Source organism: Enterobacter sp. ku-bf2 (genome assembly GCF_001742765.1).
GTDB classification, from domain to species: domain Bacteria; phylum Pseudomonadota; class Gammaproteobacteria; order Enterobacterales; family Enterobacteriaceae; genus Enterobacter; species Enterobacter quasiroggenkampii.
In genome coordinates, this window is the sequence record NZ_MDVW01000012.1 from 455,944 (window position 1) to 513,614 (window position 57,671).

46 protein-coding genes and 3 tRNA genes (2 of these 49 only partly in view) are annotated in these 57,671 nt (G+C 56.6%); 34 read left to right on the top strand and 15 right to left on the bottom strand.

The genetic code is table 11. The annotated features are described in order from the left end of the window. From lgt to recD, 10 genes are all read left to right on the top strand, one after another. Nucleotides 1–234: the final stretch of a prolipoprotein diacylglyceryl transferase gene (lgt, locus tag BFG58_RS14520; RefSeq protein WP_048224706.1), read on the top strand. The gene continues 642 nt to the left of window position 1, outside the view; only the last 234 of its 876 coding nucleotides appear in the window; its start codon lies off the left edge, out of view; its stop codon occupies nt 232–234. 6 nt (nt 235–240) lie between these two features. Next, nucleotides 241–1,035, top strand: a complete 795-nt coding sequence (thyA, locus tag BFG58_RS14525) for a thymidylate synthase (RefSeq protein WP_014885081.1) — start codon at nt 241–243, stop codon at nt 1,033–1,035. Nucleotides 1,036–1,219: 184 nt separating this feature from the next. Next, the gene (locus BFG58_RS14530; RefSeq protein ID WP_069720044.1) at nt 1,220–1,681 is read left to right on the top strand and encodes a prepilin peptidase-dependent protein; all 462 of its coding nucleotides are present in this window, start codon (nt 1,220–1,222) and stop codon (nt 1,679–1,681) included. Beyond that, on the top strand, nt 1,675–2,235 hold the full coding sequence (locus tag BFG58_RS14535; RefSeq protein WP_069720005.1) for a prepilin peptidase-dependent protein: 561 nt from the start codon (nt 1,675–1,677) through the stop codon (nt 2,233–2,235). The genes BFG58_RS14530 and BFG58_RS14535 overlap by 7 nt, the downstream gene beginning before the upstream one ends. After that, nucleotides 2,232–2,633, top strand: coding sequence for a DUF2509 family protein (locus tag BFG58_RS14540; RefSeq protein ID WP_069720006.1), 402 nt, complete (start codon nt 2,232–2,234; stop codon nt 2,631–2,633). The genes BFG58_RS14535 and BFG58_RS14540 overlap by 4 nt, the downstream gene beginning before the upstream one ends. Next, entirely contained in the window at nt 2,618–2,941 is a 324-nt protein-coding gene (locus BFG58_RS14545; RefSeq protein ID WP_045909886.1) for a prepilin-type N-terminal cleavage/methylation domain-containing protein, read from the top strand. Before BFG58_RS14540 ends, BFG58_RS14545 begins: the two co-directional genes overlap by 16 nt. A gap of 12 nt (nt 2,942–2,953) precedes the next feature. After that, the gene (recC, locus tag BFG58_RS14550) at nt 2,954–6,328 is read left to right on the top strand and encodes an exodeoxyribonuclease V subunit gamma (RefSeq protein ID WP_069720007.1); all 3,375 of its coding nucleotides are present in this window, start codon (nt 2,954–2,956) and stop codon (nt 6,326–6,328) included. A 139-nt stretch (nt 6,329–6,467) separates the two neighbouring features. Continuing rightward, nucleotides 6,468–9,350, top strand: a complete 2,883-nt coding sequence (gene ptrA / locus BFG58_RS14555; protein ID WP_069720008.1) for a pitrilysin — start codon at nt 6,468–6,470, stop codon at nt 9,348–9,350. After that, entirely contained in the window at nt 9,347–12,889 is a 3,543-nt protein-coding gene (gene recB, locus BFG58_RS14560) for an exodeoxyribonuclease V subunit beta (protein WP_069720009.1), read from the top strand. The genes ptrA and recB overlap by 4 nt, the downstream gene beginning before the upstream one ends. Continuing rightward, nucleotides 12,886–14,706, top strand: a complete 1,821-nt coding sequence (recD, locus tag BFG58_RS14565; RefSeq protein ID WP_069720010.1) for an exodeoxyribonuclease V subunit alpha — start codon at nt 12,886–12,888, stop codon at nt 14,704–14,706. Before recB ends, recD begins: the two co-directional genes overlap by 4 nt. A gap of 34 nt (nt 14,707–14,740) precedes the next feature. On the opposite strand, the gene argA is transcribed toward recD, so the two are convergent. Further along, a complete protein-coding gene (gene argA, locus BFG58_RS14570) occupies nt 14,741–16,072 on the bottom strand; it encodes an amino-acid N-acetyltransferase (RefSeq protein ID WP_069720011.1) in 1,332 nt (443 codons plus the stop codon). A gap of 227 nt (nt 16,073–16,299) precedes the next feature. On the opposite strand from argA, the gene amiC reads away from it, so the two are divergent. Next, entirely contained in the window at nt 16,300–17,553 is a 1,254-nt protein-coding gene (gene amiC, locus BFG58_RS14575; protein WP_021242006.1) for an N-acetylmuramoyl-L-alanine amidase AmiC, read from the top strand. Between the two features lie 87 nt (nt 17,554–17,640). On the opposite strand, the gene BFG58_RS14580 is transcribed toward amiC, so the two are convergent. The 3 genes from BFG58_RS14580 to BFG58_RS14590 all read right to left on the bottom strand — a co-directional run bounded on the left by BFG58_RS14580 (nt 17,641) and on the right by BFG58_RS14590 (nt 17,959). Next, nucleotides 17,641–17,717, bottom strand: a tRNA-Met gene (locus BFG58_RS14580). Between the two features lie 44 nt (nt 17,718–17,761). Next, nucleotides 17,762–17,838 (bottom strand) — tRNA-Met (locus BFG58_RS14585). Between the two features lie 44 nt (nt 17,839–17,882). After that, nucleotides 17,883–17,959, bottom strand: a tRNA-Met gene (locus BFG58_RS14590). Nucleotides 17,960–18,167: 208 nt separating this feature from the next. Between BFG58_RS14590 and mltA the strand changes: the two genes are divergently transcribed. Next, nucleotides 18,168–19,265 (top strand): murein transglycosylase A, encoded by a 1,098-nt coding sequence (gene mltA / locus BFG58_RS14595; protein ID WP_021241890.1) that lies wholly within the window; start codon nt 18,168–18,170, stop codon nt 19,263–19,265. A 75-nt stretch (nt 19,266–19,340) separates the two neighbouring features. Continuing rightward, nucleotides 19,341–20,147, top strand: a complete 807-nt coding sequence (gene tcdA, locus BFG58_RS14600; RefSeq protein WP_006811804.1) for a tRNA cyclic N6-threonylcarbamoyladenosine(37) synthase TcdA — start codon at nt 19,341–19,343, stop codon at nt 20,145–20,147. On the opposite strand, the gene csdE is transcribed toward tcdA, so the two are convergent. Together csdE and csdA are read right to left on the bottom strand one after the other, a co-directional pair. Beyond that, a complete protein-coding gene (csdE, locus tag BFG58_RS14605) occupies nt 20,138–20,584 on the bottom strand; it encodes a cysteine desulfurase sulfur acceptor subunit CsdE (RefSeq protein WP_069720012.1) in 447 nt (148 codons plus the stop codon). The two genes, tcdA and csdE, sit on opposite strands and share 10 nt — an antisense overlap. Further along, on the bottom strand, nt 20,584–21,789 hold the full coding sequence (csdA, locus tag BFG58_RS14610) for a cysteine desulfurase CsdA (protein WP_069720013.1): 1,206 nt from the start codon (nt 21,787–21,789) through the stop codon (nt 20,584–20,586). The genes csdE and csdA overlap by 1 nt, the downstream gene beginning before the upstream one ends. Before the next feature lie 192 nt (nt 21,790–21,981). Between csdA and BFG58_RS14615 the strand changes: the two genes are divergently transcribed. The 4 genes from BFG58_RS14615 (at nt 21,982) to rlmM (ending at nt 25,004) form a co-directional block, all read left to right on the top strand. Then, nucleotides 21,982–22,209 carry a YgdI/YgdR family lipoprotein gene (locus BFG58_RS14615; protein ID WP_008499648.1) on the top strand — a complete coding sequence of 76 codons (228 nt, stop codon included), beginning with the start codon at nt 21,982–21,984 and terminating at the stop codon, nt 22,207–22,209. 349 nt (nt 22,210–22,558) lie between these two features. Beyond that, entirely contained in the window at nt 22,559–23,476 is a 918-nt protein-coding gene (gene gcvA, locus BFG58_RS14620) for a glycine cleavage system transcriptional regulator GcvA (protein WP_008499647.1), read from the top strand. Between the two features lie 39 nt (nt 23,477–23,515). Then, a complete protein-coding gene (locus BFG58_RS14625) occupies nt 23,516–23,911 on the top strand; it encodes a DUF423 domain-containing protein (protein WP_008499646.1) in 396 nt (131 codons plus the stop codon). Next, a complete protein-coding gene (gene rlmM, locus BFG58_RS14630) occupies nt 23,904–25,004 on the top strand; it encodes a 23S rRNA (cytidine(2498)-2'-O)-methyltransferase RlmM (protein WP_048029185.1) in 1,101 nt (366 codons plus the stop codon). Before BFG58_RS14625 ends, rlmM begins: the two co-directional genes overlap by 8 nt. Before the next feature lie 62 nt (nt 25,005–25,066). On the opposite strand, the gene xni is transcribed toward rlmM, so the two are convergent. The 5 genes from xni to queF form a co-directional block, all read right to left on the bottom strand. Then, a complete protein-coding gene (xni, locus tag BFG58_RS14635) occupies nt 25,067–25,822 on the bottom strand; it encodes a flap endonuclease Xni (protein WP_069720014.1) in 756 nt (251 codons plus the stop codon). Nucleotides 25,823–25,934: 112 nt separating this feature from the next. Then, nucleotides 25,935–27,302, bottom strand: a complete 1,368-nt coding sequence (gene sdaB, locus BFG58_RS14640) for an L-serine ammonia-lyase II (RefSeq protein WP_008499643.1) — start codon at nt 27,300–27,302, stop codon at nt 25,935–25,937. Between the two features lie 65 nt (nt 27,303–27,367). Next, nucleotides 27,368–28,663 carry an HAAAP family serine/threonine permease gene (locus BFG58_RS14645; protein WP_008499642.1) on the bottom strand — a complete coding sequence of 432 codons (1,296 nt, stop codon included), beginning with the start codon at nt 28,661–28,663 and terminating at the stop codon, nt 27,368–27,370. A gap of 515 nt (nt 28,664–29,178) precedes the next feature. After that, entirely contained in the window at nt 29,179–30,543 is a 1,365-nt protein-coding gene (gene ppnN / locus BFG58_RS14650) for a nucleotide 5'-monophosphate nucleosidase PpnN (protein ID WP_008499641.1), read from the bottom strand. 116 nt (nt 30,544–30,659) lie between these two features. Continuing rightward, complete coding sequence (gene queF / locus BFG58_RS14655) at nt 30,660–31,502, bottom strand: NADPH-dependent 7-cyano-7-deazaguanine reductase QueF (protein WP_069720015.1); 843 nt, start codon at nt 31,500–31,502, stop codon at nt 30,660–30,662. Between the two features lie 69 nt (nt 31,503–31,571). On the opposite strand from queF, the gene syd reads away from it, so the two are divergent. The 8 genes from syd (at nt 31,572) to BFG58_RS14695 (ending at nt 39,924) form a co-directional block, all read left to right on the top strand. Further along, a complete protein-coding gene (gene syd, locus BFG58_RS14660; RefSeq protein WP_069720016.1) occupies nt 31,572–32,117 on the top strand; it encodes a SecY-interacting protein in 546 nt (181 codons plus the stop codon). 632 nt (nt 32,118–32,749) lie between these two features. Then, nucleotides 32,750–33,079, top strand: a complete 330-nt coding sequence (locus tag BFG58_RS14665) for a YqcC family protein (RefSeq protein ID WP_023309024.1) — start codon at nt 32,750–32,752, stop codon at nt 33,077–33,079. Then, the gene (gene truC, locus BFG58_RS14670) at nt 33,076–33,852 is read left to right on the top strand and encodes a tRNA pseudouridine(65) synthase TruC (RefSeq protein WP_069720017.1); all 777 of its coding nucleotides are present in this window, start codon (nt 33,076–33,078) and stop codon (nt 33,850–33,852) included. The genes BFG58_RS14665 and truC overlap by 4 nt, the downstream gene beginning before the upstream one ends. A 24-nt stretch (nt 33,853–33,876) precedes the next feature. After that, on the top strand, nt 33,877–34,326 hold the full coding sequence (locus BFG58_RS14675; protein WP_023294459.1) for a flavodoxin: 450 nt from the start codon (nt 33,877–33,879) through the stop codon (nt 34,324–34,326). A gap of 332 nt (nt 34,327–34,658) precedes the next feature. Next, nucleotides 34,659–36,014: a galactarate/glucarate/glycerate transporter GudP gene (gene gudP, locus BFG58_RS14680; RefSeq protein WP_032675441.1), complete on the top strand. Its 1,356-nt coding sequence runs from the start codon at nt 34,659–34,661 to the stop codon at nt 36,012–36,014. Continuing rightward, complete coding sequence (locus tag BFG58_RS14685; RefSeq protein WP_069720018.1) at nt 36,014–37,354, top strand: enolase C-terminal domain-like protein; 1,341 nt, start codon at nt 36,014–36,016, stop codon at nt 37,352–37,354. Before gudP ends, BFG58_RS14685 begins: the two co-directional genes overlap by 1 nt. A gap of 12 nt (nt 37,355–37,366) precedes the next feature. After that, the gene (gene gudD, locus BFG58_RS14690; RefSeq protein ID WP_069720019.1) at nt 37,367–38,707 is read left to right on the top strand and encodes a glucarate dehydratase; all 1,341 of its coding nucleotides are present in this window, start codon (nt 37,367–37,369) and stop codon (nt 38,705–38,707) included. A 77-nt stretch (nt 38,708–38,784) separates the two neighbouring features. Continuing rightward, complete coding sequence (locus BFG58_RS14695) at nt 38,785–39,924, top strand: glycerate kinase (protein WP_069720020.1); 1,140 nt, start codon at nt 38,785–38,787, stop codon at nt 39,922–39,924. A gap of 89 nt (nt 39,925–40,013) precedes the next feature. Here the strand turns inward: BFG58_RS14695 and barA are convergent, their stop codons facing one another. Beyond that, nucleotides 40,014–42,773 carry a two-component sensor histidine kinase BarA gene (gene barA, locus BFG58_RS14700; RefSeq protein WP_048029196.1) on the bottom strand — a complete coding sequence of 920 codons (2,760 nt, stop codon included), beginning with the start codon at nt 42,771–42,773 and terminating at the stop codon, nt 40,014–40,016. 57 nt (nt 42,774–42,830) lie between these two features. Between barA and rlmD the strand changes: the two genes are divergently transcribed. The 5 genes from rlmD to eno all read left to right on the top strand — a co-directional run bounded on the left by rlmD (nt 42,831) and on the right by eno (nt 50,512). Continuing rightward, nucleotides 42,831–44,129: a 23S rRNA (uracil(1939)-C(5))-methyltransferase RlmD gene (gene rlmD, locus BFG58_RS14705; protein ID WP_069720021.1), complete on the top strand. Its 1,299-nt coding sequence runs from the start codon at nt 42,831–42,833 to the stop codon at nt 44,127–44,129. 51 nt (nt 44,130–44,180) lie between these two features. Further along, nucleotides 44,181–46,412 (top strand): GTP diphosphokinase, encoded by a 2,232-nt coding sequence (relA, locus tag BFG58_RS14710; RefSeq protein WP_008499628.1) that lies wholly within the window; start codon nt 44,181–44,183, stop codon nt 46,410–46,412. A 66-nt stretch (nt 46,413–46,478) separates the two neighbouring features. Then, complete coding sequence (gene mazG, locus BFG58_RS14715; RefSeq protein ID WP_069720022.1) at nt 46,479–47,270, top strand: nucleoside triphosphate pyrophosphohydrolase; 792 nt, start codon at nt 46,479–46,481, stop codon at nt 47,268–47,270. A 223-nt stretch (nt 47,271–47,493) separates the two neighbouring features. After that, nucleotides 47,494–49,131: a glutamine hydrolyzing CTP synthase gene (pyrG, locus tag BFG58_RS14720; RefSeq protein ID WP_032648095.1), complete on the top strand. Its 1,638-nt coding sequence runs from the start codon at nt 47,494–47,496 to the stop codon at nt 49,129–49,131. An 82-nt stretch (nt 49,132–49,213) separates the two neighbouring features. Further along, nucleotides 49,214–50,512, top strand: coding sequence for a phosphopyruvate hydratase (eno, locus tag BFG58_RS14725; RefSeq protein WP_024909267.1), 1,299 nt, complete (start codon nt 49,214–49,216; stop codon nt 50,510–50,512). Nucleotides 50,513–50,566: 54 nt separating this feature from the next. Here eno and BFG58_RS14730 read toward each other — a convergent pair whose 3' ends face one another. Beyond that, nucleotides 50,567–51,676, bottom strand: a complete 1,110-nt coding sequence (locus BFG58_RS14730; RefSeq protein ID WP_069720023.1) for an SDR family oxidoreductase — start codon at nt 51,674–51,676, stop codon at nt 50,567–50,569. A 358-nt stretch (nt 51,677–52,034) separates the two neighbouring features. After that, entirely contained in the window at nt 52,035–52,859 is an 825-nt protein-coding gene (locus BFG58_RS14735; RefSeq protein ID WP_048224648.1) for a MurR/RpiR family transcriptional regulator, read from the bottom strand. A gap of 165 nt (nt 52,860–53,024) precedes the next feature. Here BFG58_RS14735 and BFG58_RS14740 point away from each other — a divergent pair, with 165 nt between their 5' ends. The 3 genes from BFG58_RS14740 (at nt 53,025) to queE (ending at nt 56,017) form a co-directional block, all read left to right on the top strand. After that, nucleotides 53,025–54,584, top strand: a complete 1,560-nt coding sequence (locus BFG58_RS14740) for a PTS transporter subunit EIIC (protein WP_069720024.1) — start codon at nt 53,025–53,027, stop codon at nt 54,582–54,584. Then, nucleotides 54,584–55,273 (top strand): N-acetylmannosamine-6-phosphate 2-epimerase, encoded by a 690-nt coding sequence (locus BFG58_RS14745; protein ID WP_069720025.1) that lies wholly within the window; start codon nt 54,584–54,586, stop codon nt 55,271–55,273. The genes BFG58_RS14740 and BFG58_RS14745 overlap by 1 nt, the downstream gene beginning before the upstream one ends. A 72-nt stretch (nt 55,274–55,345) precedes the next feature. Continuing rightward, the gene (gene queE / locus BFG58_RS14750; RefSeq protein WP_021241905.1) at nt 55,346–56,017 is read left to right on the top strand and encodes a 7-carboxy-7-deazaguanine synthase QueE; all 672 of its coding nucleotides are present in this window, start codon (nt 55,346–55,348) and stop codon (nt 56,015–56,017) included. An 87-nt stretch (nt 56,018–56,104) separates the two neighbouring features. Here the strand turns inward: queE and queD are convergent, their stop codons facing one another. Then, a complete protein-coding gene (gene queD, locus BFG58_RS14755) occupies nt 56,105–56,467 on the bottom strand; it encodes a 6-carboxytetrahydropterin synthase QueD (protein ID WP_023294450.1) in 363 nt (120 codons plus the stop codon). A 306-nt stretch (nt 56,468–56,773) separates the two neighbouring features. On the opposite strand from queD, the gene cysJ reads away from it, so the two are divergent. Next, on the top strand, nt 56,774–57,671 hold the start of the coding sequence (gene cysJ, locus BFG58_RS14760; RefSeq protein WP_069720026.1) for an NADPH-dependent assimilatory sulfite reductase flavoprotein subunit. 908 nt of this gene lie beyond the right edge of the window; only the first 898 of its 1,806 coding nucleotides appear in the window; it begins with the start codon at nt 56,774–56,776; the stop codon falls past the right edge of the window.

The window sequence follows — 57,671 nt, forward strand, 5'->3', positions numbered from 1 at the left end:
AACCTGTTTATCCGCAAACCGCGCCCGATGGGGGCTGTCTCCGGCCTGTTCCTGATCGGCTACGGTGCATTCCGTATTATCGTCGAGTTCTTCCGCCAGCCGGACGCACAGTTTACCGGCGAGTGGGTACAGTACATCAGCATGGGGCAGATCCTCTCCATTCCGATGATTGTCGCGGGTGCCATTATGATGATTTGGGCGTATCGTCGTCGTCCACAGCAACAGATTTCCTGAGGAACCATGAAACAGTATCTTGAACTGATGAAAAAAGTGCTCGATGAGGGCACGCCGAAAAACGACCGCACCGGCACCGGTACGCTTTCCATTTTTGGCCACCAGATGCGCTTCAACCTGCAAGAAGGTTTCCCGCTGGTGACGACAAAGCGCTGCCATCTGCGCTCGATCATTCATGAACTGCTCTGGTTCCTGCAAGGCGATACCAACGTTGCGTATCTGCACGAAAATAACGTCTCAATCTGGGACGAATGGGCAGATGAAAACGGCAATCTGGGCCCGGTTTACGGCAAGCAGTGGCGCGCATGGCCCACGCCTGATGGCCGCCATATTGACCAGATCACCACCGTGATGAACCAGCTGAAAAACGATCCGGACTCGCGCCGCATCATCGTTTCCGCCTGGAACGTCGGCGAGCTGGATAAAATGGCGCTGGCACCGTGCCACGCGTTCTTCCAGTTCTATGTGGCGGATGGAAAACTCTCCTGCCAGCTCTATCAGCGCTCCTGTGACGTGTTCCTCGGCCTGCCGTTTAACATTGCCAGCTATGCGCTGTTGGTTCACATGATGGCGCAGCAGTGCGACCTGGAAGTGGGCGATTTCGTCTGGACCGGTGGGGATACCCATCTCTACAGCAACCATATGGAACAGACGCATCTCCAGCTGACCCGCGAACCGCGTGCGCTGCCGAAGCTGATTATCAAACGCAAACCGGCATCAATCTTCGACTATCGCTTTGATGATTTCGAGATTGAGGGCTACGACCCGCACCCTGGAATCAAAGCGCCCGTCGCGATCTGATGCGGTAAAGCCTGACACAACCGGTGCTGTTTAGCGCCGGTTTTTTTTCGCCTTTCTCCCGTTTCCCTAAGCGCTATCCAGAAAGCCTGCAACGCGCTGCAACTCTCCCACTTCTCCGGATGACGTCTCGTAAAACGAGGATCCGATGCTCGTCATGTCCACGGCGCTTCGCCACACTCCCGGTATGAAAAAAGAGAACGGTTTTACGCTTATCGAAACGCTGGTCGCCGTTTCGCTTGTCGTCATCCTTAGCGCCTCCGGTCTGTACGGCTGGGACAGCTGGCAACGACAGCAGCGGCTGTGGCAAACCGCCAGCCAGGTGCGAGATTACCTGCTGTTTCTGCGCAACCATGCCAACCGCCACAACCGCGACCATCAAATTACCCGTCAGCGGACGGGGGACCGGGACTGTCTGGCGAGCTCTGCCGTGCAAGGCTGTGAGAAGGGCAGTCCCTTTGTGCTGATACCCCTCTGGCCTGAGGTCACGATCGGCGAGGTCACGCCGTCCCTCGGGTTTTATGGACTACGGGATACGGCATGGGCGGGGCGGATACGTATTCAAAGCCGTGCTGGAGAATGGCTGATTATGGTCTCAAATGGAGGACGCATCAGGATGTGTCAGGTCTCTGAGGGAGGTTCATGTTGATGAGGCAGCGCGGTTTCTCACTGACAGAAGTGCTGATTGCCACGGCGATAAGCAGCCTTTTGCTGATAAGCGCATCGCGTTTTTTACCCGGGCTACAGCGGGCCGTATTACTGCAATCCGGCCAGCGAGAGCTGGAAGAAGAGGTCTGGCAACACCTGTTCGCCCTCGGCAAACAGCTTCAGCGTGCGGGGTACTGCGCGGGAAATTGCCAGGGCCAGGCGCTGGCGATCGGCAGGCAGGGGAGCTGCATCATTGTGCGGTGGGATGCCAACAGTAACGGTCGCTGGGATAGCAGCACATCAGAAAATGATAGCACTGGTTTTCGTCTGGAATCGGGGGCGCTGGAAACCCTGCGTGGCGCGACGTCGTGTGAAGGAAAAGGGTGGGAAAAGCTCACGGACCCGGACAGGCTTGCGATCGCACATTTTGTCGTGAGGAAAGTGGAACATGCCGGTTTTGCGCCAGAGGTAAATATCGAACTGGCCGCGAGACGTAAAGGCGATAAAGGAGAACCCTGGCAGGCGTTGTATACGGTCACGGGGTACAACCTGTGAGCCGTCAACGCGGGATGTCTTCGCTGGCGCTGGTTCTGCTTTTACTGGTGCTCGGTACCCTGATCCTGACGGGGCTCAATCAGCAGGTCACAACGTTCAGTGCGCTCGTTGGCGGGGAGAGCCGCTCGCTTCAGCAGCAGGCGACGGCGCAGTCCGCGCTTGAGTGGGGACGTGTTCAGCGCTGGGCGCCAGAGCTACAAATCCAGTGCAAAAAGGCATCGACATGGCGAGTGTGTTTGCGTCAACTGAGTGAGGCGCGTGTACTACTGATAGCCAGCGGCAACGACCTGCTGCTCTGGCGTGCAGGAGAGATCGTCGACGGGAACGTTCGCTTTTCGCCTCACGGCTGGAGCGATTTTTGTCCCCTTAAGGAGAGCGCGTTATGTCAGCTGCCGTGAGCAGAGAAAAAGGGTTTAGCATGGTTGAGGTCCTGCTGGCGATGATGCTGCTGGTGGTGGTCGTGACCGCACTGTCGGGGTATCACCGGGCGCTGGCGGCGCGGTTCACCGCATTTAATCAGTATCGTCAGCTCTGGCACCATGCCTGGAACCAGTCTCAGCTCTCAACAAATGTTCTTCCTGCAGGCTGGCAGGCCCGTCGGGGGCAGACAACGCTCGCAGGATGTGTCAGCATCACGGTTACACTTATTTCTCCTCTGGGGCGGCGCGGTGAGTTAACACGTCTGCATTGCCCGGTTAGCCAGTAGTCGGGAGCGTCTATGTTAAGGGTCTACCACTCAAATCGTCTGGATGTGCTGGAAGCACTGATGGAGTTTATCGTTGAGCGCGAGCGGCTTGACGATCCTTTTGAGCCTGAAATGGTGCTGGTGCAGAGCACCGGTATGGCACAGTGGCTGCAAATGTCGCTTTCCCGCAAGTTTGGCATTGCCGCGAATATTGATTTTCCGCTGCCGGCGAGCTTTATCTGGGAGATGTTTGTCCGCGTGTTGCCGGATATCCCGGAGCAGAGCGCGTTCAACAAGCAGGCCATGAGCTGGAAGCTGATGGCGCTGCTACCGGAAATGCTGCAGCACGATGAATTTGCCATGCTGCGTCACTACCTCAATGACGATACCGACAAGCGTAAGCTGTTCCAGTTGGCGTCGCGCACCGCCGATCTCTACGACCAATACCTTGTTTATCGCGCTGACTGGTTAATTCGTTGGGAAGCGGGCGAGTTGGTTGAAGGCCTGCCGGAGGCGCAAATATGGCAGGCCCCGCTGTGGAAAGCGCTGGTAGAGCATACGGAGAAACTGGGCCAGCCTAAGTGGCACCGTGCCAATCTCTACGATCGGTTTATCTCGATACTTGAAAATGCGTCGGAGCGCCCGGCCCGACTGCCGTCACGCGTATTTATCTGCGGAATATCCGCATTACCCCCTGTCTATCTGAAAGCGTTGAATGCGCTGGGTAAACATATTGATATCCATATTTTGTTTACCAACCCTTGCCGACAGTACTGGGGGGATATCCTCGACGAACGCTGGCTTGCGCGGCTGGTGACCCGCCAACGAAAACGCCTTTTTGAAGAACGATCCATCCCGCTGTTTAAAGACGGCTCGACGGCCGGGCAGCTTTTCGATGAAGAGGGTATTCAGAACCTGCCCAATCCGCTGCTTGCCTCATGGGGGAAGCTGGGACGTGACTACATTCACATGCTTTCAGACATCACTTCCTCAGGGGAAGGTGACGTAGATGCCTTTGTTGAGATCGCCCCGGACAGCCTGCTGCATAATATCCAGTTAGATATTCTGGATCTGGAAAACCGTGCCGTCATGGGCGTGACGGCGAACGAGTTCGAACGCAGCGACAATAAGCGAAAACTGGATCCTGACGATCGCAGCATCACGATCCACGTTTGTCACAGCCCGCAGCGTGAGGTCGAAGTGCTTCACGACCAGCTGCTGGCGATGCTGCAGGAAGATCCCGACCTGACGCCACGCGATATCGTGGTGATGGTGGCGGATATCGACAGCTACAGTCCCTTTATTCAGGCCGTTTTTGGCAGCGCAACGGGCGAGCGATACCTGCCTTACGCGATATCTGACCGTCGTGCCCGTCAGTCGCATCCGGTATTGCAGGCGTTTATCACTCTCCTGTCACTGCCGGATAGCCGGTTTATCTCCGAAGACGTCCTGGCGTTGCTGGATGTTCCCGTGCTGGCCGCACGCTTCAACATCAATGAAGAGGGCCTGCGCTACCTTCGTCAGTGGGTTAACGAGTCTGGCGTACGCTGGGGGATCGATGACGATAACGTTCAGGAATTCGAGCTTCCCCCTACCGGGCAGCACACCTGGCGATTTGGCCTGACGCGTATGCTGTTGGGCTATGCTATGGAAAGCAGCCAGGGCGAGTGGAATGAGGTGCTGCCTTACGATGAGTCCAGCGGGTTAATTGCTGAACTGGTGGGGCATTTAGCATCGCTATTAATGCAGCTTAACCGCTGGCGATATGCGCTGTTGCAGCCGCGTCCACTTGAAGAATGGCTCCCTGTCTGCAGGGCGTTACTCAATGATTTCTTCCTGCCGGACAATGACACCGAAGCGGCCATGGCGCTCATTGAAACCCAGTGGCAGGCTATCATCGACGAAGGCGTGAATTCTCACTACCACGAGGCCATCCCGCTCTCGCTGTTGCGGGATGAGCTGACGCAGCGGCTTGACCAGGAGCGAATCAGCCAGCGTTTCCTGGCGGGTCCTGTCAATATCTGCACCCTGATGCCCATGCGCTCTATCCCGTTCAGGGTAGTCTGCCTGCTTGGCATGAACGACGGTGTGTATCCGCGCGCGCTGCCGCCGCTGGGGTTCGATTTGATGAGCGCAAACCCTAAACGGGGCGATCGTAGCCGCCGTGATGATGACCGCTACCTCTTCCTGGAAGCGCTCATTTCCGCGCAGAGTAAGCTCTATATCAGCTATATCGGTCGTTCCATTCAGGACAACAGCGAGCGTTTCCCCTCCGTACTGGTGCAGGAGCTGGTGGACTATATCGGCCAGAGCCACTACCTGCCGGGAGATGAGGAGCGCAACTGTGATGAGAGCGAGCAGAGGGTGAAAGCCCATATCACCTGTTTCCACAGCCGCATGCCGTTTGACCCGGTGAACTATATTGCCAGTGAGCGCCAGAGCTACGCCCTTGAGTGGTTGCCGGCGGCGAAAAAGGAGGGGAATGCGCATACCGATTTCATTCAGGAACTTGCCCCGCGCCCTATCGACACTCTGACCTTCGAGCAGCTTCAGCGGTTTTGGGCGCATCCGGTGCGCGCCTTTTTCCAGCAACGACTGCAGGTCAACTTCCGCTCTGAAGAGAGCGAAATTCCTGAGGCAGAGCCGTTTACGCTGGAAGGTCTGGAGCGCTATCAGTTAAATCTGCAGCTGCTGAACGCGCTGGTTGAAGAGGAAGATGCCGACAAACTTTACCGCCGCTACCGTGCTGCAGGTCAGCTGCCCTACGGAGCGTTTGGGGAGATCGTCTGGGAGGCGCAGTGTCAGGAGATGACCGCCCTGGCAGAGCGCGTACGAGCGTGCCGACAGCCAGGCAAAAGCATTGAAATCGATCTCGACTGCAACGGGGTACAGCTCACGGGCTGGTTAACCCAGGTTCAGCCGGATGGGCTGCTGCGCTGGAGGCCCTCTATGCTCAGCGTTTCCCAGGGTTTGCAACTCTGGCTCGAACATCTTGTCTACAGTGCGGGTGGGCATAAAGGCGAAAGCCGGATTTTCGTGCGCAAAGAGGGCGAGTGGCGCTTCCCGCCGATGGAAGCCGAGCAGGCGTTAGGGTATCTCTCTTTGTACATTGAGGGCTACCGCCAGGGAATGAACAAACCGCTCCTGTTACTGCCGGAAAGTGGCGGCGCCTGGATAAAAGCCTGTTATGACGCGCAGAATGATGCGATGTTAACGGATGAGGCTTCGCTGCAGAAAGCACGCAGCAAATTTATGCAGGCCTACGAAGGAAACATGATGGTGCGGGGCGAAGGGGATGATGTCTGGTATCAGCGTTTGTGGCGAACGCTCGAGCCAGAATACCTGGAGGCTATCACGGAAGAGGCGCAGCGCTACCTGCTGCCGTTGTTTAAATTTAATCAGTCCTGAGTGTTGTATAAAAATTGCGCAGATAAGGGTGTTCATTTATGATGCATTTCTTATCACGGACTGATGTACCCAAAGAAAGAGATGTTGGCGTGTCCAGCACGCAGTTTGTTAATGATGTAGCCGTGATAAAGAGGTCGTAATGCCAGGCAGCACCTTGTTTAAAGCGTTTGTTTTGTTTATTGCCCTTTGGGCGCCCGTCACTCACGCAGACTCCGGTTGGCAACCCGTTCAGGAAACTATCCGTAAGAGCGAAAAGGATACCCGTCAATATCAGGCTATTCGCCTTGATAACGGGATGACCGTGCTGCTGGTTTCCGACCCGCAGGCGGTGAAATCCCTGTCTGCATTAGTGGTGCCGGTTGGGTCGCTGGAAGATCCTGACGCTCATCCTGGGCTTGCACACTATCTGGAACATATGACGCTGATGGGGTCAAAAAAATACCCGCAGCCAGATAGCCTGTCCGAATTTCTGAAGATGCATGGCGGCAGCCACAATGCCAGTACGGCGCCGTACCGCACCGCCTTTTATCTCGAAGTCGAAAATGATGCGCTGGAAGGGGCGGTCGATCGCCTCGCTGATTCCATCGCCGCGCCGTTGCTGGATAAAAAATACGCCGAGCGTGAACGCAATGCGGTGAATGCCGAGCTGACCATGGCCCGCACCCGAGACGGTATGCGCATGGCGCAGGTCAGCGCCGAAACCATCAACCCTGCGCACCCGGGCTCGCGCTTCTCCGGGGGTAACCTGGAAACCTTGAGCGACAAACCGAACAGCCCGGTGCTGGATGCCCTGCACGCGTTTCGCGATAAATACTACTCCGCCAACCTGATGAAGGCGGTCATCTACAGCAATAAACCGTTGCCAGAGCTGGCAGCCATGGCGGCCAAAACCTTTGGCCGGGTGCCGAATAAAAATATCGACCTGCCGCAAATCACCGTTCCGGTGGTCACGGATGCGCAAAAAGGCATCGTGATCCACTACGTTCCTGCCATGCCGCGTAAAGTGCTGCGCGTGGAATTCCGCATTGATAACAATACGGCGCAGTTTCGCAGTAAAACCGATGAGCTGGTCACCTACCTGATTGGTAACCGTAGCCCGGGTACGCTGTCTGACTGGCTGCAAAAGCAGGGGCTGGCGGAAGGCATTCGCGCCGACTCCGATCCGGTTGTGAACGGCAATAGCGGCGTGCTGGCGATCTCCGCGACGCTGACCGACAAAGGACAGGCCAACCGCGATGAAGTTGTGGCGGCTATCTTTAGCTACCTCGCTTTGCTGCGCGAGAAAGGCGTCGATAAGCGCTATTTTGATGAACTCGCGCACGTGCTGGATCTCGATTTCCGTTACCCGTCCATCACCCGCGACATGGACTATGTGGAGTGGCTGGCGGATACCATGATCCGTGTGCCGGTGGAACATACTCTCGACGCGGTGAATATTGCCGACCGGTACGATGCCGGGGCGGTAAAAGCCCGCCTGGCGATGATGACGCCGGAGAATGCCCGCATCTGGTACATCAGTCCGAACGAACCGCATAACAAGACGGCGTATTTTGTCGATGCCCCTTATCAGGTGGATAAAATCAGCGCTCAGACCTTCGCCGACTGGCAGAAAAAGGCCGGGGAGATTGCGTTGAAGCTGCCGGAGCTGAACCCCTATATACCGGATGACTTCTCGCTGATCAAAACGACGAAAGATTACCCGCACCCGGAACTCATCATTGATGAGCCCACGCTGCGCGTCGTGTATACCCCAAGCCGCTATTTCGCCAGTGAGCCTAAAGCCGATGTCAGCGTGGTGCTGCGTAACCCGAAAGCCATGAACAGCGCCAAAAATCAGGTGATGTTCGCGCTCAATGACTATCTCGCCGGTATCGCGCTCGATCAGCTCAGCAACCAGGCCGCCGTGGGCGGGATCAGCTTCTCCACCAATGCCAATAACGGTTTGATGCTTAATGCAAACGGCTATACCCAGCGCTTGCCTCAGCTTTTCCAGGCCCTGCTGGAGGGCTACTTCAGCTACACGCCGACGGAAGAGCAGCTTGAGCAGGCTAAATCCTGGTATGCCCAGATGATGGATTCTGCCGAGAAGGGCAAGGCTTACGATCTGGCCCTTATGCCAGCGCAAATGCTGTCGCAGGTTCCTTATTTCCAGCGTGAGGATCGCCGCGCGCTGCTGCCTTCCATCTCCTTAAAAGACGTGCTCGCGTACCGCGATGCGCTGAAAACCAACACGCGTCCGGAGTTCCTGATCGTCGGCAACATGAGTGAGGAGCAGGCCAAAACCCTGGCGGAGAATGTTCGCACTCAGCTCGGCTCTAAAGGCGACGAGTGGTGCCGCAACCAGGACGTGCTGGTTGAGAAAAAACAGAATGTGATTTTTGAAAAGGCGGGCAACAGCACGGATTCCGCGCTGGCCGCGGTCTTTGTGCCAACGGGCTATGATGAATTCGCCAGTTCAGCGCAGAGCGCCGTGCTGGGACAGATTATTCAGCCGTGGTTCTATAACCAGTTACGCACAGAGGAGCAGCTTGGCTACGCGGTGTTTGCCTTCTCCATGAACGTCGGTCGTCAGTGGGGGCTTGGTTTCCTGCTGCAAAGCAGCGATAAACAACCGGCGTATCTCTGGCAGCGTTACCAGGCTTTCTTCCCGCAGGTGGAAGCAAAACTGCGCGCCATGAAGCCGGAAGAGTTTGCCCAGATCCAGCAGGCCGTCATCGCGCAGGTGATGCAGCCGCCGCAGACGCTGGGTGAAGAAGCCTCGCAACTGAGCAAAGATTTCGATCGCGGTAATCTGAAATTTGATTCGCGTGATAAAGTAGTGGCCGAGATAAAACAGCTGACGCCGCAGAAGGTTGCCGACTTCTTCCATCAGGCGGTCATTAAGCCGCAGGGAATAACCATCCTGTCTCAGGTTTCCGGTAGCCAGAACGGGAAAACGGAGTACGTAAACCCGAAAGGCTGGAAAGTCTGGAAGAGCGTCAGCGCGCTGCAGCAATCTATGCCCTGGAGTAAGAAAGAATGACCGATACCGCTGAGTCCCTTGATCCCTTACGTTTACCTCTGCAGGGTGAACGATTGATTGAAGCCTCAGCGGGAACCGGAAAAACCTTCACCATCGCCGCCCTCTATCTGCGCCTGCTGTTAGGGCTTGGCGGCAACGCTGCTTTTCCACGTCCTTTGAGCGTGGAGGAGCTGCTGGTGGTGACCTTCACCGAGGCCGCTACCGCGGAGCTGCGGGGCCGTATTCGTACCAATATCCACGAGCTGCGCATTGCCTGTCTGCGTCAGAGCACGGATAACCCCCTCTACGCCAGCCTTCTGGAAGAGATTGCCGATAAGCAGCAGGCCGCCCAGTGGCTGCTGCTCGCTGAACGGCAGATGGATGAAGCGTCCGTCTTTACCATTCACGGTTTTTGCCAGCGCATGCTGAGCCTGAATGCGTTCGAGTCCGGTATGCTGTTCGAACAGCAGCTCATTGAAGATGAGTCCGTGCTTCGCTATCAGGCCTGCGCGGATTTCTGGCGTCGCCACTGCTACCCCTTACAGCGTGATATCGCCGAAGCGGTACATGCGTTATGGAAAGGCCCGGAAGCGCTGCTGCGCGCGATCGATCGTTATCTGCAGGGGGAAGCGCCGGTCATTAAATCCCCACCGCCGGCAGATGAAACCCTGGCCTCACGGCATGAAAAAATCATCGCGAAAATTGCGGATATCAAGCAAAAATGGATGGAGTCAGTCGGCGAGATTGACGCCATTATCGAAAATTCCGGGATTGACCGTCGCAAGTTCAACCGCGGCAATCAGGCAAAATGGATCGACAAGGTCAGCGCCTGGGCGCAGGAAGAGACGCGGGGCTATCAGCTCCCGGATGCGCTGGAGAAATTCTCCCAACGTTTCCTGGCTGAGCGGACCAAAGCCGATGGCATTGTGCCTGAGCATCCGCTGTTTGTGGCGATTGAAACCCTGCTGGCGGAGCCCCTTACGCTCAACGATCTGATGATCACCCGCGCCATGACCGAAATTCGTGAAGCCGTGGCGCGCGAGAAACGCCGCCGGGGTGAACTGGGTTTCGACGATATGCTGAGCCGCCTGGATGCGGCGCTGTGCAGTGAGAATGGCGAAGCGCTTGCCGCCGCGATTCGCACCCGCTTCCCGGTCGCGATGATTGATGAATTTCAGGACACCGACCCTCAGCAGTACCGCATTTTCCGCCGTATCTGGCGCCAGCAGCCCGACACCGCGCTGCTGTTAATCGGCGATCCCAAACAGGCCATCTACGCCTTCCGCGGCGCGGATATTTTCACCTATATGAAAGCCCGCAGCGAGGTTGACGCGCATTACACGCTCGATACTAACTGGCGCTCCTCTCCCGGCATGGTGGAAAGCGTCAACGCGCTGTTTAGCCGTATGGATACGGCGTTTATGTTCCGGGAGATCCCGTTTCAGCCGGTAAAATTTGCCCCGAAAAATGCCTCGCTGCGCTTCGAGTTTAACGGCGTGACGCAGCCTGCCATGAACTTCTGGCTGCTGGATGGGGAAGGCTGTGGCGTTGCCGACTATCAAAATGCCATGGCCCAGCACTGTGCCGCGCAAATCCGTGACTGGCTCAGTGCCGGGGCGCGGGGCGCGGCGCTGCTGTGGAAGGGGGATAACCCCACCCCGGTAAAGGCATCGGATATTACGGTGCTGGTTCGCAGCCGTCAGGAGGCCGCATTCATCCGCGACGCCCTGACGTTACTGAATATCCCCTCCGTCTACCTCTCGAACCGTGACAGCGTCTTTGAAACGCTTGAGGCGCAGGAGATGTTATGGCTGCTGCAGGCCGTGCTGGCCCCGGAGCGGGAAAGCACGCTGCGCAGCGCATTAGCCAGCGCGATGCTCGGACTGAACGCGCGCGATATTGATACCCTCAACAATGACGAAGCCGCGTGGGATGCCGTGGTAGAGGAGTTTGTGCGGTATCGCGAAAAATGGCAGAAGCGCGGCGTGATGGCGATGGTGCGCGAGCTCATGGCTCAGCGCCACATTGCGGAGAATATGCTGGCTACCGCAGGCGGGGAGCGGCGTTTGACCGATATTTTACACATCAGCGAACTCTTGCAGGAAGCGGGTACGCAGCTGGAGAGCGAGCACGCCCTGGTGCGCTGGCTGGCGCAGCAGATTGCCGATCCGAACAGCAATTCGTCCAGCCAGCAGATGCGCCTCGAGAGTGATAAACATCTGGTGCAGATCGTCACCATTCACAAGTCGAAAGGTCTGGAATATCCGCTGGTCTGGCTGCCGTTTATCGCCAATTATCGCGTGCAGGATCAGGCTTTTTACCACGATCGCGAGTCTTTTGAGGCGGTGCTCGATCTCAGCAACGCGGAGTCCAGCGTTGAGCTGGCAGAGGCCGAACGTCTGGCGGAAGATTTACGCCTGCTCTACGTGGCGCTAACCCGCTCGGTCTGGCACTGCAGCCTGGGTGTTGCGCCGCTGTTCAGGCGTCGGGGCGAAAAGAGCGGGGAGAGCGATTTTCATCTGAGCGCGCTGGGGCGGCTTATTCAGCAGGGTGAACCCAAAGACGCGACGGGCCTGCGCCAGTGCATCGAATCCCTTTGCTCTGAGCATGTTGCCCTGCATATTCCTTCGCTGCCCGACAACAGCCGCTGGCACATGCCAGAGCCGCAAGAGTCAGATCTCCATGCCCGTCGGGTGGTACGCACGATTGCCGACGACTGGCGCGTGACCAGCTACTCCGGCTTACAGCAGCACGGGCAGAGTATTGCGCAGGATCTGATGCCAAAACTGGACGTGGATGCCGCAGGCGCCGGTAGCGTACCCATTGAGCCGGTGCTGACGCCGCACCAGTTCCCGCGCGGCGCCTCGCCGGGCACGTTTTTGCACAGCCTGTTTGAAGAACTGGATTTTACCCAGCCGGTTTCCGAAGAGTGGGTGCTAAAGATGTTACAGAGCGGTGGTTACGACGCGCAATGGCAGCCGGTTCTCACCGACTGGATCCGCGCGGTTCTGCATGCTCCGCTCACCGCGCAGGGGATCTCGCTTAGCCAGTTGACCGCCAAAGATAAGCAGGTGGAGATGGAGTTTTACCTCCCCATCGCCGGCCCGCTCAGGGCCGAGGCGCTTGATGCGCTGATCCGCGAGTACGATCCGTTATCCGCCGGATGCCCGCCGCTGAACTTCCGCCAGGTGCAGGGGATGCTAAAAGGCTTTATCGACCTCGTTTTCCGCCACGACGGGCGCTACTACCTGCTGGATTACAAATCGAACTGGCTGGGCGAAAACAGCGAAGCCTATACCCAACAGGCGATGGCGTCGGCTATGCAAATGCATCGCTACGATCTGCAGTACCAGCTTTATACCCTGGCGCTGCACCGTTACCTGCGCCATCGTATTGCCGATTACCGTTACGACGCGCATTTTGGCGGCGTGATTTACCTGTTCTTGCGCGGCGTGGATGCCAACGACCCGCGTTCCGGCGTCTTTAGCACGCGTCCGGCTGTGGAACTGATTGAAAAAATGGATAACCTGTTTGCTGCAGGCACGGAGGAGGTGGCATGACGATGCAGGCGCTACTGCTGGACGCGGTTGAACAACGATTACTGCGCCACCTGGACGTGCAGTTTGCCATGATGGTGGCAGGCGAGGAGCCTGCCGTCATGCTTGCCGCCGCCATTCTGAGCAAAGACGCGGGGGAGGGGCACGTATGTCTGCCGCTGTCGCGTCTGGCGGTGGATGAGAAAATGCCTCCGGCTTTACAGGCGTGTTTCGCGCTGCTGGGTGACGCCGTGGACTGGCAGGCGATATTACGCCGTTCGCCTGCCGTGAGCGGAGCCGATACCGGGACGCCAATGATTCTGGTCGGCGAGCGTTTGTATCTTAACCGGCTGTGGCGTAACGAACTGACGGTGGCGCGCTTCTTCAGCGAGACCAACGCCCCGCTTCCCTGTGATGAAACGCGGCTCCGGCAAACGCTGGATGCGCTGTTTACCTCTGACGACGCGACAGACTGGCAAAAAGTGGCGGCTGCAGTGGCCTTAACGCGTCGGATCTCGGTGATTTCTGGCGGTCCGGGCACCGGGAAAACGACCACCGTGGCAAAACTGCTTGCCGCGCTGATTCAGTTATCGGGCGAGCAAAAGTGCCGTATTCGCCTGGCGGCCCCCACCGGTAAAGCGGCGGCGCGTCTGACGGAGTCGTTAGGCGGCGCGCTGCAAAAGCTGCCGTTAACCGGGGATCAGCTTGCGCTTTTCCCCAATGAAGCCAGCACGCTGCACCGTTTGCTTGGCGCACAGCCAGGCAGCCAGCGTCTGCGCTATCATGCCGGTAATCCCCTGCACCTGGATGTGCTGGTGGTGGATGAGGCGTCGATGATTGACCTGACGATGATGTCGCGTTTGATTGATGCGCTACCGCCGCACGCGCGCGTCATTTTTCTCGGCGATCGTGACCAGCTTGCCTCCGTGGAGGCGGGGGCCGTACTGGGCGATATCTGCACCTATGCCAGCCTGGGGTATACCGCTGAACGCGCCCAGGAGCTCGCCCGTCTCACCGGATGTACGCTCACCTCTGAAAGCCACTCGCTTGCAGGCGCGCTGCGCGACAGCCTGTGTCTGCTGCAGAAAAGCTACCGTTTCGGCAGCGATTCCGGCATCGGCCAGCTTGCGGCGGCCGTAAACCGGGGAGACAGGCACGCCACCTCCGCGGTGTTTGCCGGAACCTTTACGGATATTGAGAAAAAATCGCTGGAAAGCGGGGAGGCGTATCAGGCGATGCTGGATGACGCCCTGCAGGGTTACCAGCACTTTCTGACGGGCGTACAACAGCAGCGTCCGCCGGAGCAGGTCATTGCCGCGTTTGGTGAATATCAGCTGCTCTGTGCGCTGAGGGAAGGTCCCTTTGGCGTCCGGGGCCTGAACGACAGGCTGGAACAGCTGCTGGCGCAAAAACGCAAAATTAACCGTACCCCGCACTCGCGCTGGTATGAAGGGCGGCCGGTGATGATTTCCCGCAACGACAGCGCGCTGGGGCTCTTTAACGGGGACATCGGGATTGCGCTCGACTGCGGCCAGGGCCTGCGCGTCTGGTTCCAGATGCCGGACGGGAGCGTGAAGTCTTTCCAGCCCAGCCGCTTGCCCGAGCATGAAACCGCCTGGGCGATGACGGTGCATAAATCCCAGGGCTCCGAGTTTAACCACGCGGCGCTGGTCCTGCCCACGCAGCTTTCCCCCGTCATCACCCGCGAGCTGATCTATACCGCCATTACGCGCGCGCGTCAGCGCCTGTCGCTGTATACGGATGAACGCGTGCTGGTGCAGGCGATAGCCACCCGCACGGAACGCCGAAGTGGGCTGGGCGCGATATTTGAGTCCCTCTGAACGAACGCCCTCGCCGGACGGTGAGGGCGTCGTATCATCCCAGATCTGCCATCAGCACTTTTGAACGGCGCTGATAGTTGTACATCTCTTTCTTCGTTTCCGGCAGGGAGTCGATATCCACCGGCGTGAACCCGCGCTCCTGGAACCAGTGAATGCTGCGCGTCGTCAGGACGAACAGCTTGCTCAGCCCCATCTGGCGCGCCTGTGCCGCCACGCGCTCAAGCAGCATTTCACCGCGTGAAGAGCTGCGGTAATCAGGATGCACCGCCACGCAGGCCATTTCACCGATCTTCTCTTCCGGGAACGGATAGAGCGCGGCGCAGGCGATGGTCAGGTTATCGCGCTGAATAATGGTGAATTTGTCGATCTCCATCTCCAGTTGCTCGCGTGAACGACGCACCAGAATACCCTGCTGTTCCAGCGGGCGGATCAGTTCCAGAATACCGCCGATATCGTTGATGGTGGCGCGGCGTATCTGCTCCGCGCTCTCCATGACAATCTGCGTACCAATACCGTCGCGGGAGAACAACTCCTGCAGCAGGGCGCCATCTTCCTGATAGCTGATCAGGTGGCTACGGCGCACGCCGCTGCGGCAGGCCTTCACGGCGCCACGCAGGAAGCGGACGGTGCCGGAGTAGTAATCGCCTTCAGCTTCCAGCGCCTCCACGCGGGCCTGGGCTTCATTCGGGAAGAGTTCCGGCACGATCGTTCCTTCATCGTTCACGACGCCCTGGGAGGAGCAGAACCCAATCATTTTTTCCGCCTTCAGCTTGATCGCCAGCTGCGTGGCGATCTCTTCTGAGGTGAGGTTAAAGCTTTCGCCGGTCACTGAAACGGCGACCGGGCCCATCAGGACGATGGCTCCGCTGTCCAGCTGGCGGTGTATGGCTTCTTCATCAATACGACGAATGCGGCCGCTGTGGCAGTAATCTACGCCATCGTCCACGCCGAGCGGCTGGGCAATGATGAAGTTGCCGCTCACGACGTTGATATGCGCGCCCTGCAGCGGCGTGTTGTTCAGGCTCATGGACAGGCGAGCGGTAATATCCAGCTGCAGCAGACCTGCCGCCTGCTTCACCAGCTCAAGGGTTTTGGCATCGGTGACGCGGGTATGTTTGTGGTAAATCGGCTCGTGCTGGTGAGCGGCCAGGTTGGCGTCGATCTGCGGGCGCGCGCCATAGACCACCACCAGGCGGATCCCCAGGCTGTGCAGCAGGCCAATGTCATTGACGATGCTGGAAAAATTTTCATGCTCAATGGCTTCGCCGCCAAGCATGATGACAAACGTTTTTCCCCGATGGGCGTTGATATAGGGAACAGAATGGCGGAATCCCTGGACCAGTTCGGTTCTACGTTCCTTCACCATGGCACAACCCTTAATGAATGTTTATTCGTAATTTCTGTATTTTTATTCGATTGTGGCCGCGTGTGCAAGCGCAAATTTTCCGCGACCCACAGAAAATGATAAGTAATCCGTGCGTTAGCGTATGATTGTTTACCCTTTTATAGATGACAGTTTATGAGTCATTCGTTAAAGTTTTCGGTCAATCTGGAGATTTTGTATATCAGTCAGTGTTCTTGCTCGGGAGAAGCATGTCGGGATCCAATTCAGCAATAAGCCGCCGCCGTTTGTTAAAAGGGGCCGGGGCAATGTGGTTGCTTAGCGTCAGTCAGGTCGGTCTTGCCGCCACCAGTCAGGTCGTGGCGGTGCGCGTCTGGCCATCGTCGACCTATACGCGCGTGACGGTCGAATCCAATCGCGTGCTGAAATATAAGCAATTTGCTCTCAGCAACCCGGAACGTGTGGTGGTGGATCTCGAAGGCGTTAACCTTAACTCCGTGCTGAAAGGGATGGCGGCGCAGATCCGCGGTGACGATCCGTTTATTAAATCGGCGCGCGTCGGGCAGTTCGATCCGCAAACCGTGCGCATGGTGTTTGAACTGAAGCAGAACGTGAAGCCGCAGCTGTTTGCCCTGGCGCCTGTCGCGACGTTCAAAGAGCGCCTGGTCATGGATCTCTACCCGGCCAATGCGACGGATATTCAGGATCCGCTTCTCGCTCTGCTGGAGGACTACAACAAGGGCGATCTGCAGCGTCAGGTTCCGCCGGCGCAAAGCGGTCCGCAGCCGGGGAAAGCAGGGCGCGATCGTCCGATTGTGATCATGCTCGATCCAGGCCATGGCGGCGAAGACTCCGGCGCGGTGGGGAAATACCGCACGCGCGAAAAAGACGTGGTCCTGCAAATTGCCCGTCGTCTGAAGGCGTTGATTGATAAAGAAGGCAATATGCGCGCCTATATGACGCGCAATGAAGACGTCTTTATTCCGCTGAAGGTCCGGGTGGCGAAAGCGCAGAAGCAGCGCGCAGATTTGTTCGTCTCGATCCATGCGGATGCGTTTACCAGCCGTCAGCCAAGCGGCTCGTCGGTGTTTGCGCTCTCAACCAAAGGCGCAACCAGTACCGCCGCGAGATACCTGGCGGACACCCAGAACGCCTCGGATCTGATCGGTGGCGTGAGCAAAAGCGGCGATCGCTACGTCGACCACACCATGTTCGATATGGTGCAGTCGCTGACCATTAACGACAGCCTGAAGTTTGGTAAAGCGGTGCTGGGCAAGCTGGGCAACATCAATAAGCTGCATAAGAACAGCGTTGAACAGGCCGGATTTGCGGTACTTAAGGCACCGGACATCCCGTCCATCCTGGTTGAAACCGCGTTTATCAGTAACGTGGAAGAGGAGCGTAAGCTCAAGACGGCAAAATTCCAGCAGGAGGTGGCGGAGTCGATTCTGGCAGGGATTCGTGCGTATTTCTCTGACGGGGCGACGCTGGCGCGGCGCGGGTAGATCTTTTGGCCGGGTTTACGCCCGGCAAATTCACAAACGACAGATACAAAAAAACACCCTTAAGGGTGTTTATTGTTTTAGAAGTGTTGGTTGCGGGGGCCGGATTTGAACCGACGACCTTCGGGTTATGAGCCCGACGAGCTACCAGGCTGCTCCACCCCGCGTCCGTCTTTCTACTCTTGTAGAAGCTTACTTCTTCAAATTTGATTGGTTGCGGGGGCCGGATTTGAACCGACGACCTTCGGGTTATGAGCCCGACGAGCTACCAGGCTGCTCCACCCCGCGTCCGTCTTTCTACTGTCGTAGAAGATACTTCATCAAATTTTAATTGGTTGCGGGGGCCGGATTTGAACCGACGACCTTCGGGTTATGAGCCCGACGAGCTACCAGGCTGCTCCACCCCGCGTCCGTGGATGCGCACTATACTCGGATAGGTTTGTGATGCAACCCCTTTTTCACATTTATCATGATTTTGTATGCAAATTGAACGACATGGCGCTATTTGGACTATTTTTTGCGCAAAATTTGCCAAAGGGCATGCGATCGCATTTCATTAGCCCTGGCGGTTTGTTATCTTCATCACGCGGAAATGGGCAACTTAAAGACGAGACAGAATGAAAGGACGTTGGGCGAAGTATCTGATGGCGGGCGCAATGGTAGCGATTCTTGCGGCCTGTTCTTCCAAACCGACCGATCGCGGTCAACAGTATAAAGACGGGAAGTTATCCCAGCCTTTCTCTTTAGTTAATCAGCCTGATGCTGTCGGCGCACCGATTAATGCCGGTGATTTCTCCGAGCAGGTCTACCAGATCCGCAACGCGTCACCGCGTTTATATAGCGCACAGAATAACGTTTATAGCGCGGTACAGGACTGGCTGCGGGCGGGCGGCGATACGCGCAACATGCGCCAGTTTGGTATCGACGCCTGGCAGATGGAAGGGGCCGATAACTACGGCAACGTTCAGTTTACCGGCTACTACACCCCGGTTATCCAGGCGCGACACACGCGTCAGGGCGAATTCCAGTACCCTATCTACCGTATGCCGCCAAAACGCGGTCGTCTGCCGTCGCGCGCCGAAATCTACGCCGGTGCGCTGAGTGAAAATTACGTTCTGGCCTACAGCAACTCCCTGATGGATAACTTCATCATGGACGTTCAGGGCAGCGGCTACATTGATTTTGGCGACGGTTCACCGCTTAACTTCTTCAGCTATTCCGGTAAAAACGGCCACGCCTATCGCAGTATTGGCAAGGTGCTGATCGACCGCGGCGAAGTGAAGAAAGAAGACATGTCGATGCAGGCGATCCGCGAGTGGGGCGAAAAGCACAGCGAGGCCGAGGTGCGTGAGCTGCTGGAGCAGAACCCGTCGTTCGTCTTCTTTAAACCGCAAAACTTCGCGCCGGTGAAAGGGGCGAGTGCGGTACCGCTGATTGGCCGTGCGTCGGTGGCATCGGATCGTTCGATTATTCCTGCGGGCACCACGCTGCTGGCAGAGGTCCCGCTGCTGGACAACAACGGCAAGTTCAACGGCCAGTATGAGCTGCGTCTGATGGTGGCGCTGGACGTCGGCGGCGCGATCAAAGGTCAGCACTTCGATATCTATCAGGGCATTGGCCCGGATGCAGGCCACCGTGCAGGCTGGTATAACCACTACGGACGCGTGTGGGTACTGAAGGCCGCACCGGGTGCCGGGAACGTATTCAGCGGCTGATTGTGGTATTCTGAGCGCAATACGGATTACTGTTCAGGGTGAGGAGAACCTCACCCTTTTTACATCTGAGGTGTTATGTCTGTGGTAATCAGCGATGCCTGGCGCCAGCGTTTTGGCGGCACGGCACGTCTCTATGGTGAAAAAGCCCTGCAGCTGTTTGCGGATGCGCATGTCTGCGTCGTGGGCATTGGTGGTGTGGGGTCGTGGGCCGCAGAAGCGCTGGCGAGAACCGGTATTGGCGCAATCACGCTGATTGATATGGATGACGTGTGCGTCACCAACACCAACCGTCAAATCCACGCCCTGCGTGATAATGTCGGCCTGGCAAAATCTGAGGTCATGGCGGAGCGCATCCGTTTGATCAACCCGGAGTGCCGCGTGACGGTGATCGACGACTTTGTGACGGCAGATAACGTCGCGGAGTACATGAGCAAAGGCTACAGCTATGTGATTGACGCCATCGACAGCGTGCGTCCAAAAGCCGCGCTGATCGCCTACTGTCGTCGTTACAAGGTCCCACTGGTGACGACCGGCGGCGCGGGCGGGCAAATCGATCCGACGCAGATCCAGGTGGCCGATCTGGCGAAAACCATTCAGGATCCTCTTGCCGCCAAGTTGCGTGAACGCCTGAAAAGCGACTTTAATGTTGTGAAAAACAGCAAAGGCAAGCTGGGCGTTGACTGCGTGTTCTCGACCGAAGCGCTGGTCTACCCGCAGGCGGATGGCTCCGTGTGTGCGATGAAAAGCACGGCGGAAGGGCCAAAAAGAATGGATTGTGCCTCAGGCTTTGGCGCGGCCACCATGGTGACCGCTTCCTTCGGCTTTGTGGCGGTGTCTCACGCCCTGAAGAAGATGATGGCGAAGGCGGAACGTCAGGCCTGAGCCTGACGGGCGGCGTCCAGTACCGCGTCGCTGAGCGCGATCAACCCCTGACCGCGCGAGGCGCTGAGCTGCGCGCGCAGCCCCAGCTCATCAAATAGCGCCAGCGGCGAATGCGCCAGCAGTTCCGCCGCGCTTTTCCCTTCCACTGCCGTCAACAATACGGCCAGCAGGCCCCGGACGATGCGGCCTTCACTGTCGCCGAAGAAGTGCAGTTTCTCGCCGGAAACGCTTACGCCCAGCCAGACGCGGTTTTCACAGCCAGCGATCTCTTTCGCCTGCGCCTTGAGATCGTCAGAGAGGGGCGGTAATTGCTTACCAAGAAGAATCAGCTGGCGATATTTATCTTCCCATTGTGAAAGCGGGGCAAAGATCTGTTTTAACGTCTCTTCAGTGATGACGGTGCCAAACGGATGTCCGGCTAAAGCAGCGTGAGTCATTAATCCACCAGTATTTCAAGCGCGCGGTCAACGGCAGCGACCAGCGCGTCAACATCGCTTTGTGTGTTATAGGGCGCGAACGAGGCACGCAGCGTACCGCTCACGCCGAGCGCCGCCAGCAGCGGCTGCGCGCAGTGCTGCCCGGCGCGCAGGGCGATGCCATACCCGGCCAGCAGCGTCACCATGTCGCTGTGATGCACACCCGTAAAATCAAAGGCGAGCAGGCTTGAGTCCTGAACGCGGAACGAGCGGAAACCCGTGCGCTTCTTCAGTTCTTCCTCTGCCAGCGTCGCCAGTCCCCGGCTCCAGCTTTCAGCCTGAACAACGTCTGTTTCTGCCAGCCACTCCAGCGCCGCGCTTAGGCCAATGACACCCGCCACGTTCGGCGTACCGGCTTCCAGGCGGTAAGGCACATCCTGCGTTTTGAAACCGTCAAAAGTCACTTCGGTGATCATCTTGCCGCCCCCGAGCCACGGCGTCATTTTTGCCAGCAGTTCCGGCTTGCCGTACAACGCCCCTATACCGGTTGGTCCGTAGAGCTTGTGCCCTGAGAAGGCATAGAAGTCGATATCCAGCGCCTGCACGTCGGCCGGGAAGTGCACCACGCCCTGCGCGCCGTCGACCATCACCACCATCCCGCTGGCATGGGCTATCCGAATAGCCTGAGCCAGGTCCGGGCAACCACCGGTAACGTTGGACATCTGTCCGAGCGCCAGAATGCGGCTGCGGGGGGTAATCAACTCGGGGAGACGGGCCACATCGGGCAGAAGGTCTGCGCCAAGCGGAAGCTTCACCACGCGTGCACCCGTTTGTTCGGCCACCATCAGCCACGGCACCAGGTTGGCGTGATGTTCCGCCTCGCTGACGACGATCTCATCGCCCGGTTGAAGTAGCGGGCGCGCGTAGCACTGGGCCACCATATTGATGGCCTCGGTGGTGCCGCGCGTCCAGACGATGCTCTTCCCGCTTTCGGCATTGATCAGGTGCGCAACCCGATCGCGCGCCGCTTCATAGCGCGCGGTTAATCGCTGCGCTTCGGCAAACTGGCTGCGATGCACGTTCCCGGCGCTCAGGCTGTAGAACTGCTGCGTGGCGTCAATGACCGCCTGTGGCTTGAGGGCGGTGGCGGCACTGTCCAGATAAATACCGGCATCGGCCAGCGCCGGAAACTGTGCGCGGAACTGCGCAGGACTGAAAGCGTTCATGGGATTCCTCATTTCAATATCACGATCGTCGCGCAATTTCAGCGGCAGGGCAAGGAGGTTGATATCTATCGGAATTGTCTGCTTATCCTGATGACCCCAAAAAAGCAGGTTATGCTAAATAGTGTTAGGCGGATGTTTTAGCCTGTTATAAATCGAGGTTTGAATAGCATTAATTGCTAAAGGAGAATAATCATGAATAAGACAGCTGCAATCATCTCTGCCTGTGCGTTTACTTTTGCCCTGAGCGCCTGTTCCGGTAACAACTACGTGATGCACACCAACGATGGTCGTTCCATCGTTTCGGAAGGGAAACCGACAACCGATAACGATACCGGGATGATTTCGTACAAAGATGCTAACGGGAACAAGCAGCAAATCAACCGCACGGACGTGAAAGAGATGAAAGAGATCGAGCATTAACAGATCGCAGGCGAAAAAAAAGCACCGCAAATTGGCGGTGCTACATTAATCACTATGGACAGACAGGGTAAATGTACAGGAAGTGAAAAATTGGTAGCGTTGCTACCGTGGTCTGAATCGCAGACCAATTGCAAACACAACAACACAACATCACAACCGTAAGCCAAAAGCCCTTCAGAACACGCATTCCGAAAAAAGCTCTTCGTTCCGGCTCAGGAAGTGCCGCCACTATAGGTATTTGCTGGTAGTTCCTCAACGGACAAATTATAATGGCTCAGATAAAAAAAACTAATAGGTTAAACGTTGTTTCCTATTTGTTAAATTCCGTTAACATCTAAGCCAGATAACCATGTCAAAGCGATTGCCCCCCCTCAACGCATTACGTGTTTTTGATGCAGCAGCACGTCACCTGAGCTTCACCCGTGCAGCCGATGAGCTTTTTGTGACACAGGCCGCAGTAAGTCACCAAATCAAGTCTCTGGAGGATTTTCTGGGCCTTAAGCTGTTTCGTCGACGCAACCGCTCGTTGCTGTTGACCGAAGAGGGGCAGAGCTATTTTCAGGATATTAAAGAGATTTTTTCGCAGCTCACTGAAGCCACGCGTAAGCTACAGGCCCGCAGTGCAAAAGGTGCCCTGACCGTCAGTTTATTGCCCAGTTTTGCCATTCAGTGGCTGGTGCCAAGACTCTCAAGCTTTAACTCAGCTTATCCGGGGATAGACGTTCGAATCCAGGCCGTGGATCGTCAGGAAGACAAGCTGGCCGATGACGTGGACGTCGCGATTTTTTATGGTCGCGGTAACTGGCCGGGCTTGCGTGTTGAGAAATTATACGCAGAATATCTCCTGCCGGTCTGTTCTCCCCTGCTGTTAACGGGTGACAAGGCGCTGAAGTCCCCCGCTGACCTGGCGCAGCATACGCTTTTACATGATGCCTCTCGACGCGACTGGCAAACTTATACCCGTCAATTAGGTCTTACTCATATAAACGTGCAGCAGGGACCCATCTTTAGCCACAGTGCGATGGTGTTACAGGCTGCCATTCACGGGCAGGGCGTGGCGTTGGCGAATAACGTCATGGCGCAGTCCGAAATTGAGGCAGGTCGCCTGGTCTGCCCTTTTAATGATGTACTGGTCAGCAAGAATGCGTTTTATCTGGTTTGTCATGACAGTCAGGCAGAACTGGGTAAAATAGCCGCCTTCCGGCAGTGGATACTGGCGAAAGCGGCAAGCGAGCAAGAAAAATTCCGCTTCAGGTATGAACAATAACGTTTGTGTGCCGGGCACGCATTAATTCAGGACTTAAACATGACCAGCCGATTCATGCTGATTTTTGCCGCGGTGAGTGGCTTTATTTTTGTTGCACTGGGCGCCTTCGGCGCACATGTCTTAAGCAAGTCGTTGGGCGCTGTAGAGATGGGCTGGATCCAGACCGGCCTTGAATATCAGGCGTTCCATACGCTGGCGATCTTTGGGCTGGCGGTGGCGATGCAGCGCCGTATCAGCATCTGGTTTTACTGGAGCAGCGTCTTCCTGGCGCTGGGCACGGTGCTTTTTAGCGGCAGCCTCTACTGTCTGGCACTTTCGCATTTACGCCTGTGGGCGTTTGTTACACCTGTCGGCGGCGTCAGCTTCCTGGCGGGTTGGGTATTAATGTTTATCGGAGCTATCCGTCTGAAACGCAAGGGCGTTGTTCATGAATAAGGTTGTTTTATATTGTCGCCCGGGGTTTGAGAAAGAGTGCGCCGCGGAAATTACCGATAAAGCGGCGAAGCGCGAAATCTTCGGCTTTGCTCGCGTAAAAGAAAACGCGGGTTACGTGGTTTTTGAATGCTATCAGCCTGAAGATGCGGATAAGCTGGCACGCGAGCTGCCGTTCAGCTCGCTGATCTTTGCGCGCCAGATGTTTGTCGCGGGTGAGTTGCTGAAGGATCTTCCCCCGGAAGACCGCATCACCCCCATTGTCGGCATGCTGCAGGGCGTGGTGGAGAAGGGCGGCGATCTGCGCGTTGAAGTGGCGGATACCAACGAAAGTAAAGAGTTGATGAAATTCTGCCGTAAGTTCACCGTTCCGCTGCGTGCGGCGCTGCGTGATGCGGGCGTGCTGACGAACTACGAAACGCCGAAGCGTCCGGTGGTGCATATCTTCTTTATCGCACCGGGCTGCTGCTATACGGGCTATTCGTACACCACCAACAACTCTCCTTTCTTTATGGGCATCCCGCGTCTGCGCTTCCCGGCCGATGCGCCAAGCCGTTCCACGCTCAAGCTGGAAGAGGCGTTCCACGTCTTTATCCCGGCGGATGAGTGGGATGAGCGTCTGGCAAACGGCATGTACGCCGTCGATCTCGGCGCGTGCCCGGGCGGCTGGACCTATCAGCTGGTGAAACGCAACATGTGGGTATCGTCCGTCGATAACGGCCCAATGGCGCAAAGCCTGATGGACACCGGGCAGGTCACCTGGTTGCGTGAAGACGGCTTCCGCTATCGCCCGAACCGTAACAACATCTCATGGATGGTGTGCGACATGGTTGAGAAACCGGCGAAAGTGGCTGCGCTGATGGCCTCCTGGCTGGTAAACGGCTGGTGTCGCGAGACCATTTTCAACCTCAAGCTGCCGATGAAAAAGCGCTATGAGGAAGTGTCGCAGAACCTGGCCTACATTCAGGAGCAGATGGACGAACACGGGATTAACGTGGAGATCCAGGCACGTCAGCTGTATCACGACCGCGAAGAGGTGACGGTGCATATTCGTCGCTGGTGGGCGGCCGTAGGCGGGCGTCGCGACGAGCGATAGTACGTGCTTTGTTTTGCCCGGTGGCGCTGCGCTTACCGGGCCTACAAAACCGTGTCGTCGCTTTAACGTTCTAACCTTAACTGCTGTAAATTCCCGTCCAGCTGTAAATCCGTCTGTAGCGTTGCGATTTCCCGGCAGATAAACGCCATCTCTTTATGCGCCTCCAGCTTCTTGCGCCATTTTTCTGGCACCTCGTCCAGACGGGCGTAAATGCCTTCCAGACTCTGAAAATCGGTCAGCAACTGCGCGGCGCTCTTCGGCCCAATCCCGGCCACTCCCGGTACTTTAGAACTGCTGATGCCAGCCAGGCCCCAGTAATCCGGCAGTTGCTCTGGCGATACGCCAAACTCGCTGGCGATGAACGGCGCGTCCAGCCAGCGTTTTTGAAAATAGTCGCGAATACGGATAGTGGGGGAGAGCAGCTGGCAGTAGCCTTTGTCTGTAGAAACGATAGTGGCCTGATGCCCGGCACTCGCCACCTTTACGGCCAGGGTGGCTGCGAGATCGTCGGCTTCATTTCCCTGGGCGCCCCAGCAGGGGACGCCCCGCAGTTCAAATGCGGCGCGCAGCATGGGCAATTCGGCGTGAAGATCGTCCGGCATCGGTGCGCGTCCTGCTTTGTAGTCGGGCAGACGCTGGTGCCGCCAGCCCGTATTGCGGGCTTCGTCATCAAATACCGCGACCGCATGGGTGGGTTCACTGTGGCGGATAAGCTGTTCCAGCGCGTGCAGGCAGGTGTCTTTACAAGGCGTCCCCTGTACCGCATGGATACGGCGAATCAGGTTAAGTGCATCGACGATAAGTAAATGAACGGCCACAGATAATCTCCCTTCTATCTAATGCATGAAGGGTAACACTGTCAGCAGCATGAAACTATGAATGGTGGGGAAAACAGGAAGAAGCCTCGCAAAACGAGGCTTCCTGAGAGGCTTAATCGCAGGTTACGATCTTCATCGCCAGGCCGCCGCGAGAGGTTTCGCGGTATTTGGCGTTCATATCTTTACCGGTTTCGTACATGGTCTCGATAACCTTATCGAGACAGACGCGCGGTTCGCTGGTGCGGCGCAGCGCCATACGCGCCGCGTTCACCGCCTTCACGGAGGCAATCGCGTTACGCTCGATACACGGAACCTGTACCTGGCCGGCAACCGGGTCACAGGTCAGCCCCAGGTTGTGTTCCATGCCGATTTCCGCAGCAATGCACACCTGCGCCGGGCTTGCGCCCAAGAGCTCCGCCAGACCGGCTGCCGCCATGGAGCACGCCACGCCGACTTCACCCTGACAGCCTACTTCCGCACCGGAAATGGAGGCGTTCATCTTATACAGAGAACCAATCGCACTGGCCACCAGCAGGTAGCGCGCCAGCGAGTTCGCATTCACTTCACGGATAAACTTGTCGTAGTACGCCAGTACCGCCGGAACGATGCCGCAGGCACCGTTGGTCGGCGCGGTGACCACACGGCCCCCTGCGGCGTTTTCTTCGTTTACCGCCAGGGCGAACATGTTGATCCAGTCCACCACGGCCATCGGGTCCGTTGTCGTTTTGTCGGTGCTCACCAGCATACGGCGCAGCGCTGCCGCACGACGCGGTACGCGAAGCTTGCCCGGCAGAACGCCTTCGGTGGTGATCCCGCGCTCAATACCGCCGCGCATCACGTCCCAGACGTTAGCGAAGTGCTGTTCCAGCTCCTCTTTGCTGTGCAGCGCCAGCTCGTTTTTCATCATCAGACCGGAGAGGGAAAGGCCCGTCTCCTGGCAGTGGCGCTGGAGGTCTGCCGCCGTTTTGTACGGATACGGCACCTCGACAGAGGAAGTACTGGTTTGACCAAAGTGGTCTTCGTCGACGATAAAACCGCCGCCGATAGAGTAATAAGTCTGGCTGTATACCGCTTTGTCGCCGGCCAGCGCGGTGATGCGCATACCGTTTTCGTGCAGCGACAGGTTGTCCGCATGGAAATTCATGCAATGGTCAACCGGGAATTCAACCTCATGCTCGCCGTTCGCCAGCAGCAGGCGCCCGTGGGTGTTCACGTCCTGGATAAAGCCAGGGATCGCATCAATATCAACGGTGTCCGGCAGGTTTCCCGCCAGGCCCATGATAATGGCGATATCGGTGTGGTGGCCTTTCCCGGTCAGGGAAAGCGAGCCGTATACATCGACAACCACGCGGGTGATGTCGTGCAAGATGCCGCGTGCAATCAAGTCATCCGTGAACTGCTTACCGGCTTTCATCGGTCCGACGGTGTGAGAGCTGGAAGGACCAATACCGATTTTGAAAATATCGAATACGCTAATCATGATGCGTCCATTGCTTTCAGTCAGAGAGGAGGGAGTGCGCCGTCCGGGGACGGCGCGGGTGAGAATCAGAACATGGTGTACAGGGAGTAGAAGATCGCAGAGATAGCGATAAGCCCCATGATAACCACAAAGACGTTGCTGACATGACCGCTGTACTTACGCATAGCCGGGACTTTCTGAATCGCGTACATCGGCATCAGGAACAGAATCATCGCGATGACCGGGCCGCCCAGGGTTTCAATCATGCCCAGGATGCTTGGGTTCAGCGTCGCTACCGCCCAGGTGGTGAGCAGCATGAACAGTGCAGTGATTTTGTTCAGCTTGTTGATTTCAATGCTCTTGCCTTTACCGCGCAGAGATTTAATCACCATACCGTTGAAGCCTTCACGTGCGCCCAGGTAGTGGCCCAGGAAGGATTTGGTGATGGCGATCATCGCGATGATCGGTGCCATCCACGCAATCAGCGGTGCGTTAAAGTGGTTCGCCAGGTAAGACAGAATAGAGATGTTCTGCTCTTTCGCTGCCGCCAGGTCCGCCGGGGAGAGGCTCAGTACGCAGCTGAAGACGAAGAACATAACGGTCAGCACCATCATGATGTGAGCGCGTGCCAGAATGCTGGAGCACTTCTTCTCTGCACCATTGCCGTACTCTTCACGTTTCGCCACGGCGAAAGAGGAGATGATAGGAGAGTGGTTGAAGGAGAAGACCATTACCGGGATCGCCAGCCACAGGGTCATCAGCAGGCCGTTACCGGTCGCAGACGCGCTGCTCAGGGACAGGGTTTCCAGCGCTGCACCGTTCCACTGTGGGATCAGGTAGCAGGCCAGCAGCATCAGTGCGGCCACAAACGGGAACACCAGTACGCTCATCGCTTTCACAATCATCTGCTCGCCGAAGCGCACGATGGTCATCATGCCGACAATCAGGATCAGAGACAGGATGGCACGCGGTGGTGGCGTCATGTGCAGCTGGTGCAGCATGAAGCTTTCAACGGTGTTGGTGATCGCCACGCTGTAAACCAGCAGGATAGGGTAAATCGCGAAGAAGTAGAGCAGGGTAATCAGTTTACCTGCGCCCACGCCGAAATGCTCTTCAACCACTTCAGTGATGTCTTCACCCGGGTTTTTACCGGACAGCACGAAGCGGGTCAGACCGCGGTGTGCAAAGAAGGTCATCGGGAAAGCAATGATAGCCATAATGATCAGCGGGATCAGACCGCCGACGCCTGCGTTGATAGGAAGGAACAGTACACCAGCGCCGATTGCCGTGCCGTAAAGGCCAAGCATCCACATGGTATCCGTTTTGCGCCAACCACTTCGGGATTCAATCGAAGCAACGGTGCTGGTTTGAGTGGTTTCCATCTGTATCTCCTGGAGGAAGCGAATTGTCAGGTTTTTAGTCAAATCCGATGAAAAAGTGCCTGACGGTAATATGAAATTCGTTCAGTGACGGTTTTTTAATAATTTTTGCCCGTAACTATTGGCGGGCGGAAAGATACATTCTAGTTATGAATCTATCAGTGATCGTGATCCCAAATGCAATAATCCACTTATGATGTGGGCATCTTTAGACCATTAATCTGTTAAAAAAACATCAAAGAGAATTTACGGGCGCGAAGGCTACCACCAACGACATGTGCGCTGAAAGACCGTCCCGTGATATAGGTGTCTTTCGCTGTAAAGAAATGGGTTTTTAGTATTTTCTGGCAGGTAATTTGGATTAAGGCTGATAATTTACGGTTGCAAATTGCAGGTAATCGTTTGCGTATGTGGCAACTTTGTAAAAGATATAAGTGATGCCTATGAATTACATCAGGAATAAAAAAAGCCGGGACGCGCAACAGGGCGCCCCGGCTTTGATGAGATATCGCTAAGCGTCAGGTGCAGATTTCGTAGCAAGGAATATAGGCAGAGCCCGGCAGCTTCATGCGGTGCTGGGCGACAAAGCCCTGAAGCATGTCATCCATACGGCGCATCATCTCCGGATCGCCGTGGATCTTGTACGGACCGTACTGCTCAATGGCGCGGATACCGACCTCTTTGACGTTGCCCGCCACAATCCCGGAGAAGGCGCGACGCAGATCGGCGGCCAGGACTTCCACCGGCTGATCCGGGTAAAGTTTCAGGTTCGCCATATTCTCGTGTGAAGGCTCGAACGGGATCTGCAGATCCGGTGCAATGCGGATTGACCAGTTAAAGCTGTAGGCATCCCCGGTATCGCGACGGTTCTCTTTCACCAGCGGCATCGCTTTTTTCATCTGACGCGCCACTTCCGCAGCATCGTCGATGATGATGCGATAGTGACGACGCGCGGCTTCACCCAGCGTGTGCACGATAAACTCGTCCAGCACGCGGAAGTAGTCGGCGCTCTCTTTTGGCCCGGTCAGGATCAGCGGCAGAACCTGATCTTTGTTGGCCGGGTTCATCAGAATACCCAGCAGATAGAGCAGCTCTTCCGCTGTCCCCACGCCGCCCGGGAAGATGATGATGCCGTGGGCGATACGGACAAACGCTTCAAGACGTTTCTCGATATCCGGCATGATAATCAGTTCGTTAACCAGCGGGTTAGGTGGCTCTGCGGCGATGATGGACGGCTCGGTCATGCCGATAAACCGTCCCTCTTTGTAGCGCTGCTGCGCGTGACCCACTGCGGCACCTTTCATTGGCGCTTCCATCGCACCCGGACCACAGCCGGTACAGATATTCAGCTCGCGCAGGCCAAGCTGGGTGCCCACCCGACGCGCATAAAGGTATTCGGTTTCGTTAATGGAGTGACCGCCCCAGCAGACGACCATGTTCGGCGCTTCACCCACGTGCAGGGCACGGGCGTTGCGCAAAATGGAGAACACCAGGTTGGTGATATGGACCGAGCTTTCCAGATCGAGATGCTGGAAACGGCCTGCGTTGTGGATCTGCCCGTTAACAAACAGGATGTCACGCAGCACGGCAAACAGGTTAGCCTGAAGTGAACGGATGATGCGTCCGTCGACAAACGCCTCTTCCGGCGGGTTGATGACTTCAAGCTTCACGCCGCGCTCGCGGCGCAGCACGTTGATATCAAAGCTTTCGAAGCGGGACAGCAGTTCTTTACTGTTATCTGTCAGGCTTCCGGAGTTCAGAACGGCAAGTGAACAGTTACGAAACAGTTGATAAAGATCGCTGCTGGCCGTGCGTTTAAGCATGTCCACTTCCAGCTGCGACAACATATCCATTGAGCCAAGCGGGCTAATATGTGTAATCAAGTGAGCTCCTTACGGGACGATTATCGTCTTTCCCTGTTGATTACAATAGCCCTGGCGCGTGACGTTTCACAACCCAAAGCGCGGAAGATACCGCGCATATTGTGAAAATATTTATATTACTGACGCACCAGCCGGCCCGTCGCCGGCACAAAATCGGTATTGGTGCGCCACGGGTTAATGTCCAGACCGCCGCGGCGGGTGTAGCGCGCGTAAACGCTCAATTTTTCTGGCTGGCAGAAGCGCTGAATATCGCTAAAGATGCGCTCCACGCACTGCTCGTGGAATTCATTGTGATGGCGGAACGACACCAGGTAGCGCAGCAGCTTCTCCCGGTCAATTTTCGGGCCGCGGTACTGGATCTGCACCGAGCCCCAGTCCGGCTGATGCGTGATCAGACAGTTGGATTTCAGCAGATGGCTGACCAGCGTCTCTTCGACCACCTTGCCGCTCGCCGCGTTTTCGAGGTAGTCCGCGCTGAATTCATAATTCTCCACCTCGATATCCTGATCGTCGATGCAGGTTCCGTTGAGGTGGGCGACCGGCTGGCCTTCCAGCTCGTGCAGGCGATACAGTGAGACGCTCACCTTTCCCTGCGCGCAGGCGCTTAAATCACGTTCCAGGGTGTGCTGAACATCATCCCAGGAGCTGAATTTTGTCTGGTTAAAACTGTTGAGATAGAGCTTAAAGCTTTTCGACTCGACGAGATTCACGCTGGCGTAGTCCAGCTCAACGTGGCCCACCGCCACCTGCGGCAGGCCGCGCGCGTTGAGCCACGAGAGTTCGTACAGCGTCCAGATATCGCCCCCCACGAACGGCAGGGCGTCCGCGTGCAGTCCCAGAGGATCGCGGTTCAGGCTACGCGGCACGCCCTGCAGCAGGCTTGCATCGTAGGTATCGCGGTAATCGGTCGATTTACCCAGCGTTAAGCCGGTTAACGCCTGATGATTTTCGTAAGACATGTTTCATAGCCACTTTACAGGTACACTTATGGCCTGAGTTTATCCTGTCTGACAAGAAGAGAGAAATCGGTGGACATCGAAACTGCAAATGCCCTCACTACCTTTACGACCCGCTACTGCGATGCATGGCATGAAAAGCAGGGCACGTGGCCGCAAAGTGCTGATTTATATGGCGTCCCTTCGCCGTGCATTATCTCTTCGCTTGATGATTACGTGATCTGGCAGCCGAAGCCGAATACCGGCGAGCAGAATGTAAATGCGGTTGAACGGGCAATGGACATTGTGGTACAACCGGCGGTTCATGCGTTTTATGCCACGCAGTTTGCAGGGGATATGCCCGCGCGCTTTGCGGACATGACGCTGACGCTGTTGCAGACCTGGAGCGAAGACGATCTGCAGCGTGTTCAGGAAAACCTGATCGGTCATCTGGTCACGCAAAAACGCCTTAGGCTTTCTCCGACGCTCTTTATCGCCACGCTGGACAGCGAGCTGGACGTTATCTCCGTCTGTAACCTGTCAGGTGAAGTGATCAAAGAGACTATCGGTACCCGCAATCGCGAGACTCTCGCCCCCTCTCTTGCGGATTTCCTCACCCGACTTGAGCCCCTTCTGTAATCCATGCTGCTACAGCGCGTGTGAGAGATCTCTTACAAGGTTTGTGAGAGATCGCTGGAACATTCAGTATTACCTCATTAAATTCAGATTAATATCACTCTATTTTTCAATGGATTAGTTGTTCATCCTATTATTTTTAGGGAGTCCCGGCGTCTTACAACGCTGGCTGAGTGGGTTGTAAGACGAAGCGGAATAGCGGATTCTATCTCCGTCGACAGGAAGCCGACACGAGAAACGAACATCAGGATGATGGCGTTTCTCACACAGGACTCGTCAGGATGGCGCTGCAGGAAGGCTTCAGGATGAAGCAAAGTGGATAACGCAGGATGCGTAAGGGACACCTCCAGGAAGGAGAACGAGAGCCGGTCAGGATGGTCGGTGGGTCAGGAAGGCCAGGACGTTTCAGGATGAAACAAACACGTCAGGAAGATGTGTGCAGGATGCGAAAGGTAGACGGATGACCAGGCCTTCGGGCTTCAGGAAAAGTTGTCACGGATGAGCAGGGAGCACGAATTGTAGCTGGAATGCTGCGGAACGAACCGGGAGCACTGTTTTTACAGTGCTCCCTTTTTTTATTTCTGCCTTTCGCAATGCTATGCTGCGCGCCGTTCACTTTTTCAGTTGAGGTTACTATGACGCAACACGATAGCGTTCGTGCTCAGTTGCACGCCATCGAAGCCCTTTTGCGCCAACATCAGCTGTGGCAGGAGACCGCGCCGCAGCCAGAAGCGTTCGCCAGCACCCAGCCCTTCTGCCTGGATACGCTGGCGCCTTTCGAGTGGCTGCAGTGGGTGTTAATTCCGCGCATGCACGCCCTGCTTGAGGGGGGGCACCCCTTGCCGCAGGCGTTTGCTGTCTCTCCCTATTATGAAATGGCGCTCGAAGCGACGCACCCTGCGCGCGACGTCATGCTGGTCGAACTGGAAAAACTGGATGCCCTGTTTGCCGGTGAAGATGCATGACGCTTGAGATCCTCTATCAGGACGAGTGGCTGGTGGCGGTGAATAAACCGTCAGGCTGGCTGGTGCACCGCAGCTGGCTGGATCGCGACGAGAAAGTGGTGGTGATGCAGACCGTTCGCGACCAGATTGGTCAGCATGTGTTTACCGCCCATCGCCTCGACAGGCCGACCTCCGGCGTGCTGCTGATGGGGCTTTCCAGCGAAGCTGGCCGTCTGCTGGCGCAGCAGTTCGAACAGCACCAGATCCAGAAGCGCTATCACGCGGTCGTGCGTGGCTGGCTGACCGAGTCCGCCACCCTGGACTACCCGCTGGTGGAGGAACTGGACAAAATCGCCGATAAATTTGCCCGGGATGACAAAGACCCGCAGCCGGCCGTGACGGATTATCGCGGCATGGCGACGACGGAAATGCCGGTGGCCACCAGCAAATTTCCGACCACACGCTACAGCCTGGTTGAGCTTCTGCCCAAAACCGGGCGTAAGCACCAGCTGCGACGCCATCTTGCGCATCTGCGCCACCCGATTATTGGCGACAGCAAACACGGTGATTTGCGCCAGAACCGCAGCGCGGCCGAGCATTTTGGCTGCCATCGTCTGATGTTACACGCAAGCGAGCTCAGCCTGACGCACCCGTTTACCGGCGAGCCGCTGACTATCCGCGCGGGGCTGGACGACGTCTGGATGCAGGCGCTGTCACAGTTTGGCTGGCTCGGACAACTCCCCGAAAATGAAAGGGTTGAGTTTGTATCGGGCAACGTTCAGGATGAAGAGTAAGCGCATTCAATATGGGAAAATAGCATGGCTGAAGTAGGCATTTTTGTCGGCACAATGTACGGCAACTCGCTGCTGGTCGCGGAAGAGGCGGAGGCGATTCTGGCAAGCCAGGGTCATAAAGCCACGGTCTATGAAGATCCGGAGCTGGCGGACTGGGAAAAGTATAAAGATAAATACATTCTGGTGGTGACCTCCACCACCGGGCAGGGCGATCTGCCGGACAGCATCGTGCCGCTGTTCCAGGGCATTAAAGACCAGCTTGGCTATCAGCCAGATGTTCACTACGGCATCATCGCCCTCGGCGATAGCTCTTACGCTAACTTCTGCGGCGGCGGCAAGCAGTTCGATGCGCTCCTGCAGGAGCAGAGCGCCCAGCGCGTGGGCGAGATGCTGCTGATTGATGCGGGTGAGCACCCGGAGCCAGAAAGCGAATCAAACCCGTGGGTGGAGAACTGGGCCTCACTTCTCAAATAACACGCTGCCCGGCGGCGCTTCGCTTGCGCGGGCCTACGGGTTTTCCAGGCCGGGTCAGGCGTAGCCGCCACCCGGCATTACCCCCGCCCCAAACGCCATTTCCGTGAACCACCTTCCACTCCTCTGGGCTTATGCCCTAAACAACCTCCCTCACACCCTTTAATACTGTGTTTTTGCACGGTGAGGTGAAGAGGCACTCCTTCATATACTTTCCCGGTCACGATAAAACGGCTTCAGGCCGTACCAAAACGACAAAATCTATCTCATTCTGCTTACCCTACCGGTGCTGTACAGAATGAATCAGGCGAAAGCTATGTTTCAGGAGTGCAACAATGAGTTCATTAAGCCACGCAGCGAGCAGCGCTGAAAAGCGCACTAATGCCCGCTACTGGATAGTGGTGATGCTGTTTATCGTCACGTCCTTTAACTATGGTGACCGCGCCACGCTGTCGATTGCCGGCTCGGAAATGGCAAAAGATATCGGCCTCGATCCCGTGGGCATGGGTTACGTTTTCTCCGCCTTCTCGTGGGCCTACGTCATCGGGCAAATTCCTGGCGGCTGGCTGCTGGACCGCTTTGGCTCTAAACGGGTCTATTTCTGGTCCATCTTCATCTGGTCTGCCTTTACCCTGCTGCAGGGCTTCGTCGATATCTTCAGCGGCTTCGGCATTATCGTGGCGCTCTTCACGCTGCGCTTCCTGGTGGGGTTAGCGGAAGCGCCTTCTTTCCCGGGCAACAGCCGCATTGTGGCGGCCTGGTTCCCGGCGCAGGAGAGGGGAACGGCGGTGGCGATTTTTAACTCCGCACAGTACTTCGCGACGGTGATCTTTGCGCCCATTATGGGCTGGCTGACCCATGAGGTGGGCTGGTCGCACGTGTTCTTCTTTATGGGCGGACTCGGGATCGTCATCAGCTTTATCTGGCTGAAAGTGATCCACGAACCCAACCAGCATCCTGGCGTAAACAAAAAAGAGCTGGAGTACATCGCAGAAGGCGGCGCGCTGATCAACATGGATCAGAAATCCTCGACGGCGAAAGTCCCGTTCAGCCAGAAATGGGCGCAGATCAGGCAGCTCGTCGGTTCGCGCATGATGATCGGGATCTATCTGGGCCAGTACTGTATCAACGCCTTGACCTACTTTTTCATCACCTGGTTCCCGGTTTACCTGGTGCAGGCACGCGGCATGTCGATTCTTAAAGCGGGGTTTGTCGCCTCGGTTCCGGCCATCTGCGGCTTCGTGGGAGGCGTGCTCGGCGGGGTCATTTCCGACTGGCTGATGCGCCGCACCGGTTCCCTGAACATCGCGCGTAAAACGCCTATCGTGCTCGGTATGCTGCTCTCCATGACCATGGTGTTCTGTAACTACGTCAATGCCGAGTGGATGATTATCGGCTTTATGGCGATGGCCTTCTTCGGCAAAGGTATTGGCGCGCTGGGCTGGGCGGTGATGGCGGATACGGCCCCGAAAGAGATCAGCGGTCTGAGCGGCGGTCTGTTCAACATGTTCGGCAATATCTCCGGGATTGTTACACCCATCGCTATCGGCTACATCGTCGGCACCACCGGATCGTTCAACGGTGCGCTAATCTACGTGGGTGTGCATGCGCTGGTGGCGGTGCTGAGTTACCTGGTGCTGGTGGGGGATATCAAACGCGTCGAACTTAAACCTGTTGCGGAGCGTGGCTGATGACAACGCAATCGAGCCCAACCATCACTGAGATGAAGGTCATCCCGGTGGCCGGGCAGGACAGCATGCTGCTCAATATTGGCGGTGCGCATAACGCCTGGTTTACCCGTAATATCGTCGTGCTGAAAGACAGCGCAGGAAATACCGGCGTGGGCGAGGCGCCAGGCGGAGAGGTGATTTACCAGACGCTGGTCGATGCCATTCCGCAGGTCGTGGGGCAGGAGATTGCCCGCCTGAACAAGGTGGTTCAGCGGGTGCATAAGGGCAATCAGTCGGCTGACTTTGAGACGTTCGGTAAAGGTGCCTGGACGTTTGAACTGCGCGTCAACGCGGTCGCTGCCCTGGAAGCGGCTCTGCTTGATTTACTGGGGAAGGCGCTCAATGTCCCGGTCTGCGAACTGCTGGGGCCCGGCAAACAGCGCGATGCAGTCACCGTGCTGGGCTATCTGTTCTACGTTGGCGATCGCAATAAAACCGACCTCCCCTATCTGGCCCGAACCGCGGGCGACCACGACTGGTATCAGTTGCGCCACCAGGAAGCGCTCTCCAGCGACGCGGTGGTGCGGCTGGCCGAGGCGGCGCAGGATCGCTACGGCTTTAAGGATTTCAAGCTGAAGGGCGGCGTGCTGCCCGGCGAGCAGGAGATTGAAACGGCCCGGGCGCTGAAACGGCGCTTCCCGGATGCACGGATCACCGTCGATCCCAACGGCGCATGGCTGCTGGATGAAGCCATTAGCCTGTGCAAAGGGCTGGGGGATGTTCTGACCTATGCGGAAGACCCCTGCGGCGCGGAGCAGGGCTTCTCGGGCCGCGAAGTGATGGCCGAGTTCCGTCGTGCCACCGGGCTGCCGGTGGCGACCAATATGGTCGCCACGAACTGGCGCGAAATGGGGCACGCGGTGATGCTGAACGCCGTCGACATACCGCTGGCGGACCCGCACTTCTGGACGCTCTCCGGCGCAGTGCGCGTGGCCCAGCTGTGCGATGACTGGGGGCTCACCTGGGGCTGTCACTCGAACAATCACTTTGATATTTCGCTGGCGATGTTTACCCACGTTGGCGCCGCAGCGCCGGGTAACCCGACCGCCATCGACACCCACTGGATTTGGCAGGAAGGGGAAGCCCGCCTGACGAAAAATCCGCTGGAAATCACAGAGGGCAAAATTGCCGTACCGGATGCGCCGGGCCTGGGCGTGGAGCTGGACTGGGATCGGATCCAGAAAGCCCATGAGGCGTATAAAAAATTGCCGGGCGGCGCGCGTAACGACGCGGGCCCGATGCAGTACCTTATTTCCGGCTGGACATTTGACCGTAAGCGCCCTGTTTTCGGACGTCACTGATAAAAGGATTGAATGATGAGTACTTTTTCTACCCCTGTCGTCACCGCCATGCAGATCGTTCCGGTTGCGGGCCATGACAGCATGTTGATGAACCTGAGCGGCGCGCACGCGCCGTTCTTTACCCGCAACATTGTCATTATCAAAGACAATGCTGGCCATACCGGCGTGGGCGAAATTCCGGGCGGGGAGAAGATCCGCAAAACCCTGGAAGAGGCCATTCCGCTGGTAGTGGGCAAAACGCTGGGGACGTATAAAAATGTCCTCAACACCGTGCGCAATACCTTTGCCGATCGCGATGCCGGGGGCCGGGGCCTGCAGACCTTCGATCTGCGCACCACTATCCACGTGGTGACCGGAATTGAAGCCGCGATGCTGGATCTGCTGGGCCAGCATCTGGGCGTTAACGTTGCGTCGCTGCTGGGCGAGGGGCAGCAGCGCAGCGAAGTGGAAATGCTGGGCTATCTGTTCTTTGTCGGCGACCGCAAGCTGACGCCACTGCCGTACCAGAGCCAGCCCGAAGAACAATGCGACTGGTACCGGCTTCGCCACGACGAGGCAATGACCCCGGATGCTGTGGTGCGCCTGGCGGAAGCCGCTTACGAGAAATATGGCTTCAACGATTTTAAACTGAAGGGCGGCGTGCTGGCCGGGGAAGAAGAGGCGGAAGCCATCACCGCGCTGGCAAAACGCTTCCCGCAGGCGCGCGTGACGCTGGATCCGAACGGTGCCTGGTCGCTTGATGAAGCGATCGCGATCGGCAAGCAGCTGAAAGGCGTGCTGGCGTATGCGGAAGATCCATGCGGTGCTGAACAAGGCTTCTCTGGCCGTGAAGTGATGGCGGAATTCCGTCGCGCTACAGGGCTGCCAACCGCGACCAATATGATTGCTACCGACTGGCGTCAGATGGGGCATACCTTATCCCTCCAGTCAGTCGACATTCCGCTGGCTGACCCGCACTTCTGGACGATGCAGGGCTCGGTGCGCGTGGCGCAGATGTGCCATGAGTTTGGCCTGACCTGGGGTTCGCACTCCAACAACCACTTCGATATCTCTCTGGCGATGTTCACGCACGTCGCCGCCGCCGCGCCGGGCACCATCACCGCTATCGACACCCACTGGATCTGGCAGGAAGGTAATCAGCGTCTGACTAAGCAGCCGTTTGAGATCAAAGGCGGCATGGTGCAGGTGCCTTCCACGCCGGGGTTGGGGGTTGAGCTGGATATGGATCAGGTCATGAAGGCCCATGAGTTGTATCAGAAACGCGGTCTGGGCGCGCGCGACGATGCGATGGCGATGCAGTATTTGATCCCCGACTGGACATTCGACAATAAACGTCCGTGCATGGTACGATAAACGCATTGGGACCGCTCCCACGAGCGGTCTTTTACGTGGTGTATGCTTAACGTAACGACTATGCGTAAGGATGGCTTATGAAAATTGTTATCGCACCGGACTCGTATAAGGAAAGTTTGAGTGCGCTTGAGGTTGCGACAGCGATAGAACGTGGTTTTCGCGAGATCTTTCCCGAGGCGGTTTATGTGAAACTGCCGGTCGCGGACGGTGGCGAAGGGACGGTTGAGGCGATGATCGCAGCAACGCAGGGAAGCATTGTGCATGTTCCGGTGACCGGCCCGCTGGGCGAGCGCGTGGAGGGGTTCTATGGCTTGTCCGGAGATAAGCAGAGCGCCTTTATTGAAATGGCGGCGGCAAGCGGCCTGGAGTTGGTTGCGCCTTCGCAGCGTAATCCGCTAAAAACCACCTCCTGGGGCACGGGCGAACTGATTCGTCACGCGCTGGATGCGGGCGTTAAGCATATCATTATTGGCATTGGCGGCAGCGCCACCAATGACGGCGGCGCAGGCATGGTGCAGGCGCTGGGGGCGAAGCTGCTGGACGACAATGAACAGCCCCTTGGGCTGGGCGGGGGCGAGCTGGGAAAACTCGCGCGTATCGACCTGAGCGGGCTGGACAGACGTCTGGCGGAGTGCCGGATTGAGGTGGCCTGCGATGTCACCAATCCGCTTACCGGGAAGGACGGCGCGTCAGCGGTATTCGGCCCGCAGAAGGGGGCCACACCCGAGATGATCGTCACCCTGGACAACGCGCTTGCGCACTATGCGAGCGTGATTGCCCGGGACCTGGATATTGATGTGCTAAACCTTGCTGGCGGCGGCGCAGCGGGGGGCATGGGCGCGGCGCTCTACGCCTTTTGCGGCGCGCAGCTGCGCCAGGGCATTGAGATCGTGACCGATGCGCTACACCTGGCCGACCAGGTGGCCGATGCGGATTTGGTGATCACCGGTGAAGGCCGCATTGACAGCCAGACGATCCACGGCAAAGTCCCGGTGGGGGTGGCGAAGGTGGCGAAACGCTTTAACAAACCCGTTATCGGCATTGCAGGAAGCCTGACGGCGGACGTTGGCGTGGTACACGATCACGGGATTGATGCGGTGTTTAGCGTGATCTACACCATCTGCTCGCTGGAAGACGCGCTGGAAAATGCCGGCGAGAACGTCAGGATGGCCGCAAGAAATATCGCGGCGGTGCTGAAAGTGGGGCAGGCATTTTAGCTGTGATTGCCGGGTGGCGGCTTCGCCTTACCCGGCCTACGTTAGTGCACCTGTAGGCCCGGTAAGCGTAGCGCCACCGGGCTTTTACCTCAGCTCCCCAACACCTTCATTGCTTCCCGCGTCACGTTATCCATTTCATCCAGCAGCTCCAGGAACTCCGGTTCAAGCTCCGATTCCGGCGTGCCCGCACGCAGCTGCTGCTCCAGCAACTGACAGAGGTTTTTCAGCCGCGGTACGCCGCTGTACCCGCAGCTACCGTGCAGCTTGTGGATTGCGTCCAGCAGATCTTCCGGGTTTTCACCCACCAGCTGCTCTTCCACCTTATTGCGAATTTCCGGCAGAAACGCGACCAGCATTTGCAGCATGTCGCGGGCGAGATCGGGTTTACCTGCCGCCTGGCGCAGCGCAAGCTGCCAGTCAAAGGTGGCGTTCTGATTAACGCTTATCTCAGCCTGCTCGCTGGAAACCGTGTACGTTCCGCCAATATGACCCGGCTTGTAGCGCAACAGCAGGCTATGAAGTTTCTCTTCATCGATGGGCTTTGCCAGGTAATCGTTCATCCCGGCGCTCAGCAGTTTCTCCTTCTGGCCCGCCATCGCGTGCGCGGTGACAGCAATAACCGGCGTTTGCTGCTGATGCGGCAGCTGGTGGATCAGCTCGCAGGCCCGAATGCCGTCCATGCCCGGCATCTGAATATCCATCAGGATTAAATCGAACTGCATCTGCTTAGCCTGTTCAACCGCCTGCGCGCCGCTGGTGCACAGCTCAACATGCTGAACCTGGTCTTCAAGCAATGCGCCAATGAGCTTCAGGTTGGCCGGATTGTCATCCACCGCCATCACGCTCATCGGCAATTTTTGCTCATCGTTAATCAGCGGAAGGGCATGCTGGCTAAGACGGCAATATTCCGTGAGCGCGGGCAGCAGGCGGGTCGCAGTGAGCGGTTTAAGCAAGCAGGCGGCGGCCCCGTCATTTTTCAACTCTTCTGCATTCAGTTGCGCGTGGCAAGGCAGCGCCAGCAGCAGGTAGTCGGTCATCGACGCGGCTTTCGCCAGCCGCTCCTGCTGCATGGTCAGCTCGCCGGTGAAGGTGACCGGGATCCCCATCAGCAGGATGTCATAATGCTCAACGGCCAGAGCGGAGAAGGTTGGGCTGTAGACCACCTCCAGCGGCGTGGTGCTTAAGATGTCGAGCGCACACTGCGCCGCCGCAGCGTTAGGTTCAACGTAGGCCAGACGCTTGCCTTTCAGGCAGTCCGTTACCGGGCCATCGGTCAGCACGTTCGGATTGAGGTCCAGATTAATGTGGAACCAGAAAGTTGAACCGCGATTTGGCTGGCTGTGGAAAGAGATATCGCCGCCCATCTCGTTCACCAGACGCTGGGTGATCACCAGCCCCAGACCGGTGCCGCCATGACGGCGGGAGATACTGGCATCCGCCTGACGGAACGCCTGGAACAGACGCGACTGGTCGCGCTCCGGAATGCCGATGCCGGTATCGCGGATCTGGACTTCAATCTGGACCTTATTGCTGCTGATCGAGCGTTTCTCTACCAGGACGTCGATATTACCGCTTTCGGTGAATTTAATGGCGTTCCCGACAAGGTTGGTAATGACCTGCTGCAGGCGCAGCGGATCGCCAATGACGTTATCCGGCACGTCGTTTTTAATATTAAGCGTCAGCTCAAGGCCTTTGTCGTGCGACGAGTGCGCGAGCAGCGTCACCACTTCATCGAGCGTGCTGCGCAGCGGGAAGGGAATACTCTCGAGGATCAGCTTGCCCGCTTCCAGCTTGGAGAAGTCCAGCACGTCGTTGATGATCGCCAGCAGGTTGTTGGCCGAGCGTTCAATGGTGTGCAGGTGATCGCGCTGAGTAGGATTCAGCTCGCTTTTCAGGGTCAGACGGGTAAAGCCGATCACGCCATTGAGCGGCGTGCGTAGCTCGTGCGACATATTGGCAAGGAATTCCGATTTGATACGCGCCGCTTCCTGAGCGCGCTTTTTCGCCAGATCCAGCTCAACGTTCTGGATCTCCATCTGCTCCAGCGTTTCGCGCAGGTCGGACGTCGCCTGGTCAACGTTGTGCTGCATCTCTTCGTGATAGGCCGCCAGCGACATCGCCATCGAGTTGATGCCGTTTTTCAGCATATCCAGCTCGCCCAGCATAAACCCTTCCACACGGCTGTCGAGCTGTCCCCGGCGAATGCGGTCAACCGTGTTAACCATGTTGCGGATGGGACCCGTCACGTCGCGCATCAGGCGCCAACCGAAGATCAGCGCAATGCCGATGCAGAACAGCATCATCACGCCGGAGATGAAAATCTCTTTGTACTGCTGTAGCCGGACCGACTTGAGATCCAGCTCCAGCGCCACATATCCCAGCATATTATTGCTGGATTTGGCGTCGGATTGCGCAGACTCATCGGGGGAATAACTCTCCGACACGATCGGCGTGCGCAGGATCATGATATCGCCGCGCCGCAATACGGTGAGGTGACGCGGGAACGGCGTACCGTCCGGGATCTTCAGGGCTGCCGGATCGAGATGAAAATTCGAGGTGACAAACAGGCGGTTATGTTCGTCGTAAACGGAAATGGCGCGTACGATGTCCGAGTGGCGGCGGTGGAGTACGCTGATTAACTGCCCAATGGATTCGCGGTTTTGCAGGTTCATGCCGTACTCGCTGGAGACGGCAAGCGGTTCGATAATGCTGGCGCCTGCATCCTCCAGCTGTCGCTGCAAATCGTTATAGCGGTGCACCACAAAGAAGATACTCAGCAGCAAACCGATGAGAACGGTGGGGGCGAGGATCAAAATCATCATGCGCGCGCGCAGGCTGTAGTTGGTCATGGCGTTCCGTTATGGGACAATTAAGATAATTATGTTTATGTGAGAAAAATCTCGGCGATGGCGCAATTCTACTCTGCAAAGCGACGCGTGACGACGCGTCAAATCATCACTGTTGAGGCCACGGACCTTGATCCGTTTGGTCAGGGAGTGGCACGCCACAATGGTAAGGCTCTGTTTATAACAGGTTTACTGCCAGCAGAACGAGCAGAAATTACGCTGACGGAAGATAAACGCCAGTTTGCGCGCGGGCAGGTTAAGCGTCGACTCAACGATAGCCCGGAGCGTGTGGCGCCCCGCTGTCCTCATTTTGGCGTGTGTGGCGGCTGCCAGCAACAGCACGCGAGCACAGAATTACAGCAAAAAAGCAAAAGCCGCGCGCTGGCGCGTCTGCTTAAACATGACGTTAACGAAATTCTTGCCGATGCGCCCTGGGGCTATCGTCGTCGCGCACGCCTGAGCCTCAGCTATCAGCCAAAAACGGAGCGGCTGGAGATGGGGTTTCGCAAGGCCGGCTCCAGCGACATCGTTGACGTGAAGCAGTGCCCCATTTTGGTGCCCCATATTGAGGCATTGCTTCCGGAAGTGCGCATCTGCCTCTCCGGGCTGGACGGCGTTCGCCATCTTGGGCATGTCGAACTGGTCATGGCAAACAATGGCCCGCTGATGGTGCTGCGCCATACCGCGCCGTTGTCGAAAAAAGATCGCGAAAAACTGGAACGCTTTTCGCATTCCCACGACCTGGCGCTTTTCCTTGCACCACAAAGCGAGATACTTGAACAGGTTACCGGTGAGGCGCCCTGGTATGCGTCAAACGGACTACGCTTAACGTTCAGTCCGCGAGATTTCATTCAGGTCAATGATGGCGTTAACCAGCAGATGGTGGCGAAAGCGCTGGCGTGGCTGGATGTTCAGAAAAGCGACCGGGTGCTCGATCTGTTCTGCGGAATGGGCAACTTCACGCTGCCGCTGGCGCGAGAAGCGGCCAGCGTCGTCGGCGTGGAAGGCGTTGAGGCGCTGGTGGCGAAAGGGCAAGAGAACGCGCGGCAGAACGGCTTGCAAAATGTGACATTCTTTCATCAAAATCTTGAGGAAGATGTCACCCAACAGCCGTGGGCAAAGCAGGGCTTCGATAAAATTTTGCTCGACCCGGCACGTGGCGGTGCCCCGGGCGTGATGGCACATATTATTAAACTCGCGCCGAAGCGTGTGGTCTATGTTTCCTGTAACCCGGCAACGCTTGCCCGGGACAGCGAGGCATTACTCAGCGCGGGTTACCAGATTCAGCGTCTGGCAATGCTGGACATGTTCCCGCACACTGGGCATCTGGAATCGATGGTGTTGTTCGAGCACATCTAATTTGTTTGGCTTGTCGACTTCGACAGGCCCTGGTCCCTAAAGGAGAGGACAATGGTTGCGGTAAGAAGTGCACATCTCAATAAAGCTGGGGAGTTTGACCCACAAAAATGGATCGCAAGTCTGGGAATTTCCAGCCAGCAGTCGTGTGAACGCTTAACCGAAACCTGGGCCTATTGTCTGCGCACCACGCAGGGGCATCCCGACGCCGATCTTCTCCTGTGGCGCGGCGTGGAGATGGTTGAAATCCTGTCCATGCTGAACATGGACATCGAAACGTTGCAGGCCGCGCTGCTCTTCCCCCTCGCGGATGCGGACGTGGTCAGCGAAGACGTGCTGCGCGACAGCGTCGGGAAATCCGTCGTCGCGCTGATCCACGGCGTACGCGATATGGCGGCTATCCGCCAGCTTAAAGCCGCGCACACCGATTCCGTCTCCTCAGAGCAGGTCGATAACGTTCGCCGGATGCTGCTGGCCATGGTGGATGATTTCCGCTGCGTGGTCATCAAGCTGGCCGAGCGTATTGCCCACCTGCGAGAGGTGAAGGATGCGCCAGAAGACGAGCGCGTGCTGGCCGCCAAAGAGTGTACAAACATCTATGCGCCGCTGGCGAACCGCTTAGGGATTGGTCAGCTGAAATGGGAGCTGGAAGATTACTGCTTCCGCTATCTGCACCCGGCGGAATATAAACGGATTGCCAAACTCCTGCACGAGCGCCGTATCGATCGCGAGCACTATATCGAGGAGTTTGTCGGTGGCCTGCGTCAGGCGATGAAAGAAGAGAACGTGCGCGCCGAAGTCTACGGTCGACCAAAACACATCTACAGCATCTGGCGCAAAATGCAGAAGAAACACCTCGCCTTTGACGAGCTGTTTGACGTGCGCGCCGTGCGTATCGTGGCGGAGCGTCTGCAGGACTGCTACGCCGCGCTGGGGATAGTACACACTCACTTCCGTCATCTGCCGGATGAGTTCGATGACTATGTCGCCAACCCCAAACCGAACGGCTATCAATCTATCCATACCGTGGTGCTTGGCCCGGGTGGTAAAACGGTCGAGATTCAAATCCGCACCAAACAGATGCATGAAGATGCCGAACTGGGCGTTGCCGCGCACTGGAAATACAAAGAAGGCACGTCCGGCGGGGCGCGTTCAGGCCACGAAGACCGCATTGCCTGGCTGCGTAAGCTGATTGCGTGGCAGGAAGAGATGGCCGATTCCGGCGAGATGCTCGACGAAGTGCGCAGCCAGGTCTTTGACGATCGGGTGTATGTCTTTACGCCGAAAGGGGACGTTGTTGACCTGCCGGCCGGCTCTACGCCGCTCGATTTTGCCTACCACATCCATAGCGATGTGGGGCACCGCTGCATCGGGGCGAAAATTGGCGGGCGTATCGTACCGTTCACCTATCAACTGCAGATGGGTGACCAGATTGAAATCATTACCCAGAAGCAGCCGAACCCGAGCCGGGACTGGCTGAACCCGAACCTGGGGTATGTCACCACCAGCCGCGGACGCTCGAAAATTCATGCCTGGTTCCGTAAACAGGATCGTGACAAGAATATCCTTGCCGGTCGTCAGATCCTCGACGACGAGCTGGAGCATATCGGAATCAGCCTGAAAGAGGCGGAGAAATTCCTGCTGCCGCGCTACAACTTCAACGAGCTTGATGAGCTGTTAGCGGCCATTGGCGGCGGTGATATTCGTCTGAATCAGATGGTGAACTTCCTGCAGGCGCAGTTCAATAAGCCAAGCGCGGAAGAGCAGGACGCGGCGGCGCTGAAGCAGCTGCAGCAGAAAACCTACGCGCCGCAGCAGCGCAGCAAGGACAACGGCCGCGTGGTGGTCGAAGGTGTCGGTAACCTGATGCACCACATCGCCCGCTGCTGCCAGCCAATCCCAGGGGATGATATCGTCGGCTTTATCACCCAGGGGCGCGGAATTTCGATTCACCGTTCCGACTGCGACCAGCTTGCCGAGCTTCAGTCCCATGCGCCGGAGCGCATCGTGGAAGCGGTCTGGGGGGAAAGCTATTCCGCTGGCTACTCGCTGGTGGTGCGTGTTACCGCCAACGACCGCAGCGGCCTGCTGCGCGACATTACGACTATTCTCGCCAACGAGAAGGTCAACGTGCTGGGCGTTGCCAGCCGCAGCGATACCCGCGAGCAGCTTGCCACCATCGATATGACTATCGAAATCTACAACCTGCAGGTGCTGGGCCGCGTGCTCGGCAAGCTGAACCAGGTGCCGGATGTGATTGACGCGCGTCGTCTGCACGGCGGCTAAACATCCTCTTCCGTAGGCCGGGTAAGGCAACGCCGCCACCCGGCATTTTTTCATCAGGACAGAACTATGACTCAAATCGACCGCCTGCTCGGCATCATGACACGCCTGCGCGACCCGGAAAACGGCTGCCCGTGGGACAAAGAGCAGACTTTCGCCACCATCGCCCCGTACACCCTTGAAGAGACCTACGAGGTGCTGGACGCCATTTCCCGTGAAGATTTTGACGACCTGCGCGGCGAGCTGGGCGATCTGCTGTTCCAGGTGGTGTTCTACGCGCAGATGGCGCAGGAAGAAGGGCGCTTTAACTTTGACGATATTTGCGCTGCCATCAGCGACAAGCTTGAGCGCCGTCATCCCCATATTTTTGGTGACGCCACCGCAGAAAACAGCACCGAAGTGCTGGCCCGCTGGGAGCAGATCAAAAGTGCAGAGCGGGCAGAAAAATCCCAGCACTCCGCGCTGGATGATATCCCGCTGAGCCTGCCCGCGCTGATGCGCGCGCACAAAATACAGAAACGCTGCTCCGCGGTGGGGTTTGACTGGACCTCCCTCGGCCCGGTGCTGGATAAAGTGCACGAAGAGATTGACGAGGTCATGCACGAAGCGCAGCAGGCGGTGGTGGAGGAAGCAAAGCTTGAGGAAGAGATGGGCGATCTGCTGTTTGCGACCGTCAACCTTTCTCGCCACCTGGGTGTAAAAGCGGAAACGGCACTGCAAAAAGCCAACCTGAAATTCGAACGCCGCTTTCGCGAAGTGGAGCGGATTGTCGCCTCGCGAGGCCTGGAAATGAGCGGTATTGACCTCGACGCGATGGAAGAAGTCTGGCAGGAAGTAAAGCGCCAGGAATCTGATCTCTAACGAAATTTTGCGATCAAGCGCAATTTGTGTGATTTTTTAAATGACAAGCGCTTGATTTGCGTCAAAAACATTTACCCAAAAGGGGCTATTTTCTCACTCCTTATGTTTGTCATGGCCTGGAATGGAGACGGAGAATGAAAGTTTGTGGCGCTCGCCGTGTTCGGGTATACTACTTTCCCGTCCTGGTTATTCCATCGTTTCACCCTAACTTCTCAGGTTCAGCATGACAACGAACTATATTTTTGTGACCGGCGGGGTCGTATCCTCTCTGGGTAAAGGCATTGCCGCAGCCTCCCTCGCAGCCATTCTTGAAGCCCGTGGCCTCAATGTGACCATGATGAAACTGGATCCGTACATCAACGTCGATCCGGGCACCATGAGCCCAATCCAACACGGGGAAGTGTTCGTTACTGAAGACGGCGCTGAAACCGATCTGGATCTTGGCCACTACGAGCGTTTCATCCGCACCAAAATGACCCGTCGTAACAACTTCACGACCGGCCGCATCTACTCCGACGTTCTGCGTAAAGAGCGCCGTGGTGATTATCTGGGTGCCACCGTTCAGGTTATCCCGCACATCACTAACGCCATCAAAGAACGCATTGTTGCGGGTGGCGAAGGCCACGACGTGGTGCTGGTTGAAATCGGCGGTACCGTGGGTGATATCGAATCCCTGCCATTCCTGGAAGCGATTCGTCAGCTGGCGGTAGACATTGGCCGTGAACACGCGCTGTTCATGCACCTGACGCTGGTGCCGTACATGGCCGCTGCAGGTGAAGTGAAAACCAAACCGACTCAGCACTCTGTTAAAGAGCTGCTCTCCATTGGTATTCAGCCAGACATCCTGGTTTGCCGTTCCGATCGTGCGGTGCCGGCGAACGAACGTGCGAAAATTGCATTGTTCTGTAACGTGCCTGAAAAAGCCGTTATTTCAATGAAAGATGTCGATTCCATTTATAAAATCCCGGGCCTGTTGAAATCTCAGGGCCTGGACGATTATATTTGTAAACGATTCAGCTTGAACTGTCCGGAAGCTAACCTGTCTGAATGGGAACAGGTTATTTACGAAGAAGCCAACCCGGCAGGCGAAGTGACTATCGGTATGGTCGGCAAGTACATTGAGCTGCCGGATGCCTATAAGTCCGTGATCGAAGCGCTGAAACACGGTGGTCTGAAGAACCGTGTCTCCGTGAACATCAAGCTGATTGATTCGCAGGATGTTGAAACGCGTGGCGTTGAAATCCTGAAAGATCTGGATGCTATTCTTATCCCTGGCGGCTTCGGCTACCGTGGTGTAGAAGGCAAGATCGCCACCGCGCGCTATGCGCGTGAAAACAATATTCCATACCTCGGCATCTGTCTGGGTATGCAGGTTGCGCTGATCGAATTTGCGCGCAACGTAGCGGGAATGGAAAACGCGAACTCTACGGAATTTGTGCCAGACTGTAAGTACCCTGTTGTGGCGCTTATCACCGAATGGCGTGACGAAGAAGGTAACGTCGAAGTCCGTACCGAGAAGAGCGATCTGGGTGGCACCATGCGTCTTGGCGCACAGGCCTGCCAGCTGACTGACGATAGCGTGGTTCGCAAGCTGTATGGCGAGCCGGTCATCACCGAGCGCCATCGTCACCGCTATGAAGTCAACAACATGTTGTTGAAACCTATTGAAGCCGCGGGCCTGCGTGTTGCGGGACGCTCCGGGGATGATCAGTTAGTCGAGATCATTGAAGTGCCAAACCATCCGTGGTTTGTCGCCTGCCAGTTCCACCCGGAATTTACTTCAACGCCACGTGACGGGCATCCGCTGTTTGCAGGCTTTGTGAAGGCCGCCAGTGACTACCAGAAGCGTCAGGCGAAGTAAAAAAAGTTAGAACGGCAACGCGTACCTTTGGTACGCGTTGTTTGTCTGGAGTTTTAGTTTAACTTGTACTGAGGAAAATCTAATGTCCAAAATCGTTAAAGTCATCGGTCGTGAAATCATCGACTCCCGTGGTAACCCGACCGTTGAAGCCGAAGTTCACCTGGAAGGTGGTTTCGTTGGTATGGCAGCTGCTCCATCAGGTGCTTCTACCGGTTCCCGCGAAGCGCTGGAACTGCGCGATGGCGACAAATCTCGCTTCCTGGGTAAAGGCGTACTGAAAGCGGTTGGCGCTGTAAACGGTCCTATTGCTCAGGCAATCATTGGCAAAGACGCCAAAGACCAGGCTGGCATCGACAAGATCATGATCGATCTGGACGGTACTGAAAACAAATCTAACTTCGGTGCGAACGCAATCCTGGCTGTTTCTCTGGCAAACGCCAAAGCGGCTGCGGCTGCGAAAGGTATGCCACTGTTCGAGCACATCGCTGAACTGAACGGCACCCCAGGCAAATACTCCATGCCTGTACCAATGATGAACATCATCAACGGTGGTGAGCACGCAGACAACAACGTTGATATTCAGGAATTCATGATTCAGCCAGTTGGCGCGAAATCCCTGAAAGAAGCGGTACGTATGGGTTCTGAAGTGTTCCACAACCTGGCTAAAGTTCTGAAAGCTAAAGGCATGAACACGGCTGTTGGTGACGAAGGTGGCTATGCGCCAAACCTGGGTTCTAACGCAGAAGCACTGGCTGTTATCGCAGAAGCAGTAAAAGCTGCAGGCTACGAGCTGGGCAAAGACATCACCCTGGCGATGGACTGTGCAGCATCTGAATTCTACAAAGACGGTAAATACGTTCTGGCTGGCGAAGGCAACAAAGCGTTCACCTCCGAAGAGTTCACTCACTTCCTGGAAGACCTGACCAAACAGTACCCAATCGTGTCTATCGAAGACGGTCTGGACGAGTCTGACTGGGCTGGCTTCGCATACCAGACTAAAGTACTGGGCGACAAAATCCAGCTGGTGGGTGACGACCTGTTCGTAACCAACACCAAGATCCTGAAAGAAGGCATCGAGAAAGGCATCGTTAACTCCATCCTGATCAAATTCAACCAGATCGGTTCTCTGACCGAAACGCTGGCTGCGATCAAAATGGCGAAAGACGCTGGCTACACCGCGGTTATCTCTCACCGTTCTGGCGAAACTGAAGACGCTACCATTGCCGACCTGGCTGTGGGTACCGCTGCAGGCCAGATCAAAACTGGTTCTATGAGCCGTTCTGACCGTGTTGCTAAATACAACCAGCTGATTCGTATCGAAGAAGCGCTGGGCGAAAAAGCACCATACAACGGTCGTAAAGAGATCAAAGGTCAGGCATAATTGCCTACGCCTTAAAATGAAAATGCCAGTCGAATGACTGGCATTTTTTTTGGGCTATTTAAAATCGACCGCCATTTGCTCCGGGATCGTCAGCCCCTGGGTGGTTTGCACGCAGCGGGCGATATAATCCGTAAACCGGGGTGGCTTCGGCATCCCCATGCTCAGCAGCTTATCGTTGCTGAAGCGCACGTTAAGCGTGGCAAACGCACCGTATAACCGCATGGCTTTTAGCATCAGACGTTCGTTGCACGGGCCAAAAATCGTTTTCAACTCGCGGCGCATTCTGACCAGCGTTTCGTAGCTAACCTGCGCATATTTATCCCCGACGGGGGCTTTCTCCAGCGCCTGCGCCATCGCCTGATCGATATCCGCAAAGCGAACGCTGTTCTCTTCACCGGCAGAAATGTGTACCACTTCCCCCGGACGCGCGTTGCTGTTCAGCAGCATTAACAGCGCGTCGGCGCAATAATCCACCGGAACAACGTCGATCCTGTCTTCCATGGAGCACATAAACTTCTGCAGCATCAGGCCCATGCTAAAGACCCAGAAAATGCTACTCGACGGCGTGCAGCCGTGGCGGGTATGGCCGACAACGATGGACGGACGGGCGATGAGCAGCGGCAGGTTCGGACACTTCTGGCGCATCAGCTGTTCGATGGTTGACTTCGAATAAGTGTATTCCACCAGGTGTTCAGCATTCTCTCTGAATTCGGCGCTTTCGGCGACCAGGGAATCCTGCTCCGGCGTGCATGACATTGCCGTACCCACGTGGAGGAAACGCTGCAGTCCTGAGACTTGCTCCATACGGCGCGCCAGCGCCAGCGTTCCTTCAACGTTGACCTTCCAGATGAGCGGGTTGTTACCAAATGAGGCGACAGCCGCACAGTTCACGACATGAGTGACCCGATCCAGACGGGTATCGTTCAGGAAGGCTTCAGGCTGGCTGAGGTCGCCAATCAGGATATTATCCACATTCAGAGAGGCCAGTTTGTCCTCAGGAACGTTGAACTTGCGCATGTTCTCCAGCACGCGCTCCAGCCCGCTCTGCGGATCGCTGGCACGCGCGAGCAAAAGCAGTTTTACGGGTTGATCGCTGGTGAGTATTTTTTCCAGTACTGCACCGCCCAGAAATCCGGTCACGCCTGTAATCAATAACATCTTCATTAATACCGTCTCATTATGATTGATGAGGCGGATTGTAGGCGGGCAAAAGTAAACGGCATTTAAATAATAAAACGCCGAAATCAATGGCGTCTTAAGCTTATTTTAAGGAAAGAAAATCAGGTGGAGATATTGGACATTACAGGTTGGGTAAAAATTCAATTTATTAAAATTAATATTTTAAGATATTGATTTTAATGTTTTTTATGGCTTGACCACCAGGTGGTTAGCTTAATTCAAAATGTAATAAATATAATACTTTGTTACACCAAACATTTACCGGATAAATGATTTAAACGCCCCTTAACGTAAATCAGACGACACAAGACGCAGGCTGTTTTATTTAGCCTGCGAATGATTTTCAGAGTAAAAGGGGAAGCGTGGCGCTGGCTGTTTGCTGGCTAACGTCGCCGTAATGACCATCCAGCGCAATCAGGGACGTAGTCAGCAGCTCGACCAGCAGCATGACCCCAACCTTAGCATTGAGCGCGCCCGCGCTAAGCGGCCCCTCTGGCTTGGCGGCCACCAACTGCATGTCGCTCAGGGACGCCAGCGGGCTGCGGGGCGTATTGCTGAGAGCCAGTACCTTAACGCCACGTTTGCGGGCAAGCTTCACCACGTGGAGTAAATCCCGCGTTGAACCCGAGCTGGAGATAGCCACCACCAGGGTCTCTTTTGAAAGCGTTGTCGCATTCATGGCCGCGCGGTGCATATCGCTAAACAGCTGTGCGGGTTTCCCCAGACGCAACAGCTTGTAGTGGAGATACTCCCCGAGGATCGCGCTGGCCGCAACGCCATAAATCTGCACCGACTGCGCCTGATGCAGCGCCAGCGCGGCCTTTTCAAGCAGCGTGCGGTCAAGAAGCCTGGCGGTATCCTGCAATGCCTGCACCGACTCATCCACCACGTTATCAATCTCATCCCCCGCCTGACGCGCGGGCTGGCCCTGCTGAATATCCAGCGCAAGCGCCATTTTAAATTCGTTATAGCCCTTGCAGCCCAGCGTCCGGCAAAGACGCGTGACGCTGGCCTCGCTGGTGTGGCTCTCGCGCGCCAGCTCGGTGATCGTCAGGTAGAGCACCCGGGCTGGATCGCTGAGGACAAACTCACCGAGTTTTTGTTGTGTTGGGCTGTACCCGGAAGCCTCCTGGCGTAGCTTCAGCAGCAGGTTTTCATGGTCTGACATGCTCGATCCTTAATGCGTTTCTCTGCGACTAGTGTGGCGGAAAGCGGGGGAAAGATGCCAGTCATTTTGAAAAAGTATGATCGTCGTCCTGGTTTGTGATGATAATTTTCACTATTAAATATTTATATGGTAAAAATTTTCATCGTTTAATGAGGGGATGAAAAAATGATGCAAATATTCAGTGGGGCTTCTTCAGGAGGATGGTTTGAAAAAGCGCAGCGCTTTGGCAAATCCTTTATGTTGCCGATTGCCGTGTTGCCTGCGGCGGGTCTGTTGCTGGGGATAGGCGGCGCGTTATCGAATCCCAACACGCTGGCAGCCTATCCGTTTTTAGACGTGAGCTGGCTGCAGGCCATTTTCACCATCATGAGCAGCGCAGGATCCATCGTGTTTGCGAACCTCTCGGTGTTGTTTGCCGTTGGGGTGGCCGTTGGGCTGGCAAAAAGCGATAAGGGCACGGCGGGTCTGGCGGCGTTACTCGCGTTTCTGGTGATGAATGCCACCATCAACGCGCTGCTGATCCTCACCGGCAAACTGGCGCATGAGAACCCGGGGGCCGTGGGGCAGGGCATGACGCTGGGTATTCAGACGCTGGAAACCGGCGTGTTTGGCGGCGTGGTGATTGGGCTGGTGACCTGCGCGCTCCATCATCGGTTTAATAAAATTGCGCTTCCGCAGTTCCTGGGCTTTTTTGGCGGCTCGCGCTTTGTTCCTATTATCAGTTCGCTGGCGGCGATACTCGTCGGTGCGCTCATGACCGTGGTCTGGCCGCATTTCCAGAAGCTGATTTTTGGTCTGGGCGGGCTGGTGGATGCGACCGGCTATCTGGGCGCCCTGCTGTACGGCTTTATTCTCCGCATGCTGGGCCCGTTCGGTCTGCACCACATCTTCTATCTGCCTTTCTGGACCACCGCGCTTGGCGGGAGTGAAATCGTCAACGGCCATCTGGTTGAGGGCACACAGCGGATCTTCTTCGCTCAGCTGGCTGACCCGAACACGCAACATTTCTATGAGGGCACGTCACGCTTCATGTCCGGGCGCTTTATTACGATGATGTTTGGCCTGCTCGGGGCGTGCCTGGCGATGTACCACACGGCAAAACCCGAGAACAAAAAACGCGTTGCCGGACTGCTGCTTTCTGCGGCGTTAACCTCGTTCCTGACGGGGATTACCGAGCCTATCGAATTCTCGTTCCTGTTTATTGCGCCGGTACTCTACGTCATCCATGCGCTGTTTGACGGGCTGGCATTCATGCTCGCGCACATGCTGCATATCACCATCGGGCAAACCTTCTCCGGCGGTTTCATCGACTTCGTGCTGTTCGGCATTTTGCAGGGAGAGGCCAAAACCAACTGGATGTTCGTTCCGCTGATCGGCGTACCGTGGTTCTTCCTGTACTACTTTACCTTCCGCTATCTGATTAACCGCTTTGATTTCGCGACGCCAGGTCGGGAAAAGGAGGCGATGGCTGACGAAGTCAGTCTGCCGCAAAACGAACGCGCTGCTGCAGTGATCGCCGGATTAGGCGGAAAAGACAATCTGGACGAGGTGGACTGCTGCGCCACGCGTCTTCGCGTCACGGTTAAAGACGGCAGCAAAGTGAATGACGCGGCGCTGAAAGCCACCGGGGCGCGCGGCGTTATCGTGCGCGGCAACGGCGTTCAGGTCATTTATGGCCCGCACGTCACGATTATCAAAAACGAAGTGGAAGAGATCTTATCGTAATGAACACTGTACTGGAAAACCTGAAGGGAAAACTGGTCGTCTCTTGTCAGGCGCTGGAAAATGAACCGCTGCACAGCCCATTTATTATGTCGCGCATGGCGCTGGCGGCGGCACAGGGCGGGGCCGCGGCTATTCGTGCCAACAGCGTGGCGGATATTGAGGCCATAAAGCAGCAGGTGTCTTTGCCGGTCATCGGCATCATCAAACGGGATTATCCTGAAAGTGAGGTGTTTATCACCGCGACAATGAAAGAGGTGGATGAGCTCATGAGCGTCTCGCCGGACATCATTGCGCTTGATGCGACGGCGCGGGAACGTCCCGGCGGCGAATCTCTGGAAACACTGGTCTCGCGCATCCGCTCACGCTATCCCGCGGTGCTGCTGATGGCGGATATCTCCTCCGTGGACGAAGCCGTGACGGCGCAGGCGCTGGGCTTCGACTGCGTCGGCACCACGCTATACGGCTACACGGCGGAAACCGCGGGCCATACATTGCCTGACAACGACTGCGCGTTCCTGAAAGCGGTGCTGGCGGCCGTGACGGTGCCCGTGGTTGCCGAAGGCAACGTGGATACGCCTGAACGTGCGGCCAGATGCCTGGCGCTGGGCGCGCATACGGTGGTGGTCGGCGGCGCGATCACCCGTCCACAGCAAATCACGGAACGGTTCATGGCGGCGATTGGCGCGTAAAGCACCGATGGAGCATGACCATCCGGCGGGGATCTGCGATACTTATCGTTTATCCCCTTTACTGAGATGACTATGCAGTACCCGATTAACGAGATGTTCCAGACCCTGCAAGGCGAGGGTTACTTTACCGGCGTTCCCGCTATTTTCATTCGTTTACAGGGATGCCCGGTTGGCTGTGCCTGGTGTGACACCAAACATACGTGGGATAAGCTCGCAGATCGGGAAGTGTCGCTGTTTAGCATTCTGGCGAAAACCAAAGAGAGCGATAAGTGGGGCGCGGGCAGTGCCGAAGATCTGCTGGCCATTATTGGCCGTCAGGGCTGGACGGCCCGTCACGTCGTGATCACCGGCGGTGAACCCTGCATCCACGATCTGACCCCGCTGACCGAGCTGCTCGAAAAGAACGGCTACAGCTGCCAGATCGAAACCAGCGGCACCCATGAAGTGCGCTGCTCGCACACCACCTGGGTGACGGTATCGCCAAAAGTGAATATGCGCGGCGGGTACGACGTGCTGTCTCAGGCGCTGGAGCGCGCGGATGAGATTAAGCACCCGGTAGGGCGCGTGCGAGATATCGAAGCGCTGGATGAACTGCTGGCCACCCTGACGGATGAAAAGCAGCGGGTGATTGCCCTGCAGCCTATCAGCCAGAAAGACGATGCAACGCGCCTGTGCATTGAAACCTGTATTGCGCGCAACTGGCGCCTGTCGATGCAGACGCACAAATATCTGAATATTGCCTGAAAAAAAGCCCGGTGGCGCGAACGCTTACCGGGCCTACGGTTCGAGGCGCTTGTAGGCCGGGTAAGCGTCAGCGCCACCCGGCAAGCATCACTCCCCGCGATAGATGCAGCCCGCGGTGCAGGTCTCTTTGATCATCACCGCGCTCAGCAGCGGTACCCGCGGTTTCATCTGATCCCAAATCCATTTTGCCAGCACTTCGCTGGTCGGGTTTTCAAGGCCCGGGATCTCATTCAGGTAGTAGTGATCCAGACGATCGTAGGTCGGCTTAAACGCCGCCTTCAGCTCGGCAAAATCCATGATCCAACCGGTATGCGGATCAACTTCACCGGTGATCTCAAGACGCACCATGAACGAATGCCCGTGCAGACGGCCACATTTATGCCCTTCAGGGACATGCGGAAGGTGGTGGGCGGCTTCGAAGGTGAAATCTTTAAACAGTGTGGTGGACATGATCGCTCTCAGTAATGCGGAAAAAACCGCCGCATAGTACCGGAAAGCACAATTTTTAGCATTAACTAAAACGGCTCTGAGCGGCAACCGCCTCGTATTCAGTGTGTTTAACGGTTTTTGTTCTTTTATTTCATAAGGTTATTTAATCGGTTTTATCGCTAAGCATGACAACCAAAACAGGTTAGTCCATTTGGTTATTTATTATTTCCATCCCTTCTTTAATTGTTATTATCCTCGCCGTTAACCTTATCTTCAGTTTGGATTTATTCGCTTAAAGTCCGCTTGGCTACTGGAACATAACGACGCATGACAACACAGGCCCCACCTTCAAATTTGCTTCCCCTGAACCCGGAGCAACTGGCGCGCCTTCAGGCTGCCACCTCTGATTTTTCTCCCACTCAGCTTGCCTGGGTCTCCGGTTATTTCTGGGGAATGCTCAATCAGCAGCCTGGCGCTGTGGCGGGTGCACCGGCCACAGCCGTTGAAATTCCGGCCATTACCCTGATTTCCGCCTCGCAGACGGGCAATGCCCGCCGCGTGGCCGAAGCACTGCGCGACGACCTGCTGGCCGCGAAACTGAACGTGAACCTGGTCAACGCCGGGGATTACAAATTTAAGCAAATCGCGTCAGAAAAACTGCTGGTGGTGGTTACCTCTACGCAGGGTGAAGGTGAACCCGCTGAAGAAGCGGTGGCGCTGCATAAGTTCCTGTTCTCGAAAAAAGCGCCGAAGCTGGATGGCACGGCGTTTGCCGTCTTTGGCCTGGGCGACACCTCCTATGAATTCTTCTGCCAGTCCGGCAAAGACTTCGACAGCAAGCTGGCGGAGCTGGGCGCGGAGCGCCTGCTGGACCGCGTTGACGCGGATGTCGAATACCAGGCCGCCGCCGCTGAATGGCGCGCCCGCATCGTTGAGGTGTTAAAAGCGCGCGTGCCGAAAGAGACGTCGGCGCAGGCCGCGTTCACCGCGACGGGTGCTGTTAACGACATCCACACCAGCCCGTACACCAAAGAGGCGCCGCTGACGGCGAGCCTGTCGGTGAACCAGAAAATTACCGGCCGCGATTCAGAAAAAGATGTGCGCCATATCGAAATCGATCTGGGCGACTCGGGCCTGCGCTATCAGCCTGGCGATGCGCTGGGCGTCTGGTATCAGAACGATCCGGCGCTGGTGAAAGAGCTGGTTGAGCTGCTGTGGCTGAAAG

Coding starts and splice junctions, on each gene's coding strand:
- thyA (WP_014885081.1), top strand. CDS start 241: ATGAAACAGTATCTTGAACTGATGAAAAAAGTGCTCGATGAGGGCACG.
- BFG58_RS14530 (WP_069720044.1), top strand. CDS start 1,220: ATGAAAAAAGAGAACGGTTTTACGCTTATCGAAACGCTGGTCGCCGTT.
- BFG58_RS14535 (WP_069720005.1), top strand. CDS start 1,675: ATGTTGATGAGGCAGCGCGGTTTCTCACTGACAGAAGTGCTGATTGCC.
- BFG58_RS14545 (WP_045909886.1), top strand. CDS start 2,618: ATGTCAGCTGCCGTGAGCAGAGAAAAAGGGTTTAGCATGGTTGAGGTC.
- recC (WP_069720007.1), top strand. CDS start 2,954: ATGTTAAGGGTCTACCACTCAAATCGTCTGGATGTGCTGGAAGCACTG.
- ptrA (WP_069720008.1), top strand. CDS start 6,468: ATGCCAGGCAGCACCTTGTTTAAAGCGTTTGTTTTGTTTATTGCCCTT.
- recB (WP_069720009.1), top strand. CDS start 9,347: ATGACCGATACCGCTGAGTCCCTTGATCCCTTACGTTTACCTCTGCAG.
- recD (WP_069720010.1), top strand. CDS start 12,886: ATGACGATGCAGGCGCTACTGCTGGACGCGGTTGAACAACGATTACTG.
- argA (WP_069720011.1), bottom strand. CDS start 16,072: ATGGTGAAGGAACGTAGAACCGAACTGGTCCAGGGATTCCGCCATTCT.
- amiC (WP_021242006.1), top strand. CDS start 16,300: ATGTCGGGATCCAATTCAGCAATAAGCCGCCGCCGTTTGTTAAAAGGG.
- mltA (WP_021241890.1), top strand. CDS start 18,168: ATGAAAGGACGTTGGGCGAAGTATCTGATGGCGGGCGCAATGGTAGCG.
- tcdA (WP_006811804.1), top strand. CDS start 19,341: ATGTCTGTGGTAATCAGCGATGCCTGGCGCCAGCGTTTTGGCGGCACG.
- csdE (WP_069720012.1), bottom strand. CDS start 20,584: ATGACTCACGCTGCTTTAGCCGGACATCCGTTTGGCACCGTCATCACT.
- csdA (WP_069720013.1), bottom strand. CDS start 21,789: ATGAACGCTTTCAGTCCTGCGCAGTTCCGCGCACAGTTTCCGGCGCTG.
- BFG58_RS14615 (WP_008499648.1), top strand. CDS start 21,982: ATGAATAAGACAGCTGCAATCATCTCTGCCTGTGCGTTTACTTTTGCC.
- gcvA (WP_008499647.1), top strand. CDS start 22,559: ATGTCAAAGCGATTGCCCCCCCTCAACGCATTACGTGTTTTTGATGCA.
- BFG58_RS14625 (WP_008499646.1), top strand. CDS start 23,516: ATGACCAGCCGATTCATGCTGATTTTTGCCGCGGTGAGTGGCTTTATT.
- rlmM (WP_048029185.1), top strand. CDS start 23,904: ATGAATAAGGTTGTTTTATATTGTCGCCCGGGGTTTGAGAAAGAGTGC.
- sdaB (WP_008499643.1), bottom strand. CDS start 27,302: ATGATTAGCGTATTCGATATTTTCAAAATCGGTATTGGTCCTTCCAGC.
- BFG58_RS14645 (WP_008499642.1), bottom strand. CDS start 28,663: ATGGAAACCACTCAAACCAGCACCGTTGCTTCGATTGAATCCCGAAGT.
- queF (WP_069720015.1), bottom strand. CDS start 31,502: ATGTCTTACGAAAATCATCAGGCGTTAACCGGCTTAACGCTGGGTAAA.
- BFG58_RS14665 (WP_023309024.1), top strand. CDS start 32,750: ATGACGCAACACGATAGCGTTCGTGCTCAGTTGCACGCCATCGAAGCC.
- truC (WP_069720017.1), top strand. CDS start 33,076: ATGACGCTTGAGATCCTCTATCAGGACGAGTGGCTGGTGGCGGTGAAT.
- BFG58_RS14675 (WP_023294459.1), top strand. CDS start 33,877: ATGGCTGAAGTAGGCATTTTTGTCGGCACAATGTACGGCAACTCGCTG.
- gudP (WP_032675441.1), top strand. CDS start 34,659: ATGAGTTCATTAAGCCACGCAGCGAGCAGCGCTGAAAAGCGCACTAAT.
- BFG58_RS14685 (WP_069720018.1), top strand. CDS start 36,014: ATGACAACGCAATCGAGCCCAACCATCACTGAGATGAAGGTCATCCCG.
- gudD (WP_069720019.1), top strand. CDS start 37,367: ATGATGAGTACTTTTTCTACCCCTGTCGTCACCGCCATGCAGATCGTT.
- BFG58_RS14695 (WP_069720020.1), top strand. CDS start 38,785: ATGAAAATTGTTATCGCACCGGACTCGTATAAGGAAAGTTTGAGTGCG.
- barA (WP_048029196.1), bottom strand. CDS start 42,773: ATGACCAACTACAGCCTGCGCGCGCGCATGATGATTTTGATCCTCGCC.
- rlmD (WP_069720021.1), top strand. CDS start 42,831: ATGGCGCAATTCTACTCTGCAAAGCGACGCGTGACGACGCGTCAAATC.
- relA (WP_008499628.1), top strand. CDS start 44,181: ATGGTTGCGGTAAGAAGTGCACATCTCAATAAAGCTGGGGAGTTTGAC.
- mazG (WP_069720022.1), top strand. CDS start 46,479: ATGACTCAAATCGACCGCCTGCTCGGCATCATGACACGCCTGCGCGAC.
- pyrG (WP_032648095.1), top strand. CDS start 47,494: ATGACAACGAACTATATTTTTGTGACCGGCGGGGTCGTATCCTCTCTG.
- eno (WP_024909267.1), top strand. CDS start 49,214: ATGTCCAAAATCGTTAAAGTCATCGGTCGTGAAATCATCGACTCCCGT.
- BFG58_RS14730 (WP_069720023.1), bottom strand. CDS start 51,676: ATGAAGATGTTATTGATTACAGGCGTGACCGGATTTCTGGGCGGTGCA.
- BFG58_RS14735 (WP_048224648.1), bottom strand. CDS start 52,859: ATGTCAGACCATGAAAACCTGCTGCTGAAGCTACGCCAGGAGGCTTCC.
- BFG58_RS14740 (WP_069720024.1), top strand. CDS start 53,025: ATGATGCAAATATTCAGTGGGGCTTCTTCAGGAGGATGGTTTGAAAAA.
- BFG58_RS14745 (WP_069720025.1), top strand. CDS start 54,584: ATGAACACTGTACTGGAAAACCTGAAGGGAAAACTGGTCGTCTCTTGT.
- queE (WP_021241905.1), top strand. CDS start 55,346: ATGCAGTACCCGATTAACGAGATGTTCCAGACCCTGCAAGGCGAGGGT.
- queD (WP_023294450.1), bottom strand. CDS start 56,467: ATGTCCACCACACTGTTTAAAGATTTCACCTTCGAAGCCGCCCACCAC.